Origin of the sequence: Chryseolinea sp. T2 (assembly GCF_037203685.1) — a bacterium.
Classification (GTDB): domain Bacteria; phylum Bacteroidota; class Bacteroidia; order Cytophagales; family Cyclobacteriaceae; genus Chryseolinea.
Genome location: NZ_JBBCAU010000001.1, coordinates 865,073 through 922,743, shown reverse-complemented (window position 1 = coordinate 922,743; position 57,671 = coordinate 865,073). Strand labels below are relative to the sequence as shown.

The following is a 57,671-nucleotide window of genomic DNA, read 5'->3' as shown; positions in this document are numbered from 1 at the left end:
AGCTATATTGAGGCATCAGCAACCATTCGATTTGTAAGATGCCCATCAAACGCCGAACCTTCATGCGCCAGTCAGGCCTGATTGCCGCTGGCCTGCTTTCCACACAGCTGCCTCTCCGGGCCACGCCCGTCATTGCCGATCCAATACTTGAAAAGAAACTTGACAAGGCCTGGATTAACAGCCTGTTTGAAAGAGGAAAGGCGACAACGTATTTGAAGTCAAAGAATGAACTTGACTTTATTGGAATGCCCGTTGGAGGAATTGGATGTGGTTGCGTGTATCTCGGCGGCGACGGACGGCTTTGGCTGTGGGATGTATTTAACAAGAATCAAACAGGCGTTGTCTATAAGAATGTGAAGTGGCATGAAAAGATCCAATTCAACTTCGACTTTCTAAGACCATTTGACGGCGCCAACTATGTTGAACCGGTAAAAGATGTTCGCCCGTTGGAACAGGGATTTGCCATCAGGATTGAATCGGAAGGAAAGACGATTATCAAAAGACTCCAGGCCGAGGACTGGGAAGAAGTATCGTTCGAAGCAACATATCCAATGGCGACAGTGCGCTACGTCGATAAGAACGTTCCATTTTCCATTACTCTCCGTGCTTACTCTCCCTTCATTCCTCTCAATGCAGAAGACTCAGGCTTGCCAGTTTCCATTCTTTCCTTTACGATAGAAAACAAGACACCGTCGCAGGCCAACGTTACCCTTACCGGCTGGCTTGAAAATAAGTCGAGCATATACAGTGCTGATAGCCAGGAGTACTTTCGGGTGAATGAGGGCGTGAAGGGGGAAGGATTTATTGGCGTGATGGGAACATCGAATAGTTACAACTGGGTAGACGAAACCTTTAGCTCGGCGGGCGACTACGGAAATTTCTGCATTGCCTCTTTTAACGATGGAGCGAAAGTCAATGCAGACGCGTCGATGGATATCAATTCATCGTTGTTTGATAGAGAAAATGCTGCCAAGACAAAAATCGAGCAACGGAAGGCGATAGCAACGGTAGGGAATTCGGTAACAGTGCTGCCGGGTAAATCGCTTTCTCTGGATTTTGGTATCGCCTGGTATTTCCCGAACCTCTCCTTCGAACTCATTAAGAAGGAAGGTGGACGTTACTACGCGAATCAATTCAAGTCATCCTATGAAGTAATAAAATATGTTCGCTCCAATTTTGAACGACTTTCGGGCGAGACAAAGACTTGGTGCGACACTTGGTACGATCAGAGCACGCTTCCGTATTGGTTTCTTGAAAGAACCTTTCTGAACATCTCAACGCTGTCGACAACGACGGTGCATCGTTTTCAATCCGGAAGGTTCTATGCTTGGGAAGGCGTTGGAAGTTGCCCGGGCACTTGTAACCACGTATGGCAATATGCACAGGCCGTTGGACGAATTTTTCCTTCGCTTGAGCGTGATACGAGAGAGCGGGTAGACCTGGGGTTGGCGTTTCATGATGATGGACACATCGGCTTTCGGGGCGAGTACGACACGCAGCCAGCCATTGACGGTCAGGCTGGCAGAATACTGGGTATATTCCGTGAGCATCAGATGAGTGCCGATAACAACTTTCTCAAGCGGAGCTGGCCAAAGATTAGGCATGCTCTTGAATTCCTGCTGGCCCAGGACACGAACGGTGATGGAATGACTGACACTCAGCTGGAGAACACGCTTGATGCCAAGTGGCCTGGTGAGATTGCCTGGATTGTAGGCCTTACTATAACGGCCGTGAAAGCTGGCCAGCGGATGGCTGAAGAAATGGATGACGAAGCCTTTGCAACAAAATGTAAAGTCTATGTTTCCAACGGAATGGCTAACATGGAAAAACATCTGTACAATGGAGAATACTTCATTCATCGTCCGGATGCGCAAAAGGGCCGCACAGTTATCGGGTCTTACAACACCTGCCATATAGACCAGGTCTACGGTCAAAGCTGGGCACATCAGGTTGGATTAGGCCGGGTACTAGACAAAACGAAAACGCTGTCTGCCCTGAAGGCACTTTGGAAATATAATTTTACAACGGATGTTGGGCCTTATCTTAAGGATCATCACGGTGGCAGACCTTATGCACTTGCAGGTGAAGGAGGCATGATCATGAACACGAATCCAAAGAATGAAGAAGTACCGTATGGAGTTAAGGATGCCTGGCAGGTGACATACTTTCATGAATGCATGAGTGGCTTTGAGCACCAGGTTGCCGCTCATATGATGGCAGAGGGAATGGCAGAGGAGTCTTTGATACTTACGCGAGCGATCCATGATCGGTACCATGCGGCCAAACGAAATCCATTCAATGAAGTCGAGTGCAGTGATCATTACGCACGAGCGATGGCAAGCTACGGAACCTATATTACGGCTTGCGGCTTCACCTACCACGGCCCTTCCGGCAGCATTGGCTTCGATCCTAAATTAAATAAAGACAACTTCAAAGCTGCCTTCACGAGTGCAGAGGGATGGGGAACTTATTCGCATACAAAAGAAGGGAAGCAGCACAATCATCACCTCGACTTGAAATACGGAAAGCTGGTATTAAACAATCTCCTGCTTAAGTCCGACCGCCTGAAGGGCCTAACTGTTGCGCTGGATAATGTGCCAGTACGAATTGAATCCGCACTGGAAAATTCATTTGTCCGGATACGCTTTCCGGAGCCTTTGGTACTTGGAAAAGGACAAACGCTTACGGTACGTACCTAACGTTCTGCGAGCAGCAAGTTTTTACGCGAAAGAGGATTAAGCATCAATTTTTGGAAAGTCGCATTTGCCGCTGTTATTTACCGACAATGCAGGCATCAGAACCGAAATTTCAGAAGACGGTTATATATTCTTCTACGTTGTTTATAAATTTGAAATGAGGGCGGACCAAGGGAATAGATCGGCCGTCGCAAGGGCAATTCGTATTAAGTCTCTAATACAACCACGCATATTACCCACCGTTACAGTAGCCTCAGTCCTCTCACCCCATGAACATCTCTAACGAGCGCAGTCATAACGCTCAAAATCAGGACAAGACAAGCATTCTCCTTAGACGGAACATTTGGTTTAAGAGAGGTGTTCGGGCGATATGGATTGGATTCATATGCATTGTGTTTGGTTTACCTATGTATGTTCTTGCAGTAAGTAATGATCTGTTCGGCATCTTCGGAGGACTACCCAGCACCAAGAGCATTGAAAATCCGGAGAACGATTTGTCGTCCGACATAATCTCTGCAGATGGTGTCTCACTCGGGCGATACTATCGCTATAACCGGAGTCAGGTAAGCTATGATCAGCTTTCTCCTGATCTTATCAATACGCTGATTCACTCCGAAGATCATCGGTTCTATGAACACTCCGGTCTCGATTTCTATTCCTACATTCGGGTATTATATGGAATTTTTACATTCAGGGCAGGTGTTAAAGGCGGCGGCAGCACAATTTCACAACAAGTAGCCAAAAATCTATTCGATACCCGCGGCGAAGAATTGTCAGGCTCGGTAAAATTCCCAGGGCCATTGCATGTCCTTGTCAGTAAAACAAAGGAATGGATCATCGCCATTCAGCTGGAAAGGAACCTCACCAAAGAAGAAATCATTGCCATGTACTTCAATACCGTGCCGTTCGGCAGAACGACTTATGGCATAAAGGTGGCTGCAGAAACATACTTCAATAAAGAACCTCATGAACTTACTCTTTCAGAGGCCGCCGTTCTGGTTGGGATGTTGCAGGGCAATTATACATTTAACCCGATCGACAATCCTGAAAATGCATCAAGAAAGAGAAATCAGGTCCTGGCCAAGCTGTTCGATTATGGCTATATCAAAAGTGAGGCAAAGTATGACTCACTGATTAGCAGTCCGATTAAAACAAAGTACAGACTGCGCAATCAGAATGCTGGTCTCGCGACTTACTTCCGCGCTGTAATTAAGACCGATCTTTTGAAATGGGCGAGGTTGAGAAATATTGATCTTGAAGAGTCAGGGTTGAGAATTTATACTACTATCGATAGTCGTATGCAGCGCTACGCTGAGGAGGCGGTATTTGAATCAATGAAACAACAGCAGGTGACTTTCAACAGTCACTTAAATGGACGCAAACCATGGATCGATGAAAACGGAAATGAAATCCAGGGTTTTCTGCAGACGAAGGTAAAAAAGACAGATGCATACAGGCATCTCGTTGCGCGATACGGAGAAAAGAATGATTCTGTTAAGATTATGCTCAACAAGAAAAAGCGGATGTGGGTATTTACCTATACAGGCGAGCGCGATACTTTGTTTAGCACGATGGATTCACTCAACTATTATTTGCGTTTCCTGCAATCGGGTTTTATGTCGATGGATCCATTGACCGGTGCTGTCAAAGCATGGGTGGGTGGCGTGAATTATAAGTACTTCAAATACGATCATGTCAAGCAGGGTAAGCGCCAGCCGGGTTCAACCTTCAAACCATTTGTATACGGCCGCGCGATAGAAGATGGCTACTCACCATGTCTCACCTTGCTGGACATCTCTCCTACTTTCAAGCTTTCCAACGGAGATACGTGGACACCTAGCAATTCTGACGGCACGCGCGGCGACGGGCAGCCAAATACATTGCGACGGGCGATGGCACGTTCATTAAATACAATCACGGCGCAGGTGATGCAAAAGGTCGGCATCGAAAACGTGGTGGACTTTGCATATCGCATGGGGATCACCAGTAAGCTCGATCCAGTTCCATCGCTGTGTTTGGGTGTTAGCGACATTTCTCTATACGAGCTCGTTGCCGCGTATAGCGCTTACGTTAATAGCGGTATCCACACTCAGCCGTTTTATATTACACGGATTGAAGATAAGAATGGCAACGTGCTGGAAAACTTTACTCCAAAGATTCGTCAGGCCGTAAGTGAACAAACCGCATTCAAAATGGTCTACATGCTTATGGGTGGCGTTGAAGAAGAGGGTGGATCATCAAGGGCACTGCCGGAGGATCTTAAGTCTGAAAATGAGATTGGTGGAAAGACAGGCACAACCACAAACGCCTCCGATGGCTGGTATATGGGTATCACTCATAACCTCGTTTCCGGAGCATGGGTAGGTGGAGATGAGCGATCTATTCATTATCGGACATGGAGCTTAGGCCAGGGTGGGAATACTGCTCGGCCTATCTGGGCAAGATACATGCAGCGCGTATACGCTGATCGTAGCCTGGAATACAAGAAGGGCGCCTTCAAAAGACCCGAGGATGGTTTGGATGCAAGCCTGGATTGCAGCGCATATGTCAATCCTGATACTCCTGATAGTGATCCTGATGACAACGCATCGAACCCAAACTATTAGTATTACCTTTTAAGAACATTCCTTCTAAATTCGTAGTGTGTCTAAACGGTCAGGCACTTCAATATCACATAACTGTGAATACGAATTTCATGAAAATATCTCGACTCCTTTTGGTTCTGGCGGCGGCATGTCTGATGTGCTGTCGCACCGAAAAAGCTAACGATCCAAACAGCTGGCCCACGTTCGGGCACGATGCCACCAATAACAAGTTCTCGGCTTTGTCGAAGATTGATACTTCGAATGTTAGTCAGCTTAAAGAGGCATGGAGGTTTGAAGACAGCGCTGAAGGTGGGGGGCTGTATTTCAACCCGGTTATGATGAAAAACCGCGTGATCGGATTGATGCCATCGAACAAACTTGTTGCGCTTGATGCCGGCACGGGGAAACTGTTGTGGGAGTTTGAACCGGATACATCATCGATTCCAAACTGGTCGCGGGGAATAACTTACCATCCAGGCAATCCCGACCGGATACTACTTGTTTCAGGCGGTACATTGTATTCTATCAATGCTGAAAATGGTAGTCTGATATCAGACTTCGGAAAAAACGGACGTGTTGATTTTTATGAAGGTCTTGAAGTTCCGGATTCGATGCGTACTCGTGTGCCTGTTTCAACCAATGCACCTGGTGTGGTATTCAATAATGAATTGTTCATTGTGGGTTGTAAGGTGCCAGACGAACTTCCATCAATAGCAGGAGACATTCGGGCATTTAATATCAATACGGGAAAGCTGGCGTGGGTTTTTCATGTGATCCCCAAGCCTGGTGAATACGGAGCAGATACCTGGGGAAGCGACCCCCGTAGTCGCAACGGTGGGGCTAACTGCTGGGCGGGTATGGCCCTCGACGAAAAGCGAGGCATTGTGTTTGTTCCTACGGCTTCACCATCCTTTGACTTTTATGGTGCAGATCGCCCTGGTCAAAACCTGTTTGCCAATTGTCTACTGGCGCTAAATGCAAAGACAGGTGAACGGATCTGGCACTATCAAACCACGCATCATGATCTATGGGATAGAGACAATGGCTCACCGCCCAACCTCGTTACTGTAAAGCGCGATGGTAAAGATGTCGATGCTGTTGCTCTTGTGACCAAGATGGGTTACCTGTTCCTGTTCGATCGTGAGACAGGCAAGTCTCTATTTGAAGTCAATGAAGTTCCGGTAGATACTGTAAGCCGAATGCCAGGGGAGAAACCATGGCCAACCCAACCGCTACCTGCAAATCCACCATTCGCCCGTCAGGGCTATCGCGAGGAGCTGTTCGGACGTTCTTCTCAATGGATTAAGGACGAGATTACTAAAAACAAATACAAAACTGGTATTTATGAGCCGCCTTCTATTGATGGTTCAATAATACTGCCCACCGCACACGGCGGATCAAATTGGGGCGGAGCGGCTGTAAACCCTGCAACGAACCTGCTATTTGTCAATGCTACCGACATGCCCTGGATACTCAAGCTTACTGACTTGAAACAAATTCGTGCGGCGAACCAGCGCAATCCGGAGGTTCTGTTCAGGACCTATTGCAGCAGCTGTCATGGTATGGATAAGAAGGGGTCGGGTGTCGGCCCGGACCTTACAACGCGCGTTCAGAAATACAGAAACGCCCAAATCGCAAGCATACTGGAGAAAGGCGCCCCGCCTATGCCATCGTTCAAATTCCTCTCGAAAGAACAAATTGCTGCAATCATTGCCTATGTTAAGGATACCGTTGCAACGCAGTCGTTCGAGACAGCCGCTATTCCAGAGAATAACGAACCCTACGGCTTCAACGGATACAACTTTTATCTCGACCCTGAAGGGCATCCAGCTATCGCACCACCCTACGGCACGCTCACATCCATCGACCTGAATACCGGCGACATTGTCTGGCAGGTTCCACTTGGTGAAGATCCAAGATTGAAGAAGCTTGGTATTTCTAACTCTGGAATGTTTAATCGCGGTGGTTGTATAGCTACAGCAGGTGGTTTGATTTTTATTGCGTCTACCGGCGACAACATGTTTCGGGCATTTGATCAGAACACAGGAAAAATCCTTTGGGAGCAGAAGCTTCCGGGTATGGCAAGTTCAATACCGTCCACCTATGCGATTGGAGACAGGCAATACGTTGTGTTGTCTGTAAATGCGGAACCAGACAATAACTTCAAGGGAGGTTATATCGCGTTTGCACTTCCAAGGTGACGAGATATTTTTTTGAATGCGCCGCAAGTCGGGAGCGGAGGGTCCAAAAACTACTGACCTTTTGACAGACTGAGGGCCCGAATTTGGTAAGCTTCTTTATCTGGTAAGCCACATTTAATATAGCGTAGGTTTCATTGACCTTTCATTAAGGGTTCATTGAGGTTCGGTCAAGTCTATCTCAAGTTGTCGACATGTCAATTTGACAGTGGCAGTGTGCTGAGGGTCATTCGGGGCCGACGTAACGGCTATTGGGCTAGAGAATACGGAGAAGTGTGGGAACGACTGGGAGAAGTGCGGCAACAGAGCGTTGTGAGAGCGTTGTGAGTGCGTTGTGAGTGCGTTGTGGGAGCGGCATGAGAGCGTTAAAACAGCGGCAGAACAAGGGAAAAGTCTTACCTCTGGTAAGTCTCTGGTAAGTCTCTGGCTGGGTGAAGGCGCTCGATGAAGGGAGTTAGGGAGCTGTTAAGTCTATTCATTCTTCAAGCAATTGACAGGATTCGTTCCTGCCGCGGAAATCGACTTAACCCCAACTGAAGCAATTGCCAGAAACGTGGATAGCGAGATCGCAATTATAAACACATCCTTTGTGACGTCTATTCTGTAGGCAAAACCTGAAAGCCACTGCTCCAGGAAATAAGATGAAGCTGGCAATGCAAGAATACCAGCCACTACTACCAACAATAAAAATTCTGAGGATAGCAATACGGTGATCCGGGGTGTGGAGGCGCCTAAAACCTTTCGAATACCTATCTCCTTTACGCGTGACTCAGTCATCAATGCAGTGATCCCAAACAAGCCGAGACAAGCGAGACCAACCGACAGCATGCAAAAGAAAAATGTTAGCCGGGAGAACTGAGCCTCCTGTCTGTACATGTCGCCGACATGTTCATCAAGCACGACGAAGTTAAAAGGCAGGTTCGGAACGAGCTCACGCCAATCTGCTTCGATTTTGCCCAATACCTCATTCAGCTTATGAGGCGCTATACGAATGTAGAGGTATTCCACTTTCGTTTTGGGGATCAGCATAATCAACGGTGCTACTACTGTATGCAGACTGGCGAAGTGAAAATCCTCCACTACGCCAATAACCTTTCCGGTCTGCCCATACGAATGCAGTCTTCTGGCAAGGGCATCTGAATTCCTCCATCCTAACATCTTAACAGCGGCTTCGTTCAAAACAAACGACGTGCTGTCAGTTAGTGGTTCAGTAAATGATCTTCCGGCCACTACCTTGATTCCCATCGTCTCGATGAAATTGGGATACATTCTGAACATGCTGATCATTTGTGGTTCCTCGGAGCTGCCTTCCTCCACGACGTCGGTATTCCCTTGTTGCCCATCGAACATATCGCGGCTCGCCGAAACACTAACTATCTCCTCATGCTGCATTATTTTCGTTCTGATTGTTGGATAATGCCTTCTCATTTCTTTGTCTGGAAGGTGCAGAACAATAATACCGTCCTTGTTGTATCCAAGTGGTTTTGCCTGAACAAAGTCCATCTGTTTTTTCACGACAATACTAGCAGCGATCAGAACCGTTGTTACAAAAAACTGACAAACTATCACCGCCTTTCTGAAGGACATTTTCCGCCTGCCCCTGGAAAGTGCACTTCTCCCTTTTAGTGCCTGGCGAGCGCTGAGGCTTGCCAGAAATATCCCGGGATAAACTCCCGCCAGGAGGCCAATCAAAAAAACGATTACCAGGTAAACAGGAATCCACCGGAGGTGAAGCGCAAGTGTGGATGAAAGACTAACATTTGGAATCAATCCGGAAATCACGGCAAGCAGATGGATAATTACAGCGAGCACTAAGCCTACCGTTGCCTGCAACAGAGATTCACAAACGAATTGCATGAAAATACCCTTGCTGGTAGATCCGAGCGTACGCTTCACACCTGCCTCTTTCATTCGATTAATCGAAAGTGTTGTAGACAGATTAGCAAAATTAAAGCAGGCTATAATGAATATTAGTGAAGCAATCGCGAGTAATCCCATCGTATACCGATAGTCGCCTTTTGTTGAAATGCCGTCGCGCTCCAGGATGTCGCGGGAATGCAGATAAACATCATCTATGTGCTGTAGTTGGTAACTGATCTTTTTGGCGTCCTCCAAAGACCGGTAACGGCCAATAAAACCGGGAAACTTGGCCTCAACACTTTTTGCATCGACACCTTCGCGCAGTCGTACGTAAGTCGGAAACGAGGTCCAGGCCCAGCTTTCCAATGAGAGCGGTATACCTCTAGGAGGAGTAAACGTTTCAAATGAAACGAGTATGTCAAACCTGAAATGCGACTTACGCGTTTCAGAGGATACACCTGTGATCTGCAACAGCTGACCATTCACCACCAACGTCTTGTCTATGGGATCATCCTTTCCAAAGTATTTGGTAGCAAACTCGGAAGTAATGACTGCAGTATTTATCCTCTGAAGTGCTGTATTCGAATTGCCTTTTTCCAGTGGAAATGTAAGCACTTTAAAAAAATTGGAATCAGCAAAGAAAACACGATTCTCATAAAACTTGCGATCACCGACTTCAACAATAACGTCGTCCGCGTGACGCAGCCTTACGGCCGCTTCAACTTCGGGAATGTCTGTCATCAGAGTTGGGGCAAGCAACGGGGTCGCTGCAGCCTGACTCAGGGCTCCTGAAGGAGATTGCGTTATGGTGTTCAGGCGATAGACATTCTCCGATAATCGATGAAATCTGTCGTAGGAAAACTCCTCGTAAACATACTGGAGGATAATGATTGAGGCCGACAGCCCGATTGCCAGCCCCCCCAGATTGATCAAGGTGTATATCTTATATCTGGACGCATGGCGGAGAGCGATGAGGATTCCTCTTATAATCATGAAAGCATCAACTTGAATCAAGTTAATGAATTGAATTGTTTATGAAGCCGCGAACCAGTTATAAATACAAGAATAGCCGGTGAACTGACGACCTGGTTTCTTTTTCACAGGCTTTTTCTAAATTGATACGCCCGATGAAAGAGCTTATAACTTACATAGAAAGATTCCAACCCCTCGATGCTGAGACGAAAACTGCTGTTGAGAACGCATTCAGGGAAGAGCGATTAAAGCGAAATGATTTCCTGGCCGAGGAAGGGAAAGTCACCTCTAAGATCTATTTTATCAAATTTGGGCTGGCACGAAGATTTCGGCTTAGCGACGGCGAAGACATAACGACCTGGCTATATCATGACGAACACTGGATCACTTCGATTGCAAGCTACTTTAGTCAACTACCATCGAAGGAATACATCCAGGCATGTGAAGATACCTCTGTGTTCTCCATAACCTACACTGCAGAACAGGAGTTGCTTAAATATCCATTGTTTCTGAAATTTCATACTACTTTCCTTAGGTGCTCAATCGCAGCGTTTGACGACTTCCACTTCACCTTTGGGCCACTTTCAAGTCAGGGCAAATATCTTTACCTAATGGACAAATTTCCGTTGATCATACAGCGGGCAAAACAAAAGTACATTGCGTCGCTTCTAAATGTGAGCCAGGAAACGCTTAGCAGAATCCGAAGTTCGATTATTTGACGTAATGTCAAGAAATGCCTCGCTGATTGGTGCTTGCTTTGCAGTATGATTTTAGAAACATCTGCAATCGGCGATTGCGCGTCTATCGGTGAGAACGTGAAGATCGGCAATTTTACTACTATTGAAGATGATGTTGTCGTTGGCAGTAATACGATTATTGGAAACAATGTTTCTCTTCTCAACGGCACGCGCATAGGGAGTCACTGCGTCGTTCACTCGGGCGCCGTTCTAGGCGGAACACCGCAGGACCTAAAGTATAGGAACGAATATACTCGCCTTGAAATTGGTGATCGCAACAGGATCCATGAGTTCGTTACTATAAATAAAGGAACTAAATCAAAAGGCGTAACCCGCATCGGTAGCGACAATCTGATCATGGCAGGAGCACACATTGGCCACGATTGTGTAATCGGCAATCATTGCGTTATCGGATTTAGCACCGGTATTGCCGGCGAAGTCACTATTGGTGACTATGCCAACATTAGTGGCCTTAGTGGCGTACACCAGTTTTGCAGAATTGGTTCGCACGTGATGATCAGTGGCCTAAGCAAGGTTGTGAAAGACGTACCTCCGTACATCATTGCTGGCAGGGACCCGCTTTCCTATGCCGGGATCAACACCATTGGACTCAGGCGCCGGGGATTTGAACAGGCAGCGCTTGATGAGTTGAAGGAAATCTATAATATCATCTTCAGGAAAAATATGAACACAACGGCTGCACTGGAGTACATCTGCAGTTCCCTCCAGCCATCCCCTGCCAGAGAACAAATCGTGGAATTCATCGCACAATCCAGACGAGGAATTCTTAAAGCACGGAATTAACAGGAACACAGCGATTGTTCAACGACGGGGCAGTTAGTGTAGTTGTTACCAATCTTAAGCGGCGATATTGAATTGAGCAATGCAATCCCTATATTGGATTAAGCAATTGCATAAATGAATTCTTCGCGACGCACATGGCTAAAGACGTCGGCTATGCTGACAGCGCTGGCCGCCTCTGGAATAGCTTCTTTTGGTGGGCCCAAATCCGTTATCAAGATCAGCGCCTGCGATTGGTCGCTTGGAAAGAGTAGTGATCCGGGATCATTCGTCATAGCAAAGCAAATCGGATTGCAGGGAGTACAATTAAACCTGGGCAATGTCGAAAATGATCTTCACCTCAGACGACCCGATGTGCTTAACAAATTTCTTGCAGCATCGAAGCAAACCGGGATAGGCATCTCGAGCATTGCCATTGCTGAAATGAATCGCGTTCCATACAAGACCGATCCCCGAACTGATCAATGGGTGTCCGACGCCATCGACGTGGCCGTTGCCTGTGGTGTGAGCGTGATCCTACTTGCTTTCTTTGACAAAGGTGACCTTCGAAATGATCCCAACGGGATGGCTACCGTTATCAGCAAACTAAAAAAGGTTGCTCCCAAAGCCGAAGCGAAGGGTATCGTTCTTGGTATTGAATCTTACCTGAGCGCACCGGAATTAATTAACATCATCGACAGCGTCGGCTCACCTAACGTGAAGGTTTACTACGACTTCAGGAACTCAGCAGACGCCGGCTATGATGTCATTGGGGAATTGAAGCTGCTTGGAAAGGACCGAATCTGCGAGCTTCACATGAAAGAAAACGGAAGTCTTCTTCGTAACGGCTCCATGGACTGGACCAGGATATGTGACACATTGAACTCAATGGATTTCATTGGCTCAGGTTGGATGCAGATCGAAGGCGGAAGACCACAGAACAGTGACGTCGTGACCAGCTATAAAGATAACCTTGACTTTCTGAAGAAAAAGTTCGGATACGCTTAATCCTTTCTTCCAAATGTATCAATCATCCTTCCAATCAGTGTTTTCAACTCCTCGTATGTATCGGGCTTCAAAAACAATTCAATTCCCTGCTTCTTACAACTTTCTATGAACCTGGAGTCATGATAGGTCGAATAGATCACAGTTGCTACTGAACCGTATCTTGCCTCCTGACGAATGAGTTTAATAGTCTCGCTACCCTTAAGTCGCGGCATGTTCTGATCAAGAATTACCAAATCAGGAAGGTTAGTATCATTCTCCATGCGCTCGAGGGCCGTAAGAACCTGTTCGCCATCGCCCACGATAATCAGTTCGATGTTTCGATTTATGTCCTGGATCACTTCGCTGAAAATTTGCTGGTCGTCCAGATCGTCTTCTGCAAGCAATATACGTCTCATATCTATGTTGATTGATGAACGGGGAGAACAATCGTAAAGATAGCACCTTCGCCGTCGTTACCTCGTGCTGAAATAATACCATTGTGTTTTTCGATGATTTTCTTCGCGATAGCAAGTCCGATACCAGTGCCTTCATAAGTATCTTTGGAATGCAGACGTTGGAAGATCAAAAAGATCTGTTCAGCAAACTTTGGATTGAATCCAATGCCGTTGTCTGCTATTGTAATTCTACACCATGGCCCATCTTCCTGCCGCTGGGAATTTAGATCGTTGGCTGCAGTTCTCACAGCATCAATCCGAACTACTGGTGGAGTGTTCGGTCTGGAGAACTTCAACGAGTTACCTATAATGTTCTGAAACACCTGCCTGATTTGTCCTGGCACGGTCTCGATCAACGGGAACTCAGACACATACACTTTTGCGTTTTTCTCGCGAATCGCTATTTCGAGATCATCCAGGATCTCATCTATCAACTTTCTGATATTTGTAGTTTCAAAATTTATGTCCTTTGCAGAGAGCTTGGAGTAATTGAGGATATTGGTAATAATCGATTTCATTCTCGATGATGATGCGAGGATTTTCTCGATGTACGTAGTGCCGTTTTCTGCAAGTGACGCCTTCCGGTCTCTTATCATTGAGGCATACATATGAATCTTCCGCAGCGGTTCTTGCAGGTCGTGTGAGGCCACCGAAGCAAATTGCTGAAGGTCGTTGTTACTTACCTCAAGTGCGTAGTTCGTGTTTCTTAGTTCAGTAGTACGTTCCTGAACTTTGCGCTCGAGCACTTCGCTCAGCTGTTTTTGGTCATTAATGTCGATAGTCGTAACGACCCAATTTACAACTGCGCCGGCCGGGTCCTTTTGTGCTTTAGCCCTAAGAATGTTCCAATGATAAGTGCCGTCACTAAGACGAATTCGCAGCTCCTCCTGAAAGTCAGAGCCCCTTTCAATATTCGACGACCACGAATGCTGCAAACGGTCAAGATCATCGGCATGAATTGCCTGCTCCCACCCTTTCCCTATCGCAAGATCATAACTTAACCCTGTGTACAATTCGAAGTGCCGGTTAACAAAATCAACAGCACCATCAGCTGCTGCCGTCCAAACAATAAGAGGCATGGACTCGGCGAGAAATTTCCGCTGTGCGACATTGTTGGCAATCTCCATCTCCGCTTTCTTAATTTCAGAGATATCCAGAATAGAGCCGAGCATACGATAAGGAGTCCCGTACTGATCATGCATAACGTAACCCCTGTCCAGTACGTTGTGATAGCTACCCGATGCATGCTTAAATCTATATTCCCCTGTCCATTGCGTGACTCCGGCGTTCAATGCATGCAAAATGTTATCATCAACCTCGTCGCGTTCGTCCGGATGCACCATATTTAACCATTCTGCGCGGGTTATCAGTGACTTCTCATAACCAAAATTTGCACAGAATGCATCACTAAGCCACAACTGATTGTTTACGATATCCCAATCCCAGATAACATCGTTGGTAGCACGCGCGACCATGCGAAACCTCTCTTCACTCTCTGACAGCTGACGCGTTCGGTCTGTGATCTTATTCTCCAGTTCTGCGTTCAGCGACTTCAAAGAATCCTTTGTAGAGATAAGTTCTATGTAGTTCTTTTTCAGTCTTTCGTCTGCCTGTTTCTTTTGAGTGATATCCGTTATTGTGGCCACCAAACCGTCTTTCATTTTCACGGCAGTAACTTCAAACCATAGACTATTGCCTTCATCGTATACGTCGGTATGCAATGATACATCGCGCTCCACAACCTTAGCCATTTGCTGCAACAATGAAGTAAAGAAAGCGATGTTCAAATCGATCAACACGCGTTTACCGACAATGCTTCCGCCATCCTGTTTCAATAATCGATTGGCCGTATGATTAGCTGTTTCTATGGAAAAGTCGATAATCTTCCGCTGTTCGTCACGTACCGCCTGAAGTGCGAAGATCGCGCTGAGGCTGGAGTTGAACACACCACGAATTATATTGTTGAGGTTGGTGACAGTAGTGATATCAAGAAATGAAATAACCACTCCTGACCGCTGAAGTTCTTTTGTAACGTATGGCATAATGCGCAAGAGCATGTTCGTCCCATTGCGCAGTTCCACCTCCTTTTCTATAGTCTCGTGATGCTTAAGTACCAGTTCAATATCAGCAATCAGTCCAGTATACCGTACGTTGGTAGAGATATGATTAATAGGCCGGCCGAGGTCACTATCGATAAGGTTAATCACCTGTAAAGCTGCCGGATTGAACTTCCGGATCATCATGTTCCTATCCAGGAAGATCTGGGCCACATTACTACTTCTGAAATAGTTGGTCAAATCATCGTTTAATTCAACCAGCTCATGGATCTTAAGCTGATGCTCTGTATTAAGGGTATGAAGTTCCTCGTTGAGAGACTGCAACTCTTCGTTTGAACTTTGCAATTCCTCATTGGCTGAAAGAAGCTCTTCATTGCTCGATTGCAACTCTTCGTTAGCCGTTTCAAGGTCTTCAATGGCGTACTGAAGATTGTTCTTGGTTTCGTTCAGTTCCTCCTCGAGCGCTAGAACATATTCGCTGGTGGCATTGTCGGAATGTCCAGTTGCAACTGATACCGTAGAAGTTTCAAGTTCCATAAAATGAAATGCAACCAGCGTGTAGTTCTTCAATTTGCTATGTGACTCGGACTGAATAAGTGCCTGTAAGTAGAAAGTTTTGTCACCGGTTGTGTACGACAGATTCCTTACGACCTTTTTGTCATCAGACTTCCAAACCTTCTTAATCTCAGCAACCAACCGGCTTGAGACGCTTGACGGGAGCATACGAATCAGATTCAGCTTAAGTATTTTTTTCGGCAGCGCCAATATGCGATCGTAATTGCCGACGGCGTCCTTTATCTCGAAGTTCCTGTCGATGTGAAAAGCAGCAAAGTTGAAATCCGAAAACAGATTGCTCTTAAATTCTTCCCACAGATCCGGCAGCCGAGAAACCTTCTCCCCTTTCACCTGGCCATTACCATTTGACCTCGGGTGACCATCCTTCATATCGCCGAGGAGTGGGGAGACTTTAGCATTTGAAATCTTTCGAAAAACCTTCCATTTCGTGCTTACATCCTTGAGGTGTTGAACAATAGGATTCGGATTTTCAGTTGGACCGAGAAATAGATATCCGTTGATATTGGCCGCAAAAAGCAACACCGAGTAAATGCGTTCCTGTAGCCTCGGATTCATATAGATCAGCATGTTACGGCACGTCACAAGATCATTCTTTACAAATGGCGGATTGTGAATCACGTTGTGAACGGCAAACACAATTTTCTTTCTCAGCACAGGCTTGACTGCGTACCCGGTAGATGTAGCGACAAAAAACTTTTGAAGCCGTTCGTCCGAAACATCATTTGCTATAATTGCCGGATAATGTCCCTTACTGGCGATCTCTATATTGGACCTCTCTGCATCCGATGCAAATATCTTAAAGGAAACATCTTCATATCCTAGCTCAGCTATGCACTCTTCTATGAGCATGGCAATCGAATATGCCTCTTCTCCCGTGCTGCAGGCACATACCCAAATCTTAATCTGTTTATCTTCTTTCTTCTTTAGTATGGCGGGCAATACCTCAGCCTTCAATATGCCGAAGGCATCCGTATCCCGAAAAAACCTTGTCACATTAATAAGCAGGTCTTTACCCAGGTTTAAACTCTCGCCTGGGTTGCTCCTGAGATGTTCGACATAGAGTCTCGGATTTCTAAAATTGTTCTTTCGCATCCGATGAAAGATGCGACGTGTTACGGTAGGAGACTTATAGTAATGAAAATCAAATCCGGATTGCTGCTGGACTATTCCGAAGATTTGCATCAGCGTGTCGTCATCGATCTCTGCAGGGGCTGTGTCATCCATCTCCTTTACATAGGAAAGGATTTGTGCCGGCATTTCTCTGGGGGTCAAAATATGATCGGTGTTCCCGGTAGCAATCGCACTGTTTGGCATTCCATCAAACCGTGCGGAGGCAGGATCCTGAACGATCACCATGCCGCCATGTTCTTTGATAGCGCTGATACCTTTCGTGCCATCAGTGCCTGTTCCCGAAAGGATTAAAGCAATGGCCTGCTGCTTGTGCTCACGAGCCAATGGTTCAAGAAAGACATCTATCGCATTGTTAGGAAACTTCAATGGTGATTTATCTGTAAGTACAAGTTTATAGCCCTTTATTGTGATGAACTTGTTGTTGGGGATTACATAAATGCAATTGCGTTCTATATTCGGCTCACTCGTTGCCTCATACACCTTCATATGCGTATGGCGAGAAACGAGGTCGACCAAAAGACTTTTATAATCTGGAGAAAGGTGTTGAATGATCACAAAAGACATGTTCTTCGCCTCCGGCATGTTATCGAAGAATTCATGTATAGCTTCGAGACCGCCAGCAGAGGCTCCGATGGCAACTATAAAATGTTTGTCGCGATCCATGAGTTTTTAGCTATTCTTCCTTAGGTGACTACTCGGTAATACCCTGACCCGACGTTTCATATTCATAAATAAAGCTTCGCAAAGTTTCCGCCCTGGCAACTTCCTCATCACGCCACGGCTGGGCTATTCCACTCACGAGTTGTTGCCATTGTTTGAATGAATTTCGCGGATGATAGTTTTTCTCGTCTTTATCAAAAGTTATTCTCTCATCCGGATTCCCACCCCAATTGATCGTGCGAATCTTCTCCGGCCGGAAGATCAGGACATAGCTGTCCTTTATATAGTTGACTGGGATGACCAGCATGCCACTGGCGATCTCCCGATACTCCACTGCATAATCGTTCAAGCTACTCAGACTATCCGTGTGAAAGGTCGACCGCAATTGCTTCGTATGGAGCCATAACAACAGTTCCTCTAGTTGTTCAGGCAACGGCGTTATCCCAGCCGTTTTGATACGGCCATTCCGGGAGATAGCAACACCAGTGGCATTAAAGATTTCCATCAATCCACTTTCCGAAAGCAAAGCCTCATCCAGCCGGCTATTCTTATAGACATTTTCAAGAAGCGCAGCGTACCCACTTCCCATTGCATTTTCCCTTAACAAGGCTTGCTCGTTTTGTATGGAAGATATTTTCGCTGATATTACCGTCGACAGCATCTCAAAGATCGAGCACATCTCATAGCTTAGAAACTTTGGCACCTTATGATGACAGGCGATGAGACCCCACAACTTCCCCTGGTGCAGAATGCGCGTCGACATCGAAGCAGTCACTCCCATATTTGTCAGATATTCAATATGCACTGCCACTACGCTTCGAAGATTGCAATCTGACAAATCCAGGAACGACTTTGTTAATGGATTGATCACGGGGAACAGTTTCACCGGCACATAGTCCTTATCTGGAATCAATCGATATGGATTTTTCAGATACAGATCTCTTGCCTGCTTCGGAATATCAGACGCTGGAAAAGTGAATCCCATATAAGCTTCCATATCGGCTTCACGGGATTCAGCCATCACCGTTCCATTCCACTCCGAATCAAAACTATAGACCATTACCTTGTCGAAACCGGAAATGCGTTTTAACTCGAAAGCAGCGACTTTGCAGGCGTCCTCAATTGAAGAAGTCGATTCAATGGCGAGCATCGCGTACTTCAATTCCTGATACACTTCGATAAAGGTGTCGCGCTTTGAAAGTGACACGGGCTCAAGTTCTATTTCGATTAAGAGATGAGTACCCTTGTTGTGAATGAGCACAAGATATTGCTGACCATTCAGCTCCCAGATGCCCGGGATCTTCTTGCTGGTTTCATTCAGCTTTGAACGGAGATCATTAAAGGCATTAGCGCTAATAAATGAAGCTAAAGGTTTGCGCAACAAAGAATCAAGTCGCCCCTCAAAAATGGAAGAAGCATTTTCACTTACCTGTACGATCTCATATCGTTCAGTCTCGACAATTACCAGGACACCATAAGATTGTATGAGGTTGGTTAGGTGAATAGGTACTTTACCGCAAAAATCGGAATCATAATTCTTCTGTGTCATAATCTTATTGGTCGGCGATCGCTATTGTTGTTAATTGAGGCAGCGCACCTGTTTTCTGCATGCGAAAGGGACTCACCTACGAATTTCATCAGTCTTCTCAAACTCATATAGTTGTACCCAATTGAAGAATGAATTAAATGTGTCCGTCGCTGCGCGGAGAATATCACCACGTTGCCGCACAGTAAATTCTTTGTTCAAGTGGCTTTTAAAGCGTTCCCACATAAGTGGTGTTTCATTGCCATATCCGAAAAAGAATGACATTCCATGATCTGAATCTCTTGACAGCTGTTTCTTCAACATTGCGGCGATGATCTGGCCACCCAGGGTTGAGCCTTCGAGCACGTACAAAGCTCCAAGCGCCGATGTCGAAGAATCAATAGAAGGCAGATCCTGACAATATCTTTCTGTCTCTGTTCCACCTTCGGACTTAATATCAGCCGCAATCCATTCTGCCTTTCTGCGCTTGTGGAATTCGAGTCCGGGCTCCTCGGACATAAAGCCAAGAAGTAGTGACTCCATCGCTCCATAAAAGCCATGCATCAGATGGAGAAGATCGACATAATCATCCCGGGTTCGCACGGCCTTAATTTTCTTTACTAATTCCTTTTCGAGTGCGCGGTGAGAACTCTCTGTTTCTCGCCTTAAGTCTTGAATCAATTCCATAATTGCATCTTTTCAAACCGATAAAACTACTGGAACATCCAAGGGAGGCAAAGCCAAAACGCTATTTCCAGTTCGTAGAGGCTAATAAAAATGCGTGCCACTGCTATGACAGTCGATCAACAAACTTTCTAAGCCGGAAAGTGTGGAGGAATGTCCACAAAAATTGAGGAGTGGAGGTCCGGAAGGTTGAATAAAAAAAGCAGCCATCATTTACGATGGCTGCAGTAGCTATGCCTAGGAGTCTAGCTGTAAAAGAATGATAGTGATATCGACGATATAAGGCCCTGGTTAAAGAAGCCCCAAATCGGTTTCAATTATGAAGAGCGGCGTACCTCATTTAGCAGCCACAGGAACCTCCAGGTTCTCCCATTTTAGCGTGAAGCCGCTTCCATTGACTTCGAAAAGCATCTTTTCGTTCGCAGATGCCGATTTTTTCGGTTTTGCCGTTACGGTCAAAACATCCTTTGCACGATCCAGGTTCGCTTCACCGCTCCTTTTAATACCCCATTGGCCTGTCTCAGAATTAAAGATGAATGTCCATTCCTTTTCCCCTGCAATGGCAAAAAGACTGTATTTGCCAGCAGGAAGCTTTTTACCCTGTATCGTCAGTTCTGCATCAGAGGTAAATATAGTGGCTTCGTTCGCTCCCAACCTCCATACCTTATCATAGGGAACCAAATCTCCCCATACTTTTCGTCCCTTCACGGACGGACTGCTATAATCAATAGTGACATTGGCCTTTCCGATTTTTCCCTTGGCAGTGGCCGGAGGACTAGGCCTGGATGCTTTGTCGCCCTGTGCAAGGACAGTCGACACAAACAGAACGGAACTAAGACATGTTAAAAGCAAGATGGTCTTTTTGATGGGTCTCATATTATATCAGTTAGTTTGGTTGATGCTTTTTGTAACCGCGGGAACTACCGTTGGATAGCTGATCATACACGTCCTTATTCAAATGTAGATATCAAAGTCGCCGTGCAGAATGTTTTCTTTCTTGAATAACGAGATTACTCTGCTTGTTTCCGCCTTCCTTGCAAAATCATTTTGAATTTGAGGATCGCCCCTGAAATATATCTGCGATGTTAGCTCCGCAAAGCCCGTTGCTCGCACTTTAAAATGAATATGCCTCGGCCGTGACCCATAAGAAGGTGGGAAGATCGTCTTGAATGTGTAACGGCCCTTATCGTCCGACTTCACGAGACCCCTGCATTTAAAGCCATCGTTATCGTAAACGCCGTGGGAGTTACAATGCCAGATATCAATGATTGCATTTGAAACCGGCATAGAGCAGTCGGATGCCTTGAATATTGTTCCTGAGATTGTTAACGCCTCGCCATCAGTTTCGATAACCGGTTTTAACGGTGCGCCCTCTTTATAGTATGGGCCTTCCGCATCGCGTTGTGTTTTACATTCCTTCGCAATGTCAACACGTTGGCGTTCGAATATTCTCGCGAACGGCAGCAATAGAAACGAGGCCAGAAACGATTTCCTTTCCATAGGGAAGCACACCTATATTTAGTGAACTTTCTCCCGAAGAACAATGATTTCGGTGGCGACCGGCAAAAAATTCGTCTGAATCAACCCGCCAGTAAGTCCATTCCGCACCCGCGGTCCCGGTCATCCTTCCTATACCTTTGGGACATAAACTTCAACACAAAAAGTTAACGATATGGCTACTAAAAACTTCTCTTTAACACTTACATCCGCACAATCTCCTGCTGATGTATTTCAGGCAATTACCAACGTACGCGCGTGGTGGACGGGATTCTATTCAGAGGAGATAACAGGTCACTCGGAAAAGCTCAATGATGAGTTTACTTTCCGCGCAGCTGACGGAGCGCACTACACGAAGCAAAAGTTAGTGGAAGTAGTTCCCGACAAAAGAATAGTTTGGCTTATCACTCACAGCAACTTATCCTTTCTTGAGCAACCCGACGAATGGTTAGGCACAAAAGTGATCTTTGACATTAATAAATCTGGTAAGAAGACAGAGTTAACCTTTACACATGAGGGGCTAACTCCAGAGGTGGAATGTTACGACTCCTGCGCGCCAGGCTGGACGCAATACCTGAAAAACAAATTGCAACCACTTATCAACTAGGACACCGCCATTAACGGCAAAGTTCAAACCTGACATTAATCCGTAAATTCTGAATCATTGTTTTGTTTGAGGAGTTTACTGTGAGCAACGATCTTATCCGAATACAAAGTATCGGACACAGCGATGCTCCTCAAACAAAATGGTGACTCACTTATTGCTGACATTTTCCCAAACAGAGAATCACATTGCGTGGCTCAAGCCAATAGTCCCTAAAGTCTCCAACTATCCGGATCCTGTTGGAATATAAATTCAATAAGGTTAGCTTAAGTACCCGACCTTTCCTTAGTTGCCGCATTATTGCAACTACACTCTCGGTATTACAAGTTGGAGAAACATGGGTGAGCTTACCAGGCGAAGTGTCCTTATTGCGAATATTCTATCGCGGATTCTCGCATTACTCTCTTTCACGCTGGTAATTATTCTTTTGTTACTATTCGGGCCAGGCATTAATACTCCGATCATTGTTGGCATTGGAATATTCTTCCTTTGTATTCCTCTCATAAACAGTTACAGGCCAATAACGGGTAGAATGATTCTGGCGTTGATCGGACCTGTACTCACAGTAGTGGCCGCGTTGCTTCCAAAAATCTTTGAAACATCATTTACAGACATTCTTTATTACGATGCACGGTTCATTCTGATCCTATTTTCTATTGTACCCTGTCTGATATTTGATGTAAGTGAGTGGAAAAGTACCTACATCTGCCTCGCTTTAATCTTTCTGCTGATAGAATTCTTTGATCCCCTTCACGAACTTCTTCATGTGGGATATTATCAGAAAGGCTTCAGCGGACGTTCGTACTATTATATCAACTACATCACTGGCCTGACCTTTTTTGGTATTACGGCCGGAGCGATGGTGCTGAGGCGCATTGTACATCAATCCGAAGCGCAGGCGGCAAGCTATCTCGAAGAGTTGCAAGCCAATCAGGAGCAATTAATGGAGGCCAATGCCCTTATCTCTAATCAAAAGGTGGAATTGGAAAAGGCAGTTAATGAAGCCACTATCAACTTACGGAAGGCAAACCAGGAGTTACTTCGTCATAACGATGAGATCACGGCATTTTCTTATGCTATTTCTCATCGGCTGAGAGCTCCAATAGCAAGGATGCTTGGTCTTGTGGATATCATCGACATAGAACGTCCTTCCTGGGGTGGCGACCTGGATGACATTTTGGAAAAGTTGAAGAACTCTGGACTGGAGATCGATACAGTTGTTCGTGATCTGAACAGTATATTGACTATTCATCAGTCAGCCGATGTTACAACGGAACGCATAGACTTTTCCTCGTTATGGTTAAAAACAAAAAGTGCACTTGAAATAAGTGACACGATGGAACTTGAAAATTTCGATATCGATTTCTCACAAGCTCCCTCAATTATCTCCGTTCGTTCCATGGTGTACAGCATATTCCTGAACCTGATTAGCAACTCACTGCGATATCGTTCATTCGATCGCGATTTACGGGCTTCTGTTCGCACTCAGGTTGACGGAGACTTCATCGTTCTTACAGTACGTGATAACGGTATTGGCTTCGACGTCGAGCGTGTAAGGAACGACATGTTCAAGATGTATAAGACATTCGACGGGGAACGTTATGGTAAAGGATTGGGTCTATATCTGATCAAGTCACAAACAGAATTTCTAAACGGGACAGTAGTAGTTGAGAGCCGCCAGAAAGAAGGAACAGTAGTTGTTGTGCGACTACCCTTGAATCATTAGTCAACACTGCTAAGTTCAACATCTGCGTTTCGCATCAATCCGACGATAACCTTTCGGGTATGGGTGTTGTAGTCATCGTGTTTGTATTCAATAACACCTTGCCGGCAACATATCGTGAAGCCATTGCCATGCAGCTGCCAATGGTATGGTTGGCCAACGGTAAAATCCAGCCAGTCAAAGAGATGGTCGGTAATGAAATGCGCCGGGTCATTGTACGTAACCAACGAATGAAACAGTGCGCCACAAAGAGTCTGTACGGCTTTGAGTTGAGCTTGCGTGAGCGTTGGAAAAGGCATAACAATCGATTCTAAAGTCCTGCTTTAATCGTTGTTTTTGCCGGAGGCAATATAGCGAGTATGCCGATAAACTTTCCTTAACAAGGGATTTCAATAGGAATATTTTCAAAAAGCACGAAATGATCCGTACAACTGGGGTTACAAACCATTGCGCCGGTGTATAGATGATCGCCGTTGTTAGTTTATAAATCCCCATTTCTATGATTCGAATAATAGAACTAACAGTTAACGGAGTATTTGCGGTTGCAGGGTTGGCACTGCTTATCATTGCATTGCGCTATCCCCGCGTAGCATTCATTGAAATCCCAAGCGCTATATTCCGGACGTTCCTCAACGTGGTTCGGCAGATGTTCCTTATTGACAGGCTCAGTGATATGCTTGATGCCCTGGTGAAAACAAAGGCTTCGAGGCACAAGAAGGCGAGTGCCGCCAGAGCATGACCTTCCGATCGCATTAACAGCGTTGCATTTTCCGTAGATTCGCGGCGTCATGATTCGTTTGCCGCGTTCCGTAAACAGATTACTCCTTTTAAGCCTTCTGCTTTACACAGCCTGTAAACCCAACACAGGAGACACGGACGACGTCGTTACAAATGCGACCCACCACCCCGGTGCATCTTCTCATAATGCCTTGACTGATGATCAGCTCGAGAAAGTAAAGAGAATACACTTTGCATTCGATGAGGTTGCAAAAATCACCCTTACAGAAACCATTGATAAATTCAAGCGCTATAGTGAACCCGACCGGGAAATAGCGATATGGTTAACCATGGCGACGGCCTACGAGCGGTTTGCTATTAATAAGCATGTTGAAGAGTACGACAAGAAAAAGGAGGCATTTGAACTTCTCATCCTGAGGTCGAAAGCCTCTGAGAAGGAGGTACTTGAAAAGCATCATTTCGAATACTTGTCAAATGAAGAAGTGCAGGAAATTTTCGATTACTACTCAGAGCAGAGTTCTCACTTGAGGTAAATTCGACTTCGTGAAACTACAAAAGCAGAAATCTTCCCCTTGCCATGTAACCAATCTTAGAACAAGATTTTAAAAATTAAACATCACTTCCACTTATGCGATTCACCAGGTTAGTTCCCAATGTCTTTTACGAGAACATCGCGGAAGCGTCAAAGCTATTTGTCGATTGTCTTGAATTCAAAATCACCTACGACGACAGAAAATCAAGAAACCCATTCTTTGTAGTTGAACGAGACGGTCTGCGAATTAATCTGTTTGAAAATGCAAACCTTGCAAAAGAGCACAATCCCGAATTCCGCCTCGTAACCGAAGATATCGAATCTGTTTACCGTAAGGTTGCAGCATCTCATCCACACTTTTTGCATCCCAATCTAAGTCAGATTACACTCCGCCCATGGGGCGCCCGGGAGTTTGCATTGACCGACGTACAGTTAGGCATCGTTATTCAGGAGTGGCCGCGATAGTCCGATACCAGGTTACCAGGCTTTCAATCGTTCAAGAGCGGGTCAAGTTGTTTTCGCACTGCCGTTGTCCGGCTACTGGGTGGATTTAGAAATTCATTATCTTCATATCTCACTATTCTCCTGAAATATGAAGAATCATAATATTGCTACAACATTCTCTGCAGTACTGTATTTTGTTTGCATGATGAATTGTCATGCGCAAACAGGAAAAAAACTGCTGCTTGCACTGTCGAAGGCCGACCATACCCTGGCAATCGTCGATCCTGCGACGCTCAAGGTGCTGGGTCGTGTTCCTGTTGGAATAGATCCCCATGAGGTAGTCGCATCGTCGGATGGAAAGATTGCATATGTAGCAATATATGGTGGTGGCACGCTTCATGAAATCAATGTGATCGACCTCGTCAATAAGAAAGCGCTTCCGACAATTGACACGAGGCCGCTCTTCGGGCCGCACGATGTTACTTATGTGCATGATAAATTGTGGTTTACCGCAGAAGGCTCTAAGGCGGTCGGCCGATACAACCCTGCAACGAGCAACCTTGATTGGTCAATGGGCACCGGTCAGGACAGGACCCATATGCTGCACGTAACTGCAGACGCCCGGAAGATTTACACGACTAACATGTCATCGGGGACGGTTAGTATTCTTTCAGATACAGTTATTCAGCCTCCTCCAAATGCACCTGCAACAGCGAAGCCCCGGACAGATTGGTTTCAGAAAGTTATACCGGCGTCGGTTGGTTCTGAAGGCTTCGACGTATTGCCTGACGGCAGCAAGTTGTGGACAGCAGCAAGTTCAGATGGTAGTATCACCGTTGTGAACCTTAGAACGAAAACGCAGGAGAAGAAGATCGATGCAAAGGTAATGGGTGCAAATCGCCTGAAGTTCACGCCAGATGGCAAGTATGCGTTTGTATCCAGTCTATCGACAGGAGACCTTTTCATCATTGAAGTATCGACTCAAAAACAGATTAAGAAACTAAGCCTGGGACGCGGTGCCGCAGGGATACTGATGGATACGGATGGAACACGCGCATTTGTGGCTTGTTCTGCAGACAATTACATTGCCGTGGTTGATCTGAAAACTTTTGAGGTAACGTCTAAACTCGATGTCGGTGGAGTACCTGATGGTATGGCCTGGTCAATAGCGAAGTGATCAATTAATGATCCTATCCGGCTACTCGCTTCGTAGCGAGTCTACTGGATTACCACGGGCAGCCCTTACTGCCTGAAAGCTTATGGTGGCAGCTGCAATGATCACAGCAGTGATACCCGCTAATATAAAAATCCAGAAGTGCATCTCCACACGGTAGGCGAATCCTTCCAGCCACTTGTTCATGCTATACCATGCGGCAGGGGTTGCAATGAGCATGGCCATCAGGATAAGTACCATAAAGTCCCTCGACAACAATGAAACAATGCTACCCACATTGGCACCAAGCACTTTGCGGATGCCGATTTCCTTGATCCTCAACTGTGTAGTGTAAGTGGCTAGTCCTAATAGTCCAAGACACGCTATGAAAATCGCAAGTGTGGAGAAGATAGAAAAGAGTGATCGGAAATTGAAGTCGCGTTGATATTGCTTATCAAAGTCGTCATCCAGGAAGCTGTACAGGAACGGCCTGTAGGGCGCGAGTTGACTCCAGGTTTTACGAACTGCCTCAATGGTCGCTGGCAAGTCCGTTGATTTGATCTTCAAGGAGATATATCGGCAAGCATAGGGTTCAAAAGGCAACGTCAAGGGCTCGATATTTCGATGTAACGATATGTAGTTAAAGTCCCTTACCACTCCGATTACTTCTCCTTCCCTTCCCCACTGTTTATATTTTTTGCCAACGATATCTGCTGGATTGGTGTAGCCATATTGCCTGGCGGCCGCCTCATTGATAACTATACCACCGATTGTGTCTGATGGATGCTCACGTGAATAGGATCGCCCTGCAACAAGTTTAAGCCCATAATGACTAATGAAGTCAATGCCTACCTGAAAAATTGGCTGGGCCATTCCTGTTAACTGCCCGTTCGGAGCAATGATCTCCGTGTATGCATTCGGGAAATAGCTGCCCGGCACGCTTCTCGAAAATGCAACGGAGAGGATATCTGGATTAGACTCCAACTCAGTTTTCAAAACTTCGCGCGTTTTATTAACTCGGCTATCATAATTGTAATCGAGAATGAGCATGCGTTCTTTATCAAAGCCGAGATCTTTGTTCAAAAGATGATCCATTTGAAAAGTGACGACAATTGTCCCGGCAATCAGAGCAATCGAAAGACTGAACTGAAAAACCACCAACCCTTTTCGCAGGTTTACTCCTCCGCGAGGAGATTTGCTAAGACCTTTAAGAACTGAGGCCGGGCTGAATGCCGACAGAACGAATGATGGATATGATCCGGCAATTACGCCAATAGCAAATGTCGCCGCGATGAGTATTCCTATATTTTGAGGCGTGACGAAATGTGACACGTCCAGTAGTCTTCCCGTGATGTTGGTCATTGCGGGAAGCGCCAGTGCAACGATTCCAATCGCCGCAGTCATCGACAGTGCAACTATAATAAAAGACTCCCCGAGGAATTGTGAGACGAGATTCTTGCGGTCGGCCCCGATGGACTTACGAATGCCAACTTCCTTGCTGCGCTCCAGAGAGCGAGCCGTCGACAAATTCATGAAATTGATGATCGCGATAACCAGTACAAAAAGACCAATCACCGAAAAAATATATAGGTTGGGAACACTACCTGTCTCGCCGGGCTGTCGCTGACAAATTGTTCCGAGATACATTTCCTTCAGTGGCTCGACTACGACACGGTATTCACTTTTCGGATCATTGGTTTCGCGCTTGAGAAACTCCGGAATCTTGGCCTCAAATTTTGCGCGATCAAATTGTTCGTTCACCAGGAAGTAAGTATAGAAATCGACGTATCCCCAATTCGTGAACACATCGGGAATCGACTTCCTGAATGTGCTCATCGATAACAGTGCATTAAAGCGAAAATGCGAGTTGGGAGGAACGTCTTCCATTACCCCAGTAACGAGATAGTCTCCGGAATCAGACCGACCGGCCGACTCACTGCCTACAAGTGATTTACCAATAGGATCTTCATCACCGAAGTACTTTTTTGCTGTTGATTCCGTAAGTACAATACTAAATGGGGCAGCCAATGCAGTTTTCGGATTACCCTTGAGCAACTTCCAACTAAATACATCGAAGGCAGTTGAGTCCATAAAGAAGACTCCGTCTTCCTGGTGGGTGATGTCGCCATTGGTAAGGAGTATATCTGAACGACCGGAAAACTGAACTACTTTATCGATCTCCGGAAAATTCCGCTGCAAGGCCGGCCCTATCGGGGCGTTGCCCCACACCCAAAAGTTTTCGGTGGATTTAACATCGTTACCCCATCCATGAATCACGCGATAGATCCTGTCACCCTTGGTGTGATAGTTGTCGAACGAGCGCTCATAGTCGACATACATAAATATCAATAGGCAGCATGCAATTCCGAGAGCAAGACCAAATATGTTGATGGCGGAATAGGTTTTCTTCTTAAGAAGGTTCCTCCAGGCGATGGTGAGATAGTTTCGGAGCATGTGATGAAGTTCGTCAACAAACAGTACTTCAACAAGTGCGGAGGGTTACAAAAAAATTAAGAATTAAGAGTTAAGAATTAAGAATTAGCTATCGGTTGAACGCCGCCGTGCTCGCGACCAGAGGTCGTGGCCGATAATCCTGCCCGTAAGAGCGATAGCGAATTCTTAATTCTTAACTCTTAATTCTTAATTTCTGGTCCGTACTGCACACTTGCAGTCCACCAAAAAATATTTCCTTACTAATATGTAGAATGAACAACCTCCGCTCTCTATCTTCGTTATACAATCTAGTAATGAAGTTATGATCGAGACCAGAATTGGTGATTTTGAGGAAGTGGTTATGCTTATCCTGGGCATTTTACCCAAAGGTGAGACCTACGCATTCAGGATCGCCAAAGAATTCAGCCAGCAAACCGGACGTGAAGTTTCCATCGGCGCCATTCACTCGACCCTGGACAGACTAGACAAAAAGGGTTTTGTCACGTCTGAGCTTGTCAATTCCAACGGCAGCAGAGGCGACAGGCAGAAGCGCATCTTTACAGTCACAGCGTTAGGAAAACGAGTGTTAAAGGAGGCTTTGGATTTTAAAGTTGGACTCTGGAAGCAGCATCCATCCTTTGCCGCGAAGTTTAATTTCGGTTGATCATGAACGACAAGCTGCCGCAGCCTCCTCGTCTGGCCACCTGGTTTCTCCATCTCTTTCTCAAGAATGAATTGAGATCAGAGGTAACAGCAGATCTGCTGGAACAATACGATGAAAAGCTGGCAGGAACCTCTCGCTTCCGGGCAAATGTCAATTATTGGTATCAGGTAGTCCACTACTTCAGACCATTTTCAATAAAAGCATTTAGGGCACCAACCACTCAGTCAGCCATGATGTACAAGAGCTATACGAAAACGTCACTGCGCGGTATGATGAAGAACAAACTTCATACCTTCATTAATATCACCGGCCTTTCAGTAGGTATGGCTGTGGCGATGATCATCGGACTATGGCTTTGGGATGAGCTTAGTTTCGACAAACAATTCAGTCGGTATGACCGTATCGGTCAGATAAAGCAAACATTGATCAACAATGGCGAACTCCAGATGTGGAGTAATCTACCCTGGCCTTTAACAGGTGAAATCAGAAGCAATTACAGTAGCGATTTCGAGGAGATCGCCATGACTACGAATTACAATGTATGGCTCGTAGCGATGGGCGAAAACAAGCTATATGAGAATGGAATATTTGCGGAACCACAGTTCTTGAACATATTTGATTTGCCCTTCATTTCAGGTAACGAGCAATCGCTGAACGATATGTCGTCGGTACTTGTATCAAAGTCACTTGCGGAAAAGCTCTTTAAGTATGAAGATGCTGTTGGCAAAACATTTTCCATTGACGAAAGAATGGATGTAACGATCTCTGGGGTGTACGAAGATTTCGCGAAGAACTCCACGTTCGCGGGCATTCAGTTCATTGGGGCGTGGGAGATGATCTACAGGAAGAATGAATGGAAAAACATGACCGATCCATGGAGACCAAATATGTTTTTCGTTTACACTCTGATGCATCCGGGAACGTCTTACCAACATGCATCTGAAAAGATCCGCGATGTGAAACTTCGGAATGTTAACGAAACGCTTGCAAAGAAAAAACCAGCACTATTCATCCATCCAATGAGCCGCTGGCATCTGCACGATGAATTCAAGGAAGGTAAAGAAGCGGGCGGAAGAATCCAGTATGTGTGGATGTTTGGAACTATCGGCGTATTTGTTATGCTCATGGCATGCATCAATTTCATGAATCTCAGCACCGCACGATCCGAGAAGAGAGCAAAGGAAATTGGCGTGCGAAAGGCAATCGGCTCACTGCGCCGGCAGCTAATTGTTCAGTTCTTTTTTGAGTCAGTAATGACCTCATTGTTTTCGGCGCTTATAGCTCTTCTTATTGTACAACTTTCGCTTCCATGGTTCAATGAAATTGCAAGCAAGCAAATGTCGCTTCCCTGGATGAATATAAAGTTCTGGATCGGCTTCTTTGCCTTTAGTGTATTCGTTGGAATTCTTGCAGGGAGCTATCCGGCATTCTATATGTCAGCGATCAGAACCATAAGTGTAATTAAAGGCGTATTCAAGGCTGGCAGCGGCGCATTCATATCTAGAAAAGTAATGGTCACTGTACAATTTGCCATCAGCACTTTAATGATCGTTGGAACGGCCATAGTCTATATGCAAATCCAGCATGCAAAGGACAGGCCCATGGGTTACAACTCAAAAGGTCTGATATCTATGTGGCTGCCGTTCAACGGTACTCGTGAGCGCATGGACGCAGTGAGGAATGAACTTATAAATTCAGGCTCAGTTATAGGAATGGCAGAGGCAGGTTCCACAACCACCGTTGCGTATTCTTCAAGCAGCGGATTCGATTGGAAGGGAAAAGATCCTAATCTTTCGGTTGACTTTAACACCAATGCTGTGAGTCATGACTATGGTAAAACCATCAACTGGACGATTATGCATGGGCGTGATTTCTCGACTGATTTTCCATCCGATACCAGCGCTATCATTATCAATGAAGCTATGGCCCGGTTCATTGGACTTGAAAATCCTGTTGGTGAGATTATCCGCTGGCACGATCATCCACTAACCGTGATTGGAGTTGTGGCTAATATTGTAAATGGGAATCCCTATCAGGAAGTCAGGCCGAACGTATATCACCTGTTCGAGGGGTATGAAGGGGTACTCATTGCACGACTTAATCCCGAGATGAGCGCTACTCAAGCCATAGCAGGCATGGAGAAGGTCGTGAAAAAGTTTGATGCAGGTGCACCCTTCACCTTTCAATTTGTTGACGACGCCTATCAGGAAAAGTTTGGAAATGAAGAACGCATCGGAAGACTGTCAACCATCTTTGCATCACTAGCCATCTTCATCAGTTGCCTGGGTATCTTCGGATTATCGTCTTTCATGGCAGAACAAAAGAGCAAGGAAATTGGTGTACGAAAGATATTAGGCGCCTCGGTCTTTCAGCTATGGAAACTGATGTGCAAAGACTTCGTTTTGCTCGTAATGATTGCATGCGTGATCGCAATTCCAGTAGCGTACCTATTTTTATCACAATGGTTGGAATCCTTTGTCTACAGAACGACGCTATCGTGGTGGGTGTTCGCTGGCAGTGCCGGGGCAACATTATTGATTATGCTTGTTACCATTAGTTGGCATACGATTCAGGCAGCAAGGGTAAATCCGTCACAAAGTCTTAGATCTGAATAGTTCGTTCATTGGAAGCAATCAAAACATCTGTAAAATTCTGTTTCGAACTTCGTTGAACATCGATATATTGGAGATCTGTCTCTCTTATCCTATCTGCATGTATCGGCGCTCCTCTCTTTTTATCGCACTCTTTTCGATTTTATTTGCTTCAACGTTTGGCCAGCAACCCGCTTTGGAAGGGGCGTTCCAGTCACTGATCGAAGAACAGGAAATCATAGGCCTTGCTGTGGTGGCCGTTAAGGATGGAAGGATTGTATACAAGCACAACTTCGGAATGCAGAACCGCGAGCAGAACATTCCTCTTAATGAACGATCGATCTTTCGAATTGCATCCATCTCGAAGTCATTTTCGGCAGTGACCATAATGCAGTTAATGGAGGACGGGAAGGTTTCATTAGACGACGATTTTAGCAAGTTGGTAGGATTCACGGTTCGAAACCCCAACTATCCGGACAAAATAATTACGCTGCGAATGATAATGTCGCATACGTCGAGTGTTAATGACAGTCAGGGTTACACCAATCTTGATTTCATCAATCCCGCAAAGAATCCAAATTATGCAAAATGTTATAGCTCGTTCGCCCCAGGCGAAAAGTACGACTATTGTAATCTGAATTATAATATGGTCGGCGCCGTGATTGAAAGGCTAACCGGTGAACGTTTCGACATGCGCATAAAAAACCATATTCTGAAACCGCTGGGATTATACGGTGGCTATTGTGTTGACTCCCTTGACGCCAGTCGCTTTACTGTTTTGTATGCCTGTGATTCGGCTACTGGCAAATATATACCCTCAACGGACGCTTATGCGCCAAGACGTGAACAACTGGCAACATACCAATTGGGATACAGCACTCCTGTGCTTTCGCCTACTGGCGGAATGAAAATCAGTGCCGAGGATCTTTGCAAATACATGATGATGCACATGAACAACGGTACCTCCAACGGGATAAAGATTATGTCATCAAAGCATGCTCAATTAATGAGGACAAAGATTACAGACGACGAAAGCTATGGACTGGCAATGCGTGAAAGCAGCGACCTAATACCAGGAGAAGTTCTCAAAGGTCATACCGGTACGGCCTATGGTCTCTATTCGGCCATGTTCTTTGAACCCAAAAAGAAGTTCGGGTTTGTGGTGATCGTTAGCGGGTGCAGGCCACAAGAGGAGATAGACATCAAGTTAGTGCTGCGAAAGTCTATGAAAATACTTTATGATCACATCATCAAGTAGTCAGAGGTTCATGCAAAAGGAGTTTTAGGCGTTAACACAATCATTGGAAACACACTCGGCGGTTACCAGAACGACAGATGTCAGCTAACTTTCAGTTCTGGTTCAAACGACGCGCTAATCAAGCCGTTCTTGTGATAGTTTTGCTCAACAAGTTTCATGCTGTTGTATTCAACGGCCGCAGGAAACAGTGCTTTGCCGCCACCGACCAGCGTTGGGCAAATTCGGATCTTGTACAAATCAATCAGGTTCGCTTTGATGAGCGCCTGCGTGAGCGAAATGCTTCCCCAGATAATGATATCTTTTCCAGACCCTTGCTTCAACTCTTTAATCTTACTGATTGCATCTCCGCTTACGATTTTAGCTTCCGGCCATCGTCCCCACGGCGCACTCTTCAAGGTGCTGGAGAACACAAGCTTAGGTATAGAATTCAATTTGTCAGCGATCATCTCCTTATCAGTTGTCGCCGTTGGCCAGAAGTCGACAAACAGCTCATACGTCTTTCGGCCGAGCAGTATGGTGTCGATTGTTTCAAGAAACTTAAGCTGTTGTTCGTCTGCATAACGATTTTCATCTGACGAAGGAAAGAAATCCAGTTGCCCTTTGGCATCCTCGGCATATCCATCCAGAGAAATCCATTCCTCGGCTATCAGTTTGCGCATGATTTTCAAATTTGATTACATGATTTTCATTTTGATTACTAGTCCCGGGTAGACCCTTGTATAAACCTATTGTCGAAGCGATTTTCTGAGCAAGCTGGTTACAAAACCAACCTGCCCAGATTCGCCTATATCACAAAAGAGATCCCGAATGAAAGCCCTTGTTTATTGTTCAGATAGCTGTTTCAACTTATCCAATGCCTTTGGCCAGCCATCCCGAAACATTTCTTCCCACTCCGGTGTGATCTTCATTTTCACTTTGAGATTTGTTTTACCATTCTTCTCATCAAAGTAGTAACTCTCGGTCGTACCCACCCAACGGTTGGCCTCGGGGCTCGTGCGATCCTCACTTCCACCTTTCTGGAGTAAAGCCACGTGCTTAGCGGTAATATGGTCATAAGGTGCGAGGTCTGTGATCGTGGCCAAAGTTCCACTTGCATCGGCACCGACAAATTTTATATCGCTGCCTTTATTCCACTTGCCTTCATAAGACGATCCAGGCCAGGCAACCTCCGTCCATTGTTTGTAGGTATCGAGGTTTAGCATGGTGTCCCATACCTTCTTAACCGGTGCTGCAATCTGAGCTGAGAATTCAATTTCCTTCATGTCAGTATTCATAACATTGTATTTAAAGGTTATCAATATCTAAATCCGCACAAAAACTTCTCCGAAACAGCGCCAACCTCTTATTTTAGAGATTGATTGATTTACTCGCATTTCTATCGCGCCATGAACAAAGGTCACTATACCAGGCGACATCCATGGGGGCCAATGGCGACACATTTCAAGGTGAAATGCGTCAAACCAATCCATATGGTTGTTGCATTTTTACGCAGCTGGGATCGGCGTACAACAGCAAACCAATGGATAATGTACTGATGGTTTGCTGAAATACGGATCGAACCTTTTTCATAACTCACCGTAATCAGATGTAACACACTACCCGTCTATATGATTTCCAGCTTCGCTCTTGCACTCCGACAACTTTGCGATTTACCGGCAGAAGAAGAAGCAAAAGTCAATGCAATTGCGTTTAGTGAAACAATCAAAAGAGGTGAATACTTCATTCGCGAGGGTGCAATTCCCACGCGCTTCGGGTTCGTTGTGAGAGGACTATTTCGCTACTATTATCTTGATACCAAGGGAACGGAATTCACTAAAGGTTTTTTCCCGGAGAACAACTTTCTCACATCATATACGGCAATGAAGGCACATCGCCCTTCCTACTTTGCTATAGAAGCTATGGAGGATTCTGACGTCGTAGCTATTGACTATCACCACTGGCATTCTCTTTATGCCGGGCACCCATGCTGGCAGCGCTTTTTGCTTGCTTTGCTCGAAAAGGGATACGCGAAAAAAGAATCAAGGGAGCGAGAGTTACTGGTGTTCAACGCTGAAGAGCGATACCTCTTGTTTCGTGAACAATTTCCGAATCTTGAGGCCAGGATCAAACAACACATGGTTGCATCTTATTTGGGCATCACTCCAGTAGCGTTGAGCAGAATCAGGAAGACGCTCTCAATGACACACACTTAATCAGGAGACATTGCCATTCTACTTCCAATTATGTCTGTATGCAGCATCGAACAGCATCACAAAAAAGCATTGCACCTTAACATAGGTTAATGCAATCGTGCCTGACGTTGTTTTGATTTGCAGCATAAACAAAGCGGCATGCAATTGCGAAATCAAACTGTGTTAATCACAGGAGGTAGTTCAGGTATTGGCCTGGAGCTCGCGCGACAACTCTTATCGAGTGGGAACAAAGTTATCATTTGTGGACGATCCGAAGCCAGGCTAGCTGAGGCTAAGAAGACGCTGCCGACTCTAGACTACTTTCGCTGTGATCTCGCACAACTTGAAGACTGCAGACTTCTTTCATCATGGGTAATTAGCAATCATCCTTCCTGCAACGTATTAATAAACAATGCGGCGATTGTTCATCGCGGGGACTTCCACGAAGACGACGCCGCAGTTGAAAAAGCAATTCTTGAGATCGATATAAACCTCGTGGCCCCAATTGCTTTGACGAAAATGCTTCTACCTCACTTGGAGCTGCAAAAGCGCGCCCGAGTAATCAACATAACAACGGGACTAGTATACGCACCAAGGGCAATTTACCCGATCTACAACGCAACAAAAGCTGCACTGCACTCCTTCAGCCAGGTACTGAGGTATCAATTAAAAAACACTCCGATTAATGTGATCGAGGTCATGATGCCGGTTGTTGACACGCCATGGCATGAGGGGCATGTACCGAAGATTGCCATATCTCCAGAACGGGCGGTTAAGGAAATGATCCGCCGTGTCGAAGCAGGTCAATATCAGATCCGTGTCGGCAAAGTGCGTCTGCTTTACGTCGTTTCCAGAATCCTGCCAGGGCTCGCCTTCAGAATGATCAATAGAGTATCATAGGCGACTCACAATCTAACTCGGAACAGAGCATTGTCAGTTGCAATCGCTACATTCAGCTATGCAAAAGACTGTTCTTATTACCGGTAGCACCAGTGGCATCGGTCTCTCAATCGCTGAACAATTTGCCGCAAAAGGCTATTGCGTTGCGTTTAACGGACTTGAAAGCGATGGAGCTGACACTGCAAGCCGAATCGCGCTGAAGTACAAAACAAAGCATATGTTCTCTCCGGTGAACATGCTGGACGGCGATGGACTTCGCGCCTGGGTGAAGGACATACAGAAGCAGTGGGGACAAATCGACGTGCTCATTAACAATGCCGGTATCCAACACGTCGCTACCATCGAAGACTTTCCCTGGAATAAGTGGGACGAGCTTATACGAATAAATCTGACGGCCCCCTTTCAGTTGATTCAATCAGTGTGGCCGTACATGAAACAAAAACAATTCGGACGAATCATCAATATCGCGTCAGCCCATGGACTTGTTGCATCCCCCATGAAAATCGCGTATGTATCGGCGAAGCATGGCCTTGTCGGTCTGACAAAAACCGTTGCGCTTGAAGGTGCTCCCTATGGCATCACATGTAATGCTGTTTGTCCAGGCTATGTGAATACTCCGCTTGTTGAAAAGCAAATAAATTCTATTTCAAAACAGACCGGGCAACCAGCTGATCAGGTTGCCCGGGAACAATTTCTCAGCAAACATGCGGTCAAAGAATTTATTTCCGCTCAAAGTATTGGGGCAATGTGTTTGTTTCTCGCTGCAGAAGAAGCTGGCTCTATTACGGGCGCAACTCTTCCTATAGATGCAGGATGGACTGCTCAATAGTACCAGCGGATTCGTCTGGCGTCATCGTATTTTTACACACAATCAGGTATTCTTAGATGCAATCAGCCCTGTATCCGCACAGCATCGGTTCGTCAGGCGCTGGCACGTCGCCTGCCAGACATGTAAAAGGTTAACACGTTTATGATCACCAGCGTCCATAGTACGGGGCTCGTAAAGAATGAAACATACCCCCCTCCATTTGGTATTTCAAAGAATGGAACCGTTATTAAAACATCCAGCAACAGGGCAGTCGCTGACGCCAGAAGTCCGACACGCGAACCATGGTCGGTGGACACATCTTTGTAATAGATCCAGGCACCTGCCGATGAAAACACTGCCATCAAACAAATAACAATCACCGACTGAGCCAGAGAAGACTCACCAACCATTGGAAGGTACGCCAACACCGTGAACGTGGAGATCACCAATAGCCAAACCGTGGCACCAGCAATTACTGCTCTGACAACGTTCATAAGTTATAACGTCGGGATTTTAGATGGAGTCCATACACCTTTCTTGACGGCGTCTGCAGCATACTGTGAAAAGGTCCTTGCTTTTCTGCCCAGGACTTTCTCGATGTCGTTGGTGACATTCGCATTGCGGCCATCGAGCACTTCTGTAAACAAATATCGGATCAGCCACAGCTGATCTTCAGGCACATTGTAGCTTCTCAGCATCTGTTCGTAGTCGTCCATCGGGATCGGTTCGAACACAATGGTGCGGCCACTGGCTTCTGCTATTTGTTTTATTGCCGCTCCGAAAGTGAGCAGCTCAGGTCCCGTAAGATCATAGGTCTTTCCGTTGTGCTTGTCATCGAGCAGACATTGTACTACCACATCCGAGATATCGTCGGCGTCGGTGAAAGGCTCAGGAGACTCCACTCCCGGAACAACAAAGTGACCTGCGAGTATTGGATCAAGGAAAATTCCCTCGTCAAAATTCTGATTAAACCAGCTGGCTCTTACAATTGACCAGGATGCTGCTGCCTCCTTAACAATCTCTTCGCATTTTATTGCTTCGGCCTCGCCCCGGCCCGAAAGTAAAACCATCTTTCTAACGCCAAGCCTGGACGCCAGGGAGGTGAATGCCCGTATTACTGAAGCGGAAGTGGGGATTGCCAGGTCGGGTTGAAAACTTATGTACACCGTATCGATACCAGTCAATACTTCCTCCCAGGAGCCAGGCGCATCCCAGTCAAAGGGTGGCGTTTCGCGGCGTGAACCGATTCTAATATTGATGATGCCGGCTTGCTGAAGCTTCCCGGCAACGCGACGGCCTGTTTTCCCAGTGCCGCCTGTGATAAGGATCTTTTGTTCTTTCATATTATGTTCATTGGTGAATTGCTATGCTCAAAATTGCATCTCTGTTCACCCGAACATTTGTTTAGAAAGAACTATGATTTGTTTGAAAGGAACTGTTGTCTCAGTTCGTTAGGGCGGAGTCCGTACTTTTTTTGAAAGGCGTTGGAAAATGAACTAAGGCTCTCATAACCCACATACCAGGCCGTTTCCTGAACGCTCATTTCGTGACCGCACAATAGTTCGTAGGCCTTTCGAAGTCGTTCTTCCTGCAGAAACTTAAACACTGGAAGACCAAACAACTCCTTAAAATTCCGTTTCAGTTTGTTACTGTTTAAACCAATCAATTTTGACAATTCCGTCAATGAGGGCGGTTGTGCTATGTTGTTCACCATAATATCCTTAGCCTGAAAAAGCTTATCGGAATTTTCGACTTCGTTATTCCTCTCAGCGGATAGCAATGCAAAGAAATGGGCCAGCAATTCATTCACCTGGCTCTTCAGAAAAAGCAAGCGCGTATTACCTGAATATGGCGTATTGAAAACCTTCTGTACTGCATGCTGCATATCGACATTCATATAGAAGGAAGGACCCTTTACAAAGTTTTGTTCGGGCCGCAACAGCTGGGGAAGCTTCTCCTGAAAGATCTGCTGCTCGGACTGAGGCAATGTATGCAATCGCTCAATTCGCGTAAAGATGCTGATTGACTGCAATGGCCTGTCGGGCGCGATCTTGTGGGAAAATTCTACCCGTTGATTTCCGTAAAACGAAATCGCCATCCCTGTTGTATTCGTGACGTACTTCGTCTGATCGTTATGCCTGATCTCAAGTTCAACACTACCGGAGCCATAGAATGCAAAGCCCACAACGTCAGTGTCAATGGAGCACTTTTGAATCAACGTCGTTGATGCCTTTGATTGCTCGATGAGTACGATGAAGTTGTGAAGTTCAATGATATCTGTTGTCATGTTTTTTGATATACTGTCCGGTCTACGCTCAAAGGTTAACGTGTTTCCGGGAACAAGGTTGGCAGGCCTCCAAGCAATAAAAAAAGCTTATGACCCCTGGCCATAAGCTTTCTTCCAATGTTGTAAAGATTAGTAAGCTGCCTGCTCGGGAAGCGGGATCATTTGCTCCTCACTCATACCCAGCAATGGATAGAAAATGAAGGGAAGGAAAATCATACCGACAGTAAATCCGTCACTCTTTCCAAAGCGCTTAGCCAGGAGGTTAATCACCCAGATGCCGAGTACGACGTTGACGATGGGGATGAACATCAATAAGAACCATATCACTGGCTTGCCTACGATGTCCAAAAGTGTTATCGTATTATAGAAGGGGATCAAAGCTGCCCAGCCGTCTTTGCCGGCCTTCTTGAAGATCTTCCACATTGATTCCATCATGATGATGAGGAACAAAAAGATCACATCAATAATTACTCCGCTGACCATACCGGAAAGTATTATCCGTAAAGGCGAGATACCGCTATCCAGAGCTAAGCGCCAGGCAGCTTCATACTTCTCCTTCATGAGAAAGTTGTAGCCGACAAACTGAAAGATTACCGACATCACTGCTGAAATACCCAGTACTACCAAACCGATCAATATGGCATCCTTGAAAGAAATGTAATCGTTGTTTTTCTCGTTGTATTCATAGTGGCTCCTGGCGATGATGCCAAGTTTAACGATATAAATGAGCACCGCGGTTGCAATGGCAACAAAGGCAATACCCTGATTGGCTCCGGACGATATGCCAAATAGCAACGAGGCGGAAGCAATGGTTAAAACGCCGAGCAGTACTCCGTACTTGATCGACACATTTAATGCAGTTTTATTCATGAAACTTGTTTATATGGGCGTTTGTGATCGAGGGCTTTCGACGATGGCGCTAACAACAGAGAATCGTTTTTTACCTTCGAATAGACGTTTGTTGCATACGAAGATTTATTGCAACGGCATTGCTATCCCTACACTAAGATAGTCCCATGGCATGGCGTATTTCGGGTCATTTCGACCAGGCACTAACCGTGTCGACCATCGTTCCGGATTAGAGCCAAATTACGGGGCGTGAACAGGGAAAAATTGAGCTTTTTCCCCAGGCCATTTTCCCTAAAACGGAATGCGTTTGCAAGCCTCAGAATAGGTGTCATACCAAAACACCACTTTCATCATTGCTCACTTTTTCCTATGTTGTATTTATCCCGAACCCGGTTATGCAGAAGCACGTCGACATAAAGTCATTGCTATTCCAGGTCGCTGAAGGTGACGAAGCCGCTTTCAGAGTGCTATTCAATTCATATTGTCACAGGGTAAATTCATTTGCCACGGGCCTCACACGCTCGGAAACTATCGGGCAGGAAACGGTTCAGGAAATCTTTATGAAGATCTGGCTCAAACGTGAAGCGCTTACTTCGGTTATTAATTTCGATGCCTTCCTGTTCACAATGGTTCGCAATCATGTCTATAATATTATGCGTCGCCAGGCACTCGAAGCACAGGCAAAGTCAACATTTCAAGGTGAAGTTGTTGCAACATTTGATTCTGAGGATGACGATGTTCTTAGCGAACGCAAGCACATGCTCGACAAAGTTGTAGACAGTCTTCCCCAGCAGCAACGGCGTGTATTCCAGTTGTGCCAATTACAGGGACTCAAATATCAGGAAGCAGCCGCGCTTCTCAACATCTCAAGGCTTACTGTAAAAACCCACATGCAGCAGGCGTTGAAAACCATTCGAATGCAGGTTAGCCGACTTATACTAGCAGCGGCAGTAATCATCGTTTCGGAATTTTTCTAAAAATTTAATTCGGGACTACTCCATCCGGCTGGCTCACGTGTCATACGTGAAACTATGCCAATCAATCATACCCGCCTCCGCCAGCTGCTCTTGTCGTATGCTCATGGTACACTCGCGCCCGATGAAGAGTCAGAGTTACGAAAGCTCATTATTGATCCGGACAGCAGGGAAACCATAGAAGAAGTCATGGCTGAGTTGTGGGAGTATGAGCCCACATTACTGTCTCTCAAGGATCCATTGGCTGAGAGCATATTGGACAGCATCATAGCTGCCCGTCCTGCCAGGCGGAGAGCGAGTTGGTATCGCTATGCGGCCGCGCTGGCTTTGGTTCTACTCGGAGGGTCAGCATTTTTTTACTACACAGAGTTCACCCTCAGGGGCGACAATAGAATCACCAATAACGAGAAGCAGCAAGCTTCAACTCCTAAGGCAATCGTCCTGCCCGATGGCAGCACCGTACTCTTAAAAGAAGGAAGCAGACTTGACTATCCCCGATCATTCGATGGACAATCCAAACGCTCCGTAACGCTTGCAGGTGAAGGATACTTTGACATTGTTCACGATGAGACTAAGCCCTTTATCGTGCATACGGGAACACTTGAAACTCGTGTGCTGGGTACGGCCTTCCTTATCAAGGCATATGATAATGACAACGACATAACCGTGACGGTAAGCAGGGGAAAAGTGCAGGTAACTGAACAACAGCGTGTATTGGCCACATTGACAAAAGATCAACAGGTCACGTTCGACAAACAACGGCAGGTTGCTGCACAACAATTGATAAAAAGTGATTCGGCAATGGCCTGGACGCGTCACGACATACAGTTCGATGACATTACGTTCGGCGAAGCGGCTGCCAGACTATCAGAGCGCTTTGGGGTAAAAATGCGATTTGCAAATGATCACGCTTCCCAATGCAGGTTTACGGCAACGTTTATCGAAGGCGAAAGTTTTATCAGGATTCTGGAAGTCATATGCGTATTCAACCATGCGAGCTATCGTCAGATCGCGCCTGGGGAATATGTCATTGACGGTAATGGTTGCTGACAACAGGAAGAACAATTAACCAAAACAAATTACTTAACCTAAACTACAGACTGATGATACACTTCTACCAAAGAGAATGAGTTGTTCTGGTCTCGATAATGCGCCTCCTGAGATCCCAATTCAAAATTCCTAACCCAAAATCATTAACCACCGACATGAAGTCTATACTTTTTCATGCGCCGCATTCATCGCTCATGATCATCATGCGGCTCACATGGCTAAACCCAGAACTGCGACGATCGCGGTTCGCATGCATTGTATTTCTCGCTCTGACTCTCATTGATATTCCTGCATCAAAAAGTTTTGCAGCCGGCACCAAATCGCTGCGGCTCGATAGTATCCAGGTTACTCTGGAGTTGCGAGATGAATCACTAGAGTTTGCTCTTAAGCAAATTGAAAAACGGACGCCTTATCGTTTCGTATATCGCAACCAGGAAATAAAGAAAGTAAACGGATTGACACTTGAAAGCGCCACCCGTTCGCTTGCTCAAACGCTGTCACTCTTGTTGGCCCACACTCCGCTCACCTATAGGGAAATGAATGAGATGATCCTTATTGAGCGTACTGGTTCCGGTCCGCAATCATCCGTTGGCCCACCATTAACGGAGTCGCTACCTGCATTTTCCATTACCGGAGTTGTCAGGTCTGCGAATGAGCCCTTGCCAGGCGTTAGCGTTGTGGTCAAAGGCACGCAGATTGGGACCATGACAGATGCCCAGGGCAAGTATTCAATCGACACGGAAAACGGCATAGCAACACTCATCTTCTCATTCATTGGGTTCAAGACGATAGAAATAGAAGTAAATCAACGCAATGTAGTTGATGTTACCATGGAACCTGATGTCACACAACTTGATGAGGTGGTTGTTACTTCATTTGGCATCGAACAGGCTAAACAGTCAATCGGCTTTTCGGCACAGGAAGTAAATGGTGCTTCGTTGATACAGATGAGGCAACCCAGTGTAGTGAACGCACTGCAGGGGCAGGTTGCGGGCGTACAGATAACCAGCTCAGGTGGAGCTCCTGGTATGAGTTCAAGGATACTGGTGCGAGGCATTACTTCTCTTGATCCCAATGCCAATAACCAACCATTGTTTGTGGTTGACGGAATTCCCATCGACAACAGCACTTACGAAACAGCCAGTGGTGCTACGGAAAATACGCCACGTGGGCTCAGCAATCGCGCGATGGACATCAATCCGAACGATATTGAATCGCTTACCGTGTTGAAAGGAGCTGCCGCCACGGCGTTGTATGGCGTACGTGCTGCCAACGGGGCCATAGTGATCACAACGAAGAAAGGCACGGCAGGTCAACTGCAGGTAAATGCCACGAGCACATTTGGCATGGACCACATCAACAAGTATCCGCACTTTCAGGACGAATACGGGCAGGGCTCGAATGGCCTGTACAATCCAGACGACATTTTTCCCGCCTGGGGCGCGAAGATTGCAGTAGCTAATCTCATAGACCCGGAGTATCGCTATTACGACAATGTGAAGAATGCCATGCAGACCGGCAAGACGTTCGACAATCATATCAGCGTAAGTGGTGGAAATAAGATTGCGACATTCTATACCTCCGTCGGCAACACTGATCAACAAGGCGTGATCCCCTTCAGCACGTGGAAACGAACAGTAGCGAAAGTTTCAGGTTCGTTGAATTTCAATGACAAGTTTACAGCAACAGTCTCGATGAATTACAGCAACTCGGGTGGCAACCGTGTCCCTCACGATCGTTTCATGGAGAACCTCATGTATTATCCTGTAACACGCGACGTTCGCGACTACGAAGATGAAAATGGTTATCAGAATTATGTCGGTTTATCAGACAATCCGCTATATACTGCAAAGTATAGCACCTACAAAGACAGAGTAGACCGTATTCTAGGAAACATTCTGCTGTCCTATAAGCCCGTCGGATGGTTCAGCCTGAACTATCGGCTGGGCACCGACTTCTATTCTGATTACCGGCGGGAGATAGCACCTGGCCCAAGATCTTCAACAGATGAATTTCCGATCAGTGCTACTGGCTACATGGAGGACACGCAGATCAACAGCCGCATTCTTAATTCTAATGTGTTTGCGGAATTCAAAAAGGGGCTTGGTGAAGACTTCACAGCAACACTGCGTTTAGGGCAGGAGTTGTTTCAGGAAGACCGACGCTCTTCAGTCGTGACAGGACAAGAGTTTGAAATTCCGCAGTTCTTTGCATTCAGCAACACCAAGCAATTGCTCTATTACAATGAGATGCGGCAGCGAAGGTTGATAGGCGCTTATGGTGATCTGATGCTGAACTACAGAGACATGTTGTACCTGAATGTTACAGGAAGAAATGACTGGACGTCAACACTGCCTAAGGGGAACAATTCATTCTTCTACCCTTCTTATAACTTAAGCTTCATATTCAGTGAAGTCGTGGACCTCCCTTCGCAGATATCATTTGGCAAGGTTAGAGCATCTTATGGCGAAGTTGGGAAGGACACAGATCCCTATCTGACTTCCACGGTTTATACAAACAGCCTTGGGTTTCCGATCAACGGAATTCTTGGCTTCTCACGCGACGATGTGAGGGGCAGCAACGATTTGCGACCTGAACGGACGACCACTATCGATCTTGGAGCAGAACTAAGGTTCTTTGAGAACAGACTTGGTGTTGAATTCACCTGGTATAAATCAAACAGCCGCGATCAAATCTTCCGTGTACCAGTATCAGAGGCAGCCGGATATCCTACGATAGTTACGAATGTTGGAGAAATCGAAAACAAAGGAATCGAATTGATTTTAAACGCGAATCCGATTCGTACCGGCGATTTCCGTTGGGACCTGATGGTAAACTTCACCCGTAACCGTAACCGCGTCGTGGACATCGCAGAGGGATTGGATGAATTTCCAATTTCAACTCAGTTCGGCTATAGCGGAAGTACAGTGACCATGAAACTCAAAGAAGGAGATGCTTACGGAAACATTTATGGCACCAGCTATCAGCGATACTACCAGGGTGGAGCACCGGAAAATCTCCGTTATCTTGATCATGATCTGCCTTTGGTGATCGGCGCTAACGGGTTCCCTGTACGCAACACGCAACAGCTTGCCCTCGGAAACGCTCAGCCGAAATGGCTGGGCGGCATTCGCAATACGCTTACCTACAAAGGACTGAGCCTCTCGTTCCTCATTGACGCGCGCTATGGTGTTGATCAATATGATCAGTTTCACAACTTCCTGTCGGCATTCGGAAAACTCGACTATTCCGAAAACAGAAATGATGTAGTTGTCTTCGACGGCGTACTTGCAGATGGTACTCCAAACACTAAAGAAGTGTTTCTTGGCCAGGCGGTCGGTCCCGATGGAGTCGACTATGGCCAGGGATTCTATCGTGTCTACTTCAGAACTACATCGGAGAACTTTGTCAAGAATGCATCGTTCGTAAAACTCCGAAACGTAGGACTGTCCTATTCGCTTCCGAAGACATGGCTTGGCAAGACACCATTGAAGGCAGTCAATATTTCTGCAACAGTGAACAACATCATCTTGTGGACACCCTGGATCAACTTCGATCCGGAATCCTTTAGTGGTGGAGCAGGCGGCAATGCCACAGGTTTTACCGGGCTTACATATCCCAGCACTATGAGCACTTTGTTTACACTCAACCTGACGCTGTAGACTATGAAGAATCTCAGAATCAAACTATCAATCATTGCAGCGGTTCTTTTACTCGCATCCTGCAATGATTACCTCGACATCAATGAGAATCCGAATAAACCTTCGGAGGTCCCGATGTCTCTGTTGATGGCAAACGCTTCGTATCGAACGGGAGACAACATCCAAAGTATCGGCGACATCACGTCATACTATGTGCAGTACCTGGCATCGCCCAACGCATTCGGATCAAAGGATGTTCAGGATGCCACGGCCTTTGATGAGACCTGGCAAAATCTTTACAGGATGATGAGCGACATCAGCGACATTCTCAAACTTGCAGACGAGCAGAATTCACCTCACTACAAAGGTACAGCTCAGGTTCTCATGGCAATCAACCTTGGAATGACCATTGATATCTGGGGCGACCTGCCCTATTCGGAAGCGTTCACAGGAGAATATCTGAAACCGATATATGACGATGACCAATCACTATACGTTGTGCTCACATCGCTACTTGATGAAGCCATTGCAAACCTCAGCAACGGAACCTCCGACCTCTCTCCTGGTTCTGACGACTTCATATACGGTGGCGACCTTGCGAAGTGGACGAAACTTGCCTACTCGCTGAAAGCACGCTATCTGCTACACGCGGCAAATTCCGGTGACGCAACTCCTGATGACATTCTTGCTGCCATCGACAAAGGAATACTATTGAACGTCGACAACGGCGCTATCGTCTATTCCGATCAGGGATACGATGTTTATAATCCGTGGGCGAAAGTAGCGATCGATCAGGAGAGCGCTATCCTCGACGGGTGGATATCAGAGCAACTTGCCGATGCTATGAACGGAACATCTTATCCTGTTGTTGATCCTCGTTTACCATTCATGTTCAGCGCCACCGATGAGGGAGAATATATCGGAGTTCCCAATGGACAAGGAAGAGGCACAGGAGTAGATATAAGCGGCGACCGGTCTGTTATTTCAAGAGATACTTACTATGCAGCGAATACCGCACCCATCCTGATCATCACTGCTGCTGAGACGCGTTTCATTGAAGCTGAAGCGGGACTTGCGGCAGGAAACAAGCAACGAGCGTACGATGCCTACATCGCCGGCATTCAGGCGCACATGCGCATGGTGGGCGTTGATGACGCCGACATCTCAACGTACGTAAACAACGCAACTGTAAGCGTCGGCGCTGATAACATCACACTGGATCTCATTATGAAGGAGAAGTACGTTGCCCTTTTTCTAAGCCCTGAAACCTGGAACGATGCACGTCGCTTCGACTATAAGTACAAGAACATGACTCTTCCGGCAAACCTGAACCCCGAGCTGAACGGGAATTATATCAGACGTCTGATCTATCCCGATTCCGAGACCTCACGCAACGGAGCAAACGTTCCTTCCGTGACTCTCCTCGACAGAATATGGTGGGACGAGCAATAGAAGCAGTCCTTAGTAGTTAGTCCTTAGTATTTAGACTCTAAATGGATTTGTTCATGAAAATAAGAATAGCATTTCTGTTGTTGACATTGGCGCTTGCGTCTGTGGCTTGCGAGGAAAATGAAGTATTGCCCGGATATCAAAAGAAAGGAACGACAACGACGACGGTGGCGACGATCTCATCGTCTAATGCCAAACCTGCGAAAGCAACTGATATCACTTTAACGCTGAAGTATGTCAATCCTTTGGCGGACCCTGTAAAGACCGTTGAACTCCGCGCCAAAGTTGGAAGTGGAACCTATGCAACGGTTCAAACATTCGACACGCAGTCCGATACAAAGGACACTGAAGTCACCCGCGAGGTTGTATATACAACTCCGGGCGTATCAGGCACCGTTACGTTCGATATGGTGATTACATCACAAATGCCCTATCCCCAAATCCAACGAACTTCAGTGAGCGTTCAATAATGTGGTGAAACTTCGCTCACCGCGTTGGTAGGCAGTCGCGGGATAACAACCGCGGCTGCTTCTTGTTAGAAAGTTTTGACTAGTTGATTATAGTTGCCCTTGCTGTTTCGGAAGAAGAAACCTCGCATTAATACGTCTTGACTGTTCATCTTCGAAATAAGCGTGTCCGGATTTGAAACCCTTAAACCGATATACAAAACGTCATTGAACAATTTGATCTATTGTTACGACAACCTTGATTATTGATTTGAATTGAATTCACGTGAATGGCGTGAGATTCGTCCGTTGCAAAGTTTAATTGGTACTAAGATTGTTGCGGAAATGTTAATCTCTCGCCTGTAGTATAAAATAGTGCGATTAGTTTTTTAACTTCATATACCTAAGCCTTCTATCGCCAAGAATTCAACTCCTCTCTGTGAGGCTGGTGTAGTTGCGTGTTAAAAGATCTAGCGAGTGTCGATCTCCATTTTGTTTGTGCCTTAACAGACTCGTCCCCCTTCGTTTGACTTTCCGGAAGGATTGTATTTGAATAATTCCTTATTAACTAAACAACAACGTTATGAAAAGACCATTACGTAATGCATTGTGTTTTCTCACAATGTCTGCCGGCATTTATTGCCAACCCGGTTTGGCTTCCGCCCGATCGGTCGACCTAAATTTGTTAGATGATTCGCCGGCTATGACTTCAATGGTCGCGGGCAGTGAGCATCTTTCTTCCTCATCTTTCCAGGCAGACTTTGCCGTATCGGGTAAAGTTGCAGATAACACTGGGCAGGGTTTGCCAGGTGTGAACATTCTTGTAAAGGGTACTGCCAACGGAACCACGACCGACAGCGATGGCAAGTTTAAACTGAACGTCCCTGACGGAAACGCGGTGCTCGTGTTCTCCTTCATCGGATATTCGACCCAGGAGGTGAGCGTTGCCAACCGGGCGTCAATCGAAGTTAGCATGGAGCCAGATATTGTTTCACTATCCGAGGTTGTCGTTACAGGTTACGGCTCGCAGTCGAAGCGTGATATCACCGGTGCTGTATCCACACTCGACAGCAAGCAACTACTTGCGACCCCGACAACAAATCTCGGGCAGGCACTTCAGGGCAAATCTGCCGGAGTTGTTGTAGGTAATGAAAACAGTCCTGGAGGTGGTGTAATGGTTCGCATTCGGGGATTCGGAACGATCAATGACAACTCACCGCTGTACGTGATCGATGGTGTGCCTACGAAAGGTAATTTAAACACCATCAATCAAAACGACGTTGAGTCCATTCAGATCCTGAAAGATGCGTCTGCTGCATCCATCTATGGATCACGCGCGGGCAATGGTGTTGTAATTGTAACTACCAAAAAGGGTAAGAATGGGCGACCAGTATTTACATACGACATGTATGCCGGAACCCAACAGCCAGGCAAGCTTCTTCATCTCTTAAACACTCAGGAGTATGCGGATCTCACATGGGAATCGCGCATCAACGCCGGTGCTGTTGGAGCGAATGGCAATCCAGTTCATGCACAGTTTGGAAATGGTCCGACGCCCGTTATCCCTGATTATATATTTCCAGCCGGAGCGATGGAGGGAGATCCACGGGTAGCGCAGGATGCCAACGGCAATTACATTAACTATAGCAACAACATCGATGCTGCAGATTTCAACAGAACAAAATGGATGATCACCAAAGCCAACAAAGAGGGAACGAACTGGCTTGACGAAATCTACAACCCTGCACCGATTCAAAATCATCAGGTTGGCGTATCGGGTGGAACAGAAGGCGGCAGATATGCAATGTCGCTGAACTACTTCAATCAGGAAGGCATCATGATCTACACGAATTACAAGCGCTATTCACTTCGGGCAAATACCGAGTTCAATATCGGGAAGCGCGTTCGGGTCGGCGAGAATTTTCAGGTAGCCTACGGCGAACGTGTCAATCAGCCCAATGGTAATAGCCAGGAGAGCAATCCAACTTCATTCGCATTCCGCATCCAACCGATCGTTCCCATCTATGACGTATCGGGAACAACGTTTGCCGGTACGCGAGGCACTGACCTTGACAACTCCCGAAATCCCGTTGCCGACCTCTGGAGAAACAAGGACAATGTTCAGAAGGAGTTGAGAATGTTTGGTAACGCATATGCTGAAGTAGACATCCTTGAAAACCTTACCGCGAAGACCAGCTTCGGTATCGACTATCTGACATTCAACTTCAGAGACTATACCATACGCGACATTGAATCCGCTGAATCAAGAGGCTCAAACTCTCTGAAGACTACCAATAACTTCGAGTGGACCTGGACCTGGTACAACACGCTGACGTACAACACAACGATCGCCGACATTCACAAACTGAATTTCATTGTGGGTATTGAGTCCATTAAAGACTACTACGAAACATTCGATGCATCACGCACCAATTTTGCATCAGACGATCTCGACAACCGCTACCTCAGCGGAGGAACAGGTGTTCAGACCAACAATGGTGGTGCATCCAACTGGTCACTCGCTTCAGAGTTTGCAAAACTGAACTACAATCTCCTCGACAAGTATCTGTTTGAGGCTACCGTTCGCCGCGACAGATCTTCGCGCTTTTCAAAACAAAATCTCGTGGCGTACTTCCCTGCCGTTAGCGCTGGCTGGGTATTTTCAGAAGAAGGATTTCTCGATGGAACCAAAGGATGGATGGATCGTGGTAAGCTGAGAGTGGGTTGGGGACAAACCGGAAACCAGGAAATTGGTTACTACAATCCCTACACCATTTTCTCAACCAATCCCATCACGTCATTCTATGACCTGAACGGCTCGCGCACATCTGCGGTTCCAGGCTATGAGCTGACACAATTTGGAAATGCCAATGCAAAATGGGAAACGACAACATCTACCAACGTCGGTTTAGACCTTGCACTGTTTAAGTCGAAGCTGGACTTCTCAATCGACTGGTACCAGCGTGAAACTACGGACATGCTATTTCCAGTATCCGCACCGTTGACAGCCGGCGTAGCTTCCGTTCCGTTCCAGAACATTGGTACTATGCGCAACCGGGGTGTGGACCTTTCACTTGGTTATCATGGACAACTCACTCCGGACCTTACGTTTAGCGTCGACGGTAACTTCAGCACTTATCGAAATGAAGTGATCAAGACCACAGGTGATGCGAACACACAATACTTTGGCATCAACGACGAACGTATTCAGAACTTTGTAGTGACCCAGCAAGGATATCCCATCTCCTCGTTCTTTGGATATACCATTGATGGCATTTTCCAAACTGATGAAGAAGCCCTGAACGCACCGGTGAACAATCTTGGTGTAAACCAGAACAAAGCCGGACGATTCAACTTCAGAGACGTTAGTGGACCCAATGGTGTACCTGATGGTGTAATCAACACGCGCGACCTTTCCATCATCGGTAATCCGCACCCGGACTTCACTTACGGCATTACGCTCAACATGAATTACAAGAACTTCGGTCTTACTGTCTTTGGTCAGGGTGTATATGGAAACGACATCTTTAACTACGTGAAGTACTGGACCGACTTCCCTACATTTGCCGGCAATCGCAGCACACGGATGCTTTATGACTCGTGGCGTCCCGGAAAAACAGATGCAGTTCTGCCTCAGTTGACATCCAGCGACCAGGTGAGCATTCTTCCTTCCACGTATTATCTGGAGTCAGGTTCTTACTTCCGTTTCAAGAACATTCAGCTGACCTATTCGTTACCAACTGCCCTGATATCGAAGATAGGTCTCACATCGCTGAGGGTATACGTGCAGGGACAAAACCTGATCACGATTACAAACTATTCCGGTATGGATCCTGAAATTAACCTGCGCAACTACACGGCAGGTAATGACCGCGTTGCGGGAACATTCAACTACACATCGGGTAGTGACAGACAACTTGGCGTTGACGGCGGTGCATATCCAGCTGCCAAGCAATATCTCGTCGGTCTTAATTTAACTTTTTAACGATCTTCATTATGCGACATATGAAAACTAACGTTATATCTATGAAGACAGCCTTCATCATCTCAGGCAGCATACTGCTGAGTATCGTGAGTTCCTGTTCCGATTCATTTCTCGATGTGAAGCCAAAGGCTGCACTGAGTAGCTCGACGTTACAGAATAACAAAGGTGTTAATTCACTTCTAACCGGTGCTTATGCATTGCTGGATGGATGGGCAACTGCAGAAGGCGCCTATCGTTCGTACCAGGTTGGCGCTGACAACTGGGTGTATGGAAGCGTGGCATCTGACGATGCTTATAAGGGCACAATCGCCGGTGACCAGCCGCCGATCTCTCTGATTGAACAGCACAACATAGCATCTGATAACATTTACTTCCGGGGCAAGTGGCGCGGCATGTATGATGGCATTGCGCGTACGAACGATGTATTGCAAATCCTTCCAAAGGTGATTGACATCACAGAAGTAGAACGCGCTCAGATAGAAGCAGAAGCGCGCTTCCTGCGCGGTCATTTTCACTTCGAGTTAAAGAAGATGTATAACAACGTGCCCTATATCGATGAGGTCACCTACGATCCAAATAACCTGGAGAGCACAAAACTTCCGAATAATACCGACATCTGGCCTCAGATCGTTGCCGATCTGAAGGCCGCTTACGATGTGCTTCCTACGAAACAAACACAACCAGGTCGCGCATCGAAATGGGCGGCAGCCGCTACACTTGCAAAGGCATACCTGTATCAGAAAAAGTATGATGAAGCAAAGGCGTTGCTCCTGGAAATCGTAGGCAGCAACCAGTTCAAACTGATGGACAACTACCATGACAACTTCAAGGCGACTACCAACAACAACCTGGAGTCGATTTTTGAGGTGCAGTACTCTGTTAATGATGGTGCGTCTGGTGGTGAGAACGGCAATATTGGATCGACGCTCAACTATCCATACGGTGGCGGTGGCGTTACAACATGCTGCGGATTCTTTCAGCCTTCACAAAATCTCGTAAATGCATTCAAGACAGATGCTACAACCGGGCTCCCTTTCCTGGACACATTTAACGATACCGATATTCCAAGTGATCAGGGCATTGAAGCAACGGCACCATTCACACCTTATGATGGACCAGTGGATCCACGTCTCGACTGGACTGTTGGACGCAGGGGCATTCCATATCTTGATTGGGGTATACATCCCGGCAAGACCTACGTTCGGGATCAGGCGTATGGAGGACCTTATTCTCCGAAGAAGCACGTGATGTATCGTTCGGATGTCGGCACGAATACATTCGCAGGCAATCCCCGGTTAAATGCGAACAACTATCGGATGATCCGCTATTCACACGTGATCCTATGGCTGGCAGAAATCGCGGCGCAACAAAATGATCTTGAGGGAGCGCGTGGTTATGTGAATCAGATTCGTACAAGAGCTTCACATACTACCGGCTTTGTGAAAAAGCTCGATGGCACACCTGCTGCTAATTATGTAATTGGATTGTATACTAACCCATTCCCGGATCAGGCAACGGCACTTAAGGCTGTTCAATTCGAACAACGACTTGAGTTTGCCATGGAGGGTCACCGTCGCTTTGATCTCGTGAGGTGGGGCATTGCAGACCAGGTGCTCAATGCCTACTATGCAGTTGAAGGGAACAAACGCTCTTATCTCAAGAACGTTCATTTCGTTGCCGGCAAACATGAATATTTCCCAATTCCATTGCAGGAGATATTGAACAGCCAGGTTGCTGGACAGGCGACGTTGACACAGAATAGCGGCTATTGATTTTCAATAGATCACCATTCAAAATTCTTCACTTATCAGGGAAGTCGTCTGTTATGGACGACTTCTCTTGTTTCACCCGACAATAAGCTCAGACCTATGTTATCCCAGGCGTTGTGAGCCGCCCATTTCAATATCCTGGGACCTTACGGTTGACACGACCGTATTCGAATACACCCGACCGAATCCGGACGTTGAATCAGGAAGAGCGGACAATAAACCTTCTCCTAAACGCTAGAATAGGCATTTCAGACCGACTGCTACCCCACGTAAAGCGACTGGCAATCATTTTGCAATCACGTCAGAACGATTAGCCAGCATTAACCTATACCCAACTGCCAACATGTTCAGCCGCATCTATCGAAACTTCAGCAAGAACAAGTTCTTTACTTCTCTCAACATCCTCGGTCTTACTATCGGGATGGTGATTTTTCTTCTGGTAGCGCAGTATGTAAAATTTGAAAAAAGCTATGAGGACTTCGTGCCAGAGCCGGAGTCAGTTTATCGTCTGACACTGGATACTTACGACGGTGGTGAACTGGTAAGCTCCAGTGCTGAGAATTTTCCGGCTGCCGGACCTGCGCTTGTGGCGGCGCTTCCGGAGGTGCAGGGTTATGCACGGCTTTACAACATGGGTTTCAAGAACAACGTGGTCATCACGAACGAAGATGCACGTCCCGATCCTATTGCTATTAAGCAACGACGATTCCTTTACGCTGATGCATCGTTCCTGCCCATGATGGGCTATCCGCTTTTGTCAGGTGACTCAAAAACAGCATTGACTGAACCTAACACCGCAGTGCTCACGCGAGAATTGGCGCGTCGTTACTTTGGAGACGAGGAGCCTGTTGGAAAGATGCTGCGCATGCGTGACGACGATAACAACAATGAGCTCGTCCGCGTAACAGGAGTAATTGCTGAGATGCCGGAGAACACGCATCTCAAGTTTGACATTTTGTTTTCTTACAAGACACTATTTGGCCGTCAGCAACAGGACAATCCCGACTATGGCGTGCGCCGCTATGATCAAAGCTGGTCAAGGAGCGACATGTATACATTCCTCAGGCTGAGGACTGATGCGGATGTTAAGTCTCTTGAGTCGAAGTTCGCAGAGATCGTCGCGAAACAGGTACCCGAGCTCAAAGAGAAAAACCAGCAATACATTCTCAAGCTGCAGCCCCTGCGTGATATTCATTTAACGTCGAGGCTATCCAATGAGGCCGAAGCCAATGGGGATGGTCGTATTGTTCAGTTTATGACGCTCATCGGAGTTTTCGTTCTCGTAATTGCCTGGATCAATTATGTGAATCTTTCCACGGCACGGGCGCTGGAACGCGCGAGGGAAGTAGGCGTACGCAAGGCACTTGGCGCGGCACGAAGTCAGTTGATACGTCAGTTCTTATCGGAAGCAGCGTTCGTTAATTTGCTTGCCCTTGTCATTGCCCTTGCCGTAATGGGAGCGATATTGCCGGGCTTCAACAGTTTATCCGGTTTATCACTAAAAGTAAGCCATCTCTTTGAAAGTTGGTTTATCACGCTTGTTGCAGGCTTATGGTTAGCAGGTACAATATTGTCAGGCTTCTATCCTGCAATTGTATTGTCGTCGTTCCGTCCGGCGACGATTCTAAAGGGCAAATTCAAGAACAGTAGTGGCGGCGTTGTACTTCGACGCTCGCTTGTTGTCTTTCAGTTCATGGCGTCTGTGGCACTGATCGCCGGAACTATCATCGTTTATCAGCAACTTACCTTCATGATGAACCAGGATATCGGAGTGAATATCGACCAGGTTGTTGTCGTTGAGCGTCCAGGTATTATGCCGTCAGGAAAGGAAACTGCGGCGATCGATGTATTCCGTAACGAACTTAAGAAGAACCCGTCGATACAAAACGTTAGCTCATCCACTACTGTACCCGGAGCACAACGCGAATGGAAGATCCGTATGAAACGCTATGATGTGCCGGACGACAAATCCGCTACCATCATACTCAACACAATGGACTACGACTTTACTGACGTTTTCAAGATGAAGTTGCTTGCAGGCCGGCTGTTTTCAAAGGACTTTGTGAAGGATCCTGATACTTCTCTCATTATTACTGCCTCCGCAGCGACAGCATTCGGATTCCGCAATCCGGAAGATGCAATCGGCCAGACGTTGAGTTTCACGGATTATGGGTTCAGCAGTATCGTTGTAGGCGTAATCAATGATTATCATCAATTGTCTTTGAAAAAGAATATGGCACCCGTAGTATTTCAATGCGGGCCCTATTACGGAGAATTTTACTCTATCCGTCTGACCGGAAATAACGTTGACATAGACAGAGCACTGGCCTCCATTCAAAATGCTTACGTGACTGCCTTTCCGGGCAACCCATTCGACTATTTCTTCCTTGATGATTACTTCGGACGGCAATATCGCAATGAGCAGCAGTTTGGAATGCTCTTCACCACATTCGCTGCGCTTGCACTTGTGATCGGTTGCCTCGGCCTGCTGGGACTCTCAGCTTATACTACCGTTCAGCGCACAAAAGAAATTGGTATACGAAAAGTACTGGGCTCCAGTGAAGGAGGAATTTTTGTACTGCTCTCAGTCGACTACATCAGGCTTGTCCTGCTGTCGATCCTTCTGAGCGTACCTGCGGTCTATTTCCTGATGAACAGCTGGCTGCAAAGCTTTGCCTATCATACTTCGATTTCCGTGATGACGTTCGCATTTGCGGGTGCCATCGTATTGATTATTGCTTTACTCACTGTTAGTGTTCAAACGCTGCGCGCAGCTCGCACTAACCCGGTGAACTCACTACGATACGAGTAGCGGCGAAACTTTTTGCAAGGTGCTTGCTGACAACCTGACTTTGTACTTCCGACTTTGCGCTACTAATGAAAGAGATGATAATTAACTTATTGGATCATGCTTAAGAGCTACATCAAAACGTCTGCCCGAAACATCGTGCGCAACAAGCTGTTCTCAGTCATCAACATACTTGGCCTCGGTGTAAGTATGTCTGTGGGGCTGCTGATGATAGCCATGCTCTCAGACCTTTTCTCTTACGACAAGTTTCACAAGAAGCATGATCGCATTTTCAGGGTGGTAACAGATTACCAGGACAAGAACATCACAACGCCTGAGCCACTTGCAACAACCTCGGCACGTGCGTCCAAAGCAATCAAAGAGTCTATCACTGGGATAGAAGAAGTTGCCGTATTGCGTCGCGAGTTTGCTGGCGATCTGGAAGTAGACAACAAGTTCATCCCGCTCAGAGGCTTCTTTGCAAACAATTCACTCTTCCAGGTATTTTCTTTTGAACTTCTGCGTGGCAATCCGGCAAACGCGCTGAAGGATCCTTACAAGATAGTACTTACCGAATCGGCATCGAAGAAACTCTTTGGCGACATCGATGTCCTTGGCAAAACCATTCGCAAGGGTGACGAAACTTACGAGGTAAGTGGAGTAATGCGAGACGTACCGAAGTTTTCTCATTTCAAATTTGACGTGCTGGCATCGCTCGCGACTGTTGAGACACAACTAAAGGACAATACCGAGTACTCAAAGTGGTACAACGTATGGGAATCGTGGACTTATCTGCTGGTCCCACAGTCGGCAGACCTCAACTCCCTGCAGGCAAGTCTGAACAAAGTATGCGAGCAGGAGGGAAAAGCCTATAAAGAACACACCATATCGCTGCGGCTTCAGGCGATGGACGACATAGTTGCCGGCGAAAATCTCAGCAACCAGATCGGTACTGTGGTTGGAGAGACGCCCGTGCGGATATTTCTGTCGCTGACTTTTGTTGTCATTCTTTCG

Annotated in this window: 42 protein-coding genes (1 of these 42 cut by a window edge); 27 read left to right on the top strand and 15 right to left on the bottom strand. The window is 46.3% G+C overall.

What is annotated here, in order from left to right:
- The first annotated feature begins 62 nt into the window (after positions 1-62).
- From WBG78_RS03865 to WBG78_RS03855, 3 genes are all read left to right on the top strand, one after another.
- Complete coding sequence (locus WBG78_RS03865) at positions 63-2,699, top strand: GH116 family glycosyl-hydrolase (RefSeq protein WP_337325053.1); 2,637 nt, start codon at positions 63-65, stop codon at positions 2,697-2,699.
- Positions 2,700-2,965: 266 nt separating this feature from the next.
- Positions 2,966-5,302 (top strand): transglycosylase domain-containing protein, encoded by a 2,337-nt coding sequence (locus WBG78_RS03860; protein ID WP_337325052.1) that lies wholly within the window; start codon positions 2,966-2,968, stop codon positions 5,300-5,302.
- Between the two features lie 89 nt (positions 5,303-5,391).
- The gene (locus WBG78_RS03855) at positions 5,392-7,482 is read left to right on the top strand and encodes an outer membrane protein assembly factor BamB family protein (protein ID WP_337325051.1); all 2,091 of its coding nucleotides are present in this window, start codon (positions 5,392-5,394) and stop codon (positions 7,480-7,482) included.
- Positions 7,483-7,950: 468 nt separating this feature from the next.
- On the opposite strand, the gene WBG78_RS03850 is transcribed toward WBG78_RS03855, so the two are convergent.
- On the bottom strand, positions 7,951-10,332 hold the full coding sequence (locus WBG78_RS03850; RefSeq protein ID WP_337325050.1) for an ABC transporter permease: 2,382 nt from the start codon (positions 10,330-10,332) through the stop codon (positions 7,951-7,953).
- A gap of 134 nt (positions 10,333-10,466) precedes the next feature.
- Here WBG78_RS03850 and WBG78_RS03845 point away from each other — a divergent pair, with 134 nt between their 5' ends.
- The 3 genes from WBG78_RS03845 (at position 10,467) to WBG78_RS03835 (ending at position 12,836) form a co-directional block, all read left to right on the top strand.
- Positions 10,467-11,030 (top strand): Crp/Fnr family transcriptional regulator, encoded by a 564-nt coding sequence (locus tag WBG78_RS03845; RefSeq protein ID WP_337325049.1) that lies wholly within the window; start codon positions 10,467-10,469, stop codon positions 11,028-11,030.
- A 45-nt stretch (positions 11,031-11,075) separates the two neighbouring features.
- Positions 11,076-11,852: an acyl-ACP--UDP-N-acetylglucosamine O-acyltransferase gene (gene lpxA / locus WBG78_RS03840; RefSeq protein WP_337325048.1), complete on the top strand. Its 777-nt coding sequence runs from the start codon at positions 11,076-11,078 to the stop codon at positions 11,850-11,852.
- Positions 11,853-11,966: 114 nt separating this feature from the next.
- Entirely contained in the window at positions 11,967-12,836 is an 870-nt protein-coding gene (locus WBG78_RS03835) for a sugar phosphate isomerase/epimerase family protein (RefSeq protein ID WP_337325047.1), read from the top strand.
- On the opposite strand, the gene WBG78_RS03830 is transcribed toward WBG78_RS03835, so the two are convergent.
- From WBG78_RS03830 to WBG78_RS03805, 6 genes are all read right to left on the bottom strand, one after another.
- Positions 12,833-13,231 (bottom strand): response regulator, encoded by a 399-nt coding sequence (locus WBG78_RS03830; protein ID WP_337325046.1) that lies wholly within the window; start codon positions 13,229-13,231, stop codon positions 12,833-12,835. The genes WBG78_RS03835 and WBG78_RS03830 overlap by 4 nt on opposite strands.
- A gap of 2 nt (positions 13,232-13,233) precedes the next feature.
- Positions 13,234-17,697 (bottom strand): chemotaxis protein CheB, encoded by a 4,464-nt coding sequence (locus tag WBG78_RS03825; RefSeq protein ID WP_337325045.1) that lies wholly within the window; start codon positions 17,695-17,697, stop codon positions 13,234-13,236.
- 28 nt (positions 17,698-17,725) lie between these two features.
- On the bottom strand, positions 17,726-19,243 hold the full coding sequence (locus WBG78_RS03820) for a GAF domain-containing protein (RefSeq protein ID WP_337325044.1): 1,518 nt from the start codon (positions 19,241-19,243) through the stop codon (positions 17,726-17,728).
- 72 nt (positions 19,244-19,315) lie between these two features.
- Positions 19,316-19,906 carry a biliverdin-producing heme oxygenase gene (locus tag WBG78_RS03815; RefSeq protein WP_337325043.1) on the bottom strand — a complete coding sequence of 197 codons (591 nt, stop codon included), beginning with the start codon at positions 19,904-19,906 and terminating at the stop codon, positions 19,316-19,318.
- 333 nt (positions 19,907-20,239) lie between these two features.
- Positions 20,240-20,779, bottom strand: coding sequence for a DUF2911 domain-containing protein (locus tag WBG78_RS03810; RefSeq protein WP_337325042.1), 540 nt, complete (start codon positions 20,777-20,779; stop codon positions 20,240-20,242).
- Positions 20,780-20,857: 78 nt separating this feature from the next.
- Positions 20,858-21,403: a dioxygenase family protein gene (locus WBG78_RS03805; protein WP_337325041.1), complete on the bottom strand. Its 546-nt coding sequence runs from the start codon at positions 21,401-21,403 to the stop codon at positions 20,858-20,860.
- Positions 21,404-21,575: 172 nt separating this feature from the next.
- Here WBG78_RS03805 and WBG78_RS03800 point away from each other — a divergent pair, with 172 nt between their 5' ends.
- Together WBG78_RS03800 and WBG78_RS03795 are read left to right on the top strand one after the other, a co-directional pair.
- Positions 21,576-22,007 (top strand): SRPBCC family protein, encoded by a 432-nt coding sequence (locus tag WBG78_RS03800; protein WP_337325040.1) that lies wholly within the window; start codon positions 21,576-21,578, stop codon positions 22,005-22,007.
- Between the two features lie 334 nt (positions 22,008-22,341).
- Complete coding sequence (locus tag WBG78_RS03795) at positions 22,342-23,730, top strand: sensor histidine kinase (RefSeq protein ID WP_337325039.1); 1,389 nt, start codon at positions 22,342-22,344, stop codon at positions 23,728-23,730.
- On the opposite strand, the gene WBG78_RS03790 is transcribed toward WBG78_RS03795, so the two are convergent.
- Entirely contained in the window at positions 23,727-24,026 is a 300-nt protein-coding gene (locus tag WBG78_RS03790) for a hypothetical protein (protein ID WP_337325038.1), read from the bottom strand. The two genes, WBG78_RS03795 and WBG78_RS03790, sit on opposite strands and share 4 nt — an antisense overlap.
- Positions 24,027-24,226: 200 nt before the next feature.
- Between WBG78_RS03790 and WBG78_RS03785 the strand changes: the two genes are divergently transcribed.
- The 4 genes from WBG78_RS03785 to WBG78_RS03770 all read left to right on the top strand — a co-directional run bounded on the left by WBG78_RS03785 (position 24,227) and on the right by WBG78_RS03770 (position 26,618).
- Complete coding sequence (locus tag WBG78_RS03785) at positions 24,227-24,466, top strand: hypothetical protein (RefSeq protein WP_337325037.1); 240 nt, start codon at positions 24,227-24,229, stop codon at positions 24,464-24,466.
- Between the two features lie 49 nt (positions 24,467-24,515).
- Complete coding sequence (locus WBG78_RS03780) at positions 24,516-24,998, top strand: hypothetical protein (protein WP_337325036.1); 483 nt, start codon at positions 24,516-24,518, stop codon at positions 24,996-24,998.
- A 95-nt stretch (positions 24,999-25,093) separates the two neighbouring features.
- Positions 25,094-25,462: a hypothetical protein gene (locus tag WBG78_RS03775; protein WP_337325035.1), complete on the top strand. Its 369-nt coding sequence runs from the start codon at positions 25,094-25,096 to the stop codon at positions 25,460-25,462.
- A gap of 127 nt (positions 25,463-25,589) precedes the next feature.
- Positions 25,590-26,618 (top strand): YncE family protein, encoded by a 1,029-nt coding sequence (locus WBG78_RS03770; RefSeq protein ID WP_337325034.1) that lies wholly within the window; start codon positions 25,590-25,592, stop codon positions 26,616-26,618.
- 21 nt (positions 26,619-26,639) lie between these two features.
- Here the strand turns inward: WBG78_RS03770 and WBG78_RS03765 are convergent, their stop codons facing one another.
- Positions 26,640-29,048, bottom strand: a complete 2,409-nt coding sequence (locus tag WBG78_RS03765) for an ABC transporter permease (RefSeq protein WP_337325033.1) — start codon at positions 29,046-29,048, stop codon at positions 26,640-26,642.
- 301 nt (positions 29,049-29,349) lie between these two features.
- Between WBG78_RS03765 and WBG78_RS03760 the strand changes: the two genes are divergently transcribed.
- The 3 genes from WBG78_RS03760 to WBG78_RS03750 all read left to right on the top strand — a co-directional run bounded on the left by WBG78_RS03760 (position 29,350) and on the right by WBG78_RS03750 (position 33,540).
- Positions 29,350-29,691: a PadR family transcriptional regulator gene (locus tag WBG78_RS03760; protein ID WP_337325032.1), complete on the top strand. Its 342-nt coding sequence runs from the start codon at positions 29,350-29,352 to the stop codon at positions 29,689-29,691.
- Between the two features lie 2 nt (positions 29,692-29,693).
- Positions 29,694-32,306 carry an ABC transporter permease gene (locus tag WBG78_RS03755; protein WP_337325031.1) on the top strand — a complete coding sequence of 871 codons (2,613 nt, stop codon included), beginning with the start codon at positions 29,694-29,696 and terminating at the stop codon, positions 32,304-32,306.
- 97 nt (positions 32,307-32,403) lie between these two features.
- On the top strand, positions 32,404-33,540 hold the full coding sequence (locus tag WBG78_RS03750) for a serine hydrolase domain-containing protein (RefSeq protein ID WP_337325030.1): 1,137 nt from the start codon (positions 32,404-32,406) through the stop codon (positions 33,538-33,540).
- Positions 33,541-33,620: 80 nt separating this feature from the next.
- On the opposite strand, the gene WBG78_RS03745 is transcribed toward WBG78_RS03750, so the two are convergent.
- On the bottom strand, positions 33,621-34,199 hold the full coding sequence (locus tag WBG78_RS03745; protein ID WP_337325029.1) for a dihydrofolate reductase family protein: 579 nt from the start codon (positions 34,197-34,199) through the stop codon (positions 33,621-33,623).
- Positions 34,200-34,361: 162 nt separating this feature from the next.
- The gene (locus tag WBG78_RS03740) at positions 34,362-34,814 is read right to left on the bottom strand and encodes an SRPBCC family protein (RefSeq protein WP_337325028.1); all 453 of its coding nucleotides are present in this window, start codon (positions 34,812-34,814) and stop codon (positions 34,362-34,364) included.
- A gap of 333 nt (positions 34,815-35,147) precedes the next feature.
- Here WBG78_RS03740 and WBG78_RS03735 point away from each other — a divergent pair, with 333 nt between their 5' ends.
- The 3 genes from WBG78_RS03735 (at position 35,148) to WBG78_RS03725 (ending at position 37,440) form a co-directional block, all read left to right on the top strand.
- Entirely contained in the window at positions 35,148-35,732 is a 585-nt protein-coding gene (locus WBG78_RS03735) for a Crp/Fnr family transcriptional regulator (RefSeq protein WP_337325027.1), read from the top strand.
- Between the two features lie 138 nt (positions 35,733-35,870).
- Positions 35,871-36,611: an SDR family oxidoreductase gene (locus tag WBG78_RS03730; RefSeq protein WP_337325026.1), complete on the top strand. Its 741-nt coding sequence runs from the start codon at positions 35,871-35,873 to the stop codon at positions 36,609-36,611.
- Positions 36,612-36,669: 58 nt separating this feature from the next.
- Positions 36,670-37,440, top strand: coding sequence for a 3-hydroxybutyrate dehydrogenase (locus tag WBG78_RS03725; RefSeq protein WP_337325025.1), 771 nt, complete (start codon positions 36,670-36,672; stop codon positions 37,438-37,440).
- A gap of 92 nt (positions 37,441-37,532) precedes the next feature.
- On the opposite strand, the gene WBG78_RS03720 is transcribed toward WBG78_RS03725, so the two are convergent.
- From WBG78_RS03720 to WBG78_RS03705, 4 genes are all read right to left on the bottom strand, one after another.
- Positions 37,533-37,913 (bottom strand): DUF5367 family protein, encoded by a 381-nt coding sequence (locus WBG78_RS03720; protein ID WP_337325024.1) that lies wholly within the window; start codon positions 37,911-37,913, stop codon positions 37,533-37,535.
- 3 nt (positions 37,914-37,916) lie between these two features.
- Complete coding sequence (locus WBG78_RS03715) at positions 37,917-38,762, bottom strand: NmrA family transcriptional regulator (protein ID WP_337325023.1); 846 nt, start codon at positions 38,760-38,762, stop codon at positions 37,917-37,919.
- 71 nt (positions 38,763-38,833) lie between these two features.
- Positions 38,834-39,706 (bottom strand): helix-turn-helix domain-containing protein, encoded by an 873-nt coding sequence (locus WBG78_RS03710; RefSeq protein WP_337325022.1) that lies wholly within the window; start codon positions 39,704-39,706, stop codon positions 38,834-38,836.
- Between the two features lie 129 nt (positions 39,707-39,835).
- A complete protein-coding gene (locus WBG78_RS03705) occupies positions 39,836-40,576 on the bottom strand; it encodes a DUF4199 family protein (protein WP_337325021.1) in 741 nt (246 codons plus the stop codon).
- Positions 40,577-40,950: 374 nt separating this feature from the next.
- Between WBG78_RS03705 and WBG78_RS03700 the strand changes: the two genes are divergently transcribed.
- From WBG78_RS03700 to WBG78_RS03660, 9 genes are all read left to right on the top strand, one after another.
- Positions 40,951-41,532 (top strand): RNA polymerase sigma factor, encoded by a 582-nt coding sequence (locus WBG78_RS03700; RefSeq protein WP_337325020.1) that lies wholly within the window; start codon positions 40,951-40,953, stop codon positions 41,530-41,532.
- 54 nt (positions 41,533-41,586) lie between these two features.
- Entirely contained in the window at positions 41,587-42,579 is a 993-nt protein-coding gene (locus WBG78_RS03695) for a FecR family protein (protein WP_337325019.1), read from the top strand.
- Positions 42,580-42,734: 155 nt separating this feature from the next.
- A complete protein-coding gene (locus tag WBG78_RS03690; protein ID WP_337325018.1) occupies positions 42,735-46,241 on the top strand; it encodes a SusC/RagA family TonB-linked outer membrane protein in 3,507 nt (1,168 codons plus the stop codon).
- A 3-nt stretch (positions 46,242-46,244) separates the two neighbouring features.
- The gene (locus WBG78_RS03685) at positions 46,245-47,672 is read left to right on the top strand and encodes a SusD/RagB family nutrient-binding outer membrane lipoprotein (RefSeq protein WP_337325017.1); all 1,428 of its coding nucleotides are present in this window, start codon (positions 46,245-46,247) and stop codon (positions 47,670-47,672) included.
- Positions 47,673-47,725: 53 nt separating this feature from the next.
- Positions 47,726-48,139: a hypothetical protein gene (locus WBG78_RS03680; protein WP_337325016.1), complete on the top strand. Its 414-nt coding sequence runs from the start codon at positions 47,726-47,728 to the stop codon at positions 48,137-48,139.
- A 679-nt stretch (positions 48,140-48,818) separates the two neighbouring features.
- The gene (locus WBG78_RS03675; protein WP_443092763.1) at positions 48,819-52,100 is read left to right on the top strand and encodes a SusC/RagA family TonB-linked outer membrane protein; all 3,282 of its coding nucleotides are present in this window, start codon (positions 48,819-48,821) and stop codon (positions 52,098-52,100) included.
- Between the two features lie 41 nt (positions 52,101-52,141).
- Positions 52,142-53,872, top strand: coding sequence for a RagB/SusD family nutrient uptake outer membrane protein (locus WBG78_RS03670; protein WP_337325014.1), 1,731 nt, complete (start codon positions 52,142-52,144; stop codon positions 53,870-53,872).
- Positions 53,873-54,212: 340 nt separating this feature from the next.
- Positions 54,213-56,681, top strand: coding sequence for an ABC transporter permease (locus tag WBG78_RS03665; RefSeq protein ID WP_337325013.1), 2,469 nt, complete (start codon positions 54,213-54,215; stop codon positions 56,679-56,681).
- Positions 56,682-56,777: 96 nt separating this feature from the next.
- Positions 56,778-57,671, top strand: the start of a protein-coding gene (locus tag WBG78_RS03660; RefSeq protein WP_337325012.1) for an ABC transporter permease. 1,512 nt of this gene lie beyond the right edge of the window; the window shows 894 of its 2,406 coding nt (coding positions 1-894); it begins with the start codon at positions 56,778-56,780; the stop codon falls past the right edge of the window.

Bases quoted from the DNA above. Each gene is read 5' to 3' on its own strand.
- WBG78_RS03865 (WP_337325053.1), top strand. From the start codon at position 63: ATGCGCCAGTCAGGCCTGATTGCCGCTGGCCTGCTTTCCACACAGCTG.
- WBG78_RS03860 (WP_337325052.1), top strand. From the start codon at position 2,966: ATGAACATCTCTAACGAGCGCAGTCATAACGCTCAAAATCAGGACAAG.
- WBG78_RS03855 (WP_337325051.1), top strand. From the start codon at position 5,392: ATGAAAATATCTCGACTCCTTTTGGTTCTGGCGGCGGCATGTCTGATG.
- WBG78_RS03850 (WP_337325050.1), bottom strand. From the start codon at position 10,332: ATGATTATAAGAGGAATCCTCATCGCTCTCCGCCATGCGTCCAGATAT.
- WBG78_RS03845 (WP_337325049.1), top strand. From the start codon at position 10,467: ATGAAAGAGCTTATAACTTACATAGAAAGATTCCAACCCCTCGATGCT.
- lpxA (WP_337325048.1), top strand. From the start codon at position 11,076: ATGATTTTAGAAACATCTGCAATCGGCGATTGCGCGTCTATCGGTGAG.
- WBG78_RS03835 (WP_337325047.1), top strand. From the start codon at position 11,967: ATGAATTCTTCGCGACGCACATGGCTAAAGACGTCGGCTATGCTGACA.
- WBG78_RS03830 (WP_337325046.1), bottom strand. From the start codon at position 13,231: ATGAGACGTATATTGCTTGCAGAAGACGATCTGGACGACCAGCAAATT.
- WBG78_RS03825 (WP_337325045.1), bottom strand. From the start codon at position 17,697: ATGGATCGCGACAAACATTTTATAGTTGCCATCGGAGCCTCTGCTGGC.
- WBG78_RS03820 (WP_337325044.1), bottom strand. From the start codon at position 19,243: ATGACACAGAAGAATTATGATTCCGATTTTTGCGGTAAAGTACCTATT.
- WBG78_RS03815 (WP_337325043.1), bottom strand. From the start codon at position 19,906: ATGGAATTGATTCAAGACTTAAGGCGAGAAACAGAGAGTTCTCACCGC.
- WBG78_RS03810 (WP_337325042.1), bottom strand. From the start codon at position 20,779: ATGAGACCCATCAAAAAGACCATCTTGCTTTTAACATGTCTTAGTTCC.
- WBG78_RS03805 (WP_337325041.1), bottom strand. From the start codon at position 21,403: ATGGAAAGGAAATCGTTTCTGGCCTCGTTTCTATTGCTGCCGTTCGCG.
- WBG78_RS03800 (WP_337325040.1), top strand. From the start codon at position 21,576: ATGGCTACTAAAAACTTCTCTTTAACACTTACATCCGCACAATCTCCT.
- WBG78_RS03795 (WP_337325039.1), top strand. From the start codon at position 22,342: ATGGGTGAGCTTACCAGGCGAAGTGTCCTTATTGCGAATATTCTATCG.
- WBG78_RS03790 (WP_337325038.1), bottom strand. From the start codon at position 24,026: ATGCCTTTTCCAACGCTCACGCAAGCTCAACTCAAAGCCGTACAGACT.
- WBG78_RS03785 (WP_337325037.1), top strand. From the start codon at position 24,227: ATGATTCGAATAATAGAACTAACAGTTAACGGAGTATTTGCGGTTGCA.
- WBG78_RS03780 (WP_337325036.1), top strand. From the start codon at position 24,516: ATGATTCGTTTGCCGCGTTCCGTAAACAGATTACTCCTTTTAAGCCTT.
- WBG78_RS03775 (WP_337325035.1), top strand. From the start codon at position 25,094: ATGCGATTCACCAGGTTAGTTCCCAATGTCTTTTACGAGAACATCGCG.
- WBG78_RS03770 (WP_337325034.1), top strand. From the start codon at position 25,590: ATGAAGAATCATAATATTGCTACAACATTCTCTGCAGTACTGTATTTT.
- WBG78_RS03765 (WP_337325033.1), bottom strand. From the start codon at position 29,048: ATGCTCCGAAACTATCTCACCATCGCCTGGAGGAACCTTCTTAAGAAG.
- WBG78_RS03760 (WP_337325032.1), top strand. From the start codon at position 29,350: ATGATCGAGACCAGAATTGGTGATTTTGAGGAAGTGGTTATGCTTATC.
- WBG78_RS03755 (WP_337325031.1), top strand. From the start codon at position 29,694: ATGAACGACAAGCTGCCGCAGCCTCCTCGTCTGGCCACCTGGTTTCTC.
- WBG78_RS03750 (WP_337325030.1), top strand. From the start codon at position 32,404: ATGTATCGGCGCTCCTCTCTTTTTATCGCACTCTTTTCGATTTTATTT.
- WBG78_RS03745 (WP_337325029.1), bottom strand. From the start codon at position 34,199: ATGCGCAAACTGATAGCCGAGGAATGGATTTCTCTGGATGGATATGCC.
- WBG78_RS03740 (WP_337325028.1), bottom strand. From the start codon at position 34,814: ATGAATACTGACATGAAGGAAATTGAATTCTCAGCTCAGATTGCAGCA.
- WBG78_RS03735 (WP_337325027.1), top strand. From the start codon at position 35,148: ATGATTTCCAGCTTCGCTCTTGCACTCCGACAACTTTGCGATTTACCG.
- WBG78_RS03730 (WP_337325026.1), top strand. From the start codon at position 35,871: ATGCAATTGCGAAATCAAACTGTGTTAATCACAGGAGGTAGTTCAGGT.
- WBG78_RS03725 (WP_337325025.1), top strand. From the start codon at position 36,670: ATGCAAAAGACTGTTCTTATTACCGGTAGCACCAGTGGCATCGGTCTC.
- WBG78_RS03720 (WP_337325024.1), bottom strand. From the start codon at position 37,913: ATGAACGTTGTCAGAGCAGTAATTGCTGGTGCCACGGTTTGGCTATTG.
- WBG78_RS03715 (WP_337325023.1), bottom strand. From the start codon at position 38,762: ATGAAAGAACAAAAGATCCTTATCACAGGCGGCACTGGGAAAACAGGC.
- WBG78_RS03710 (WP_337325022.1), bottom strand. From the start codon at position 39,706: ATGACAACAGATATCATTGAACTTCACAACTTCATCGTACTCATCGAG.
- WBG78_RS03705 (WP_337325021.1), bottom strand. From the start codon at position 40,576: ATGAATAAAACTGCATTAAATGTGTCGATCAAGTACGGAGTACTGCTC.
- WBG78_RS03700 (WP_337325020.1), top strand. From the start codon at position 40,951: ATGCAGAAGCACGTCGACATAAAGTCATTGCTATTCCAGGTCGCTGAA.
- WBG78_RS03695 (WP_337325019.1), top strand. From the start codon at position 41,587: ATGCCAATCAATCATACCCGCCTCCGCCAGCTGCTCTTGTCGTATGCT.
- WBG78_RS03690 (WP_337325018.1), top strand. From the start codon at position 42,735: ATGAAGTCTATACTTTTTCATGCGCCGCATTCATCGCTCATGATCATC.
- WBG78_RS03685 (WP_337325017.1), top strand. From the start codon at position 46,245: ATGAAGAATCTCAGAATCAAACTATCAATCATTGCAGCGGTTCTTTTA.
- WBG78_RS03680 (WP_337325016.1), top strand. From the start codon at position 47,726: ATGAAAATAAGAATAGCATTTCTGTTGTTGACATTGGCGCTTGCGTCT.
- WBG78_RS03675 (WP_443092763.1), top strand. From the start codon at position 48,819: ATGACTTCAATGGTCGCGGGCAGTGAGCATCTTTCTTCCTCATCTTTC.
- WBG78_RS03670 (WP_337325014.1), top strand. From the start codon at position 52,142: ATGAAGACAGCCTTCATCATCTCAGGCAGCATACTGCTGAGTATCGTG.
- WBG78_RS03665 (WP_337325013.1), top strand. From the start codon at position 54,213: ATGTTCAGCCGCATCTATCGAAACTTCAGCAAGAACAAGTTCTTTACT.